The sequence below is a fragment of the Oceanobacillus sp. M60 genome (assembly GCF_053839645.1).
Window position 1 is genome coordinate 518,228 of the sequence record NZ_JBSSNH010000001.1, and the last position, 57,671, is coordinate 575,898.

General features: G+C 39.7%; 52 protein-coding genes and 1 pseudogene (2 of these 53 running past the window's edge). 21 read left to right on the top strand and 32 right to left on the bottom strand.

Features of this window, described 5'->3' with window-relative positions; translation table 11 throughout:
• The 7 genes from ACW0TQ_RS02580 to galT form a co-directional block, all read left to right on the top strand.
• A protein-coding gene (locus ACW0TQ_RS02580; protein ID WP_042531647.1) for a LacI family DNA-binding transcriptional regulator crosses the window boundary here: on the top strand, nt 1–755 show its 3' portion. The gene continues 292 nt to the left of window position 1, outside the view; the window shows 755 of its 1,047 coding nt (coding positions 293–1,047); its start codon lies beyond the left edge, outside the window; its stop codon occupies nt 753–755.
• 300 nt (nt 756–1,055) lie between these two features.
• Nucleotides 1,056–2,348 carry an ABC transporter substrate-binding protein gene (locus tag ACW0TQ_RS02585; protein ID WP_042531645.1) on the top strand — a complete coding sequence of 431 codons (1,293 nt, stop codon included), beginning with the start codon at nt 1,056–1,058 and terminating at the stop codon, nt 2,346–2,348.
• Between the two features lie 197 nt (nt 2,349–2,545).
• Nucleotides 2,546–3,442: a carbohydrate ABC transporter permease gene (locus ACW0TQ_RS02590; RefSeq protein WP_042531643.1), complete on the top strand. Its 897-nt coding sequence runs from the start codon at nt 2,546–2,548 to the stop codon at nt 3,440–3,442.
• Nucleotides 3,442–4,272 carry a carbohydrate ABC transporter permease gene (locus ACW0TQ_RS02595; protein WP_042531641.1) on the top strand — a complete coding sequence of 277 codons (831 nt, stop codon included), beginning with the start codon at nt 3,442–3,444 and terminating at the stop codon, nt 4,270–4,272. Before ACW0TQ_RS02590 ends, ACW0TQ_RS02595 begins: the two co-directional genes overlap by 1 nt.
• A gap of 191 nt (nt 4,273–4,463) precedes the next feature.
• A complete protein-coding gene (locus ACW0TQ_RS02600) occupies nt 4,464–5,642 on the top strand; it encodes a galactokinase (protein WP_212929451.1) in 1,179 nt (392 codons plus the stop codon).
• On the top strand, nt 5,639–6,643 hold the full coding sequence (gene galE / locus ACW0TQ_RS02605) for a UDP-glucose 4-epimerase GalE (protein ID WP_042531637.1): 1,005 nt from the start codon (nt 5,639–5,641) through the stop codon (nt 6,641–6,643). The genes ACW0TQ_RS02600 and galE overlap by 4 nt, the downstream gene beginning before the upstream one ends.
• The gene (gene galT / locus ACW0TQ_RS02610) at nt 6,640–8,118 is read left to right on the top strand and encodes a UDP-glucose--hexose-1-phosphate uridylyltransferase (protein ID WP_042531636.1); all 1,479 of its coding nucleotides are present in this window, start codon (nt 6,640–6,642) and stop codon (nt 8,116–8,118) included. The genes galE and galT overlap by 4 nt, the downstream gene beginning before the upstream one ends.
• A 50-nt stretch (nt 8,119–8,168) precedes the next feature.
• Here galT and ACW0TQ_RS02615 read toward each other — a convergent pair whose 3' ends face one another.
• The 6 genes from ACW0TQ_RS02615 to ACW0TQ_RS02640 form a co-directional block, all read right to left on the bottom strand.
• Complete coding sequence (locus ACW0TQ_RS02615; protein ID WP_042531634.1) at nt 8,169–9,338, bottom strand: ROK family transcriptional regulator; 1,170 nt, start codon at nt 9,336–9,338, stop codon at nt 8,169–8,171.
• Nucleotides 9,339–9,516: 178 nt separating this feature from the next.
• Nucleotides 9,517–10,554 carry a galactitol-1-phosphate 5-dehydrogenase gene (locus ACW0TQ_RS02620; protein WP_193062784.1) on the bottom strand — a complete coding sequence of 346 codons (1,038 nt, stop codon included), beginning with the start codon at nt 10,552–10,554 and terminating at the stop codon, nt 9,517–9,519.
• Between the two features lie 30 nt (nt 10,555–10,584).
• Nucleotides 10,585–11,907, bottom strand: a complete 1,323-nt coding sequence (locus ACW0TQ_RS02625; protein WP_042531631.1) for a PTS galactitol transporter subunit IIC — start codon at nt 11,905–11,907, stop codon at nt 10,585–10,587.
• Between the two features lie 35 nt (nt 11,908–11,942).
• Complete coding sequence (gene gatB, locus ACW0TQ_RS02630) at nt 11,943–12,218, bottom strand: PTS galactitol transporter subunit IIB (RefSeq protein WP_042531629.1); 276 nt, start codon at nt 12,216–12,218, stop codon at nt 11,943–11,945.
• Nucleotides 12,219–12,256: 38 nt separating this feature from the next.
• Nucleotides 12,257–12,718 (bottom strand): PTS sugar transporter subunit IIA, encoded by a 462-nt coding sequence (locus ACW0TQ_RS02635; protein WP_042531627.1) that lies wholly within the window; start codon nt 12,716–12,718, stop codon nt 12,257–12,259.
• A complete protein-coding gene (locus tag ACW0TQ_RS02640; RefSeq protein WP_212929450.1) occupies nt 12,711–13,496 on the bottom strand; it encodes a DeoR/GlpR family DNA-binding transcription regulator in 786 nt (261 codons plus the stop codon). The genes ACW0TQ_RS02635 and ACW0TQ_RS02640 overlap by 8 nt, the downstream gene beginning before the upstream one ends.
• Before the next feature lie 172 nt (nt 13,497–13,668).
• Between ACW0TQ_RS02640 and ACW0TQ_RS02645 the strand changes: the two genes are divergently transcribed.
• The 3 genes from ACW0TQ_RS02645 to ACW0TQ_RS02655 all read left to right on the top strand — a co-directional run bounded on the left by ACW0TQ_RS02645 (nt 13,669) and on the right by ACW0TQ_RS02655 (nt 17,047).
• A complete protein-coding gene (locus tag ACW0TQ_RS02645) occupies nt 13,669–14,595 on the top strand; it encodes a 1-phosphofructokinase family hexose kinase (RefSeq protein WP_212929449.1) in 927 nt (308 codons plus the stop codon).
• Nucleotides 14,596–14,615: 20 nt separating this feature from the next.
• The gene (locus ACW0TQ_RS02650; protein ID WP_212929448.1) at nt 14,616–15,485 is read left to right on the top strand and encodes a class II fructose-bisphosphate aldolase; all 870 of its coding nucleotides are present in this window, start codon (nt 14,616–14,618) and stop codon (nt 15,483–15,485) included.
• Between the two features lie 314 nt (nt 15,486–15,799).
• Entirely contained in the window at nt 15,800–17,047 is a 1,248-nt protein-coding gene (locus tag ACW0TQ_RS02655; RefSeq protein WP_212929447.1) for a YeeE/YedE family protein, read from the top strand.
• A 130-nt stretch (nt 17,048–17,177) separates the two neighbouring features.
• Here ACW0TQ_RS02655 and ACW0TQ_RS02660 read toward each other — a convergent pair whose 3' ends face one another.
• Together ACW0TQ_RS02660 and ACW0TQ_RS02665 are read right to left on the bottom strand one after the other, a co-directional pair.
• Entirely contained in the window at nt 17,178–18,065 is an 888-nt protein-coding gene (locus ACW0TQ_RS02660) for an Rpn family recombination-promoting nuclease/putative transposase (protein ID WP_212929446.1), read from the bottom strand.
• 91 nt (nt 18,066–18,156) lie between these two features.
• Complete coding sequence (locus ACW0TQ_RS02665; RefSeq protein ID WP_212929445.1) at nt 18,157–18,324, bottom strand: Rpn family recombination-promoting nuclease/putative transposase; 168 nt, start codon at nt 18,322–18,324, stop codon at nt 18,157–18,159.
• 262 nt (nt 18,325–18,586) lie between these two features.
• On the opposite strand from ACW0TQ_RS02665, the gene ACW0TQ_RS02670 reads away from it, so the two are divergent.
• A complete protein-coding gene (locus tag ACW0TQ_RS02670; RefSeq protein ID WP_042531617.1) occupies nt 18,587–18,835 on the top strand; it encodes a hypothetical protein in 249 nt (82 codons plus the stop codon).
• 77 nt (nt 18,836–18,912) lie between these two features.
• Here ACW0TQ_RS02670 and ACW0TQ_RS02675 read toward each other — a convergent pair whose 3' ends face one another.
• Complete coding sequence (locus tag ACW0TQ_RS02675; protein ID WP_455725307.1) at nt 18,913–19,659, bottom strand: alpha/beta hydrolase; 747 nt, start codon at nt 19,657–19,659, stop codon at nt 18,913–18,915.
• Between the two features lie 268 nt (nt 19,660–19,927).
• Between ACW0TQ_RS02675 and ACW0TQ_RS02680 the strand changes: the two genes are divergently transcribed.
• Both ACW0TQ_RS02680 and ACW0TQ_RS02685 read left to right on the top strand, forming a co-directional pair.
• Complete coding sequence (locus tag ACW0TQ_RS02680) at nt 19,928–20,461, top strand: GNAT family N-acetyltransferase (protein WP_212929443.1); 534 nt, start codon at nt 19,928–19,930, stop codon at nt 20,459–20,461.
• A gap of 297 nt (nt 20,462–20,758) precedes the next feature.
• Nucleotides 20,759–21,610 (top strand): AraC family transcriptional regulator, encoded by an 852-nt coding sequence (locus ACW0TQ_RS02685; protein ID WP_212929442.1) that lies wholly within the window; start codon nt 20,759–20,761, stop codon nt 21,608–21,610.
• Between the two features lie 331 nt (nt 21,611–21,941).
• Here ACW0TQ_RS02685 and ACW0TQ_RS02690 read toward each other — a convergent pair whose 3' ends face one another.
• The 11 genes from ACW0TQ_RS02690 to ACW0TQ_RS02740 form a co-directional block, all read right to left on the bottom strand.
• Entirely contained in the window at nt 21,942–22,682 is a 741-nt protein-coding gene (locus ACW0TQ_RS02690; RefSeq protein ID WP_212929441.1) for a DeoR/GlpR family DNA-binding transcription regulator, read from the bottom strand.
• A 151-nt stretch (nt 22,683–22,833) separates the two neighbouring features.
• Nucleotides 22,834–23,271, bottom strand: coding sequence for a ribose 5-phosphate isomerase B (rpiB, locus tag ACW0TQ_RS02695; protein ID WP_212929440.1), 438 nt, complete (start codon nt 23,269–23,271; stop codon nt 22,834–22,836).
• A 19-nt stretch (nt 23,272–23,290) separates the two neighbouring features.
• Nucleotides 23,291–23,941 carry a ribulose-phosphate 3-epimerase gene (gene rpe, locus ACW0TQ_RS02700; protein ID WP_212929456.1) on the bottom strand — a complete coding sequence of 217 codons (651 nt, stop codon included), beginning with the start codon at nt 23,939–23,941 and terminating at the stop codon, nt 23,291–23,293.
• Nucleotides 23,942–24,029: 88 nt separating this feature from the next.
• Complete coding sequence (locus tag ACW0TQ_RS02705; RefSeq protein ID WP_212929439.1) at nt 24,030–25,400, bottom strand: PTS transporter subunit EIIC; 1,371 nt, start codon at nt 25,398–25,400, stop codon at nt 24,030–24,032.
• 37 nt (nt 25,401–25,437) lie between these two features.
• Nucleotides 25,438–26,364, bottom strand: coding sequence for a sugar phosphate isomerase/epimerase family protein (locus tag ACW0TQ_RS02710; protein WP_212929438.1), 927 nt, complete (start codon nt 26,362–26,364; stop codon nt 25,438–25,440).
• Nucleotides 26,365–26,983: 619 nt separating this feature from the next.
• Nucleotides 26,984–27,868: a glycerophosphodiester phosphodiesterase gene (locus tag ACW0TQ_RS02715; RefSeq protein WP_455725308.1), complete on the bottom strand. Its 885-nt coding sequence runs from the start codon at nt 27,866–27,868 to the stop codon at nt 26,984–26,986.
• A complete protein-coding gene (locus tag ACW0TQ_RS02720) occupies nt 27,855–28,616 on the bottom strand; it encodes a glycerophosphodiester phosphodiesterase family protein (protein WP_226894742.1) in 762 nt (253 codons plus the stop codon). The genes ACW0TQ_RS02715 and ACW0TQ_RS02720 overlap by 14 nt, the downstream gene beginning before the upstream one ends.
• Before the next feature lie 133 nt (nt 28,617–28,749).
• Nucleotides 28,750–30,078 carry an ABC transporter substrate-binding protein gene (locus ACW0TQ_RS02725; RefSeq protein ID WP_052485112.1) on the bottom strand — a complete coding sequence of 443 codons (1,329 nt, stop codon included), beginning with the start codon at nt 30,076–30,078 and terminating at the stop codon, nt 28,750–28,752.
• Nucleotides 30,079–30,116: 38 nt separating this feature from the next.
• A complete protein-coding gene (locus ACW0TQ_RS02730) occupies nt 30,117–30,932 on the bottom strand; it encodes a carbohydrate ABC transporter permease (protein WP_042531606.1) in 816 nt (271 codons plus the stop codon).
• Entirely contained in the window at nt 30,929–31,858 is a 930-nt protein-coding gene (locus ACW0TQ_RS02735) for a carbohydrate ABC transporter permease (RefSeq protein ID WP_084613020.1), read from the bottom strand. Before ACW0TQ_RS02735 ends, ACW0TQ_RS02730 begins: the two co-directional genes overlap by 4 nt.
• A 5-nt stretch (nt 31,859–31,863) precedes the next feature.
• Complete coding sequence (locus ACW0TQ_RS02740) at nt 31,864–32,979, bottom strand: ABC transporter ATP-binding protein (protein ID WP_212929436.1); 1,116 nt, start codon at nt 32,977–32,979, stop codon at nt 31,864–31,866.
• Between the two features lie 377 nt (nt 32,980–33,356).
• Between ACW0TQ_RS02740 and ACW0TQ_RS02745 the strand changes: the two genes are divergently transcribed.
• From ACW0TQ_RS02745 to ACW0TQ_RS02755, 3 genes are all read left to right on the top strand, one after another.
• Nucleotides 33,357–33,830, top strand: coding sequence for a DUF1307 domain-containing protein (locus ACW0TQ_RS02745; RefSeq protein WP_212929435.1), 474 nt, complete (start codon nt 33,357–33,359; stop codon nt 33,828–33,830).
• Between the two features lie 106 nt (nt 33,831–33,936).
• Nucleotides 33,937–34,413: a DUF1307 domain-containing protein gene (locus ACW0TQ_RS02750; protein WP_212929547.1), complete on the top strand. Its 477-nt coding sequence runs from the start codon at nt 33,937–33,939 to the stop codon at nt 34,411–34,413.
• 540 nt (nt 34,414–34,953) lie between these two features.
• Nucleotides 34,954–35,415, top strand: a complete 462-nt coding sequence (locus ACW0TQ_RS02755) for a DUF1307 domain-containing protein (protein WP_042531596.1) — start codon at nt 34,954–34,956, stop codon at nt 35,413–35,415.
• Between the two features lie 62 nt (nt 35,416–35,477).
• Here ACW0TQ_RS02755 and ACW0TQ_RS02760 read toward each other — a convergent pair whose 3' ends face one another.
• From ACW0TQ_RS02760 to mmuM, 10 genes are all read right to left on the bottom strand, one after another.
• A complete protein-coding gene (locus ACW0TQ_RS02760) occupies nt 35,478–37,307 on the bottom strand; it encodes a glycoside hydrolase family 13 protein (protein ID WP_042531593.1) in 1,830 nt (609 codons plus the stop codon).
• Between the two features lie 4 nt (nt 37,308–37,311).
• Nucleotides 37,312–39,732 (bottom strand): glycogen/starch/alpha-glucan phosphorylase, encoded by a 2,421-nt coding sequence (locus ACW0TQ_RS02765; RefSeq protein WP_212929549.1) that lies wholly within the window; start codon nt 39,730–39,732, stop codon nt 37,312–37,314.
• Nucleotides 39,733–39,932: 200 nt separating this feature from the next.
• The gene (glgA, locus tag ACW0TQ_RS02770; protein ID WP_042531589.1) at nt 39,933–41,363 is read right to left on the bottom strand and encodes a glycogen synthase GlgA; all 1,431 of its coding nucleotides are present in this window, start codon (nt 41,361–41,363) and stop codon (nt 39,933–39,935) included.
• Nucleotides 41,364–41,373: 10 nt separating this feature from the next.
• Nucleotides 41,374–42,546, bottom strand: coding sequence for a glucose-1-phosphate adenylyltransferase subunit GlgD (gene glgD / locus ACW0TQ_RS02775; protein ID WP_042531586.1), 1,173 nt, complete (start codon nt 42,544–42,546; stop codon nt 41,374–41,376).
• Nucleotides 42,536–43,678, bottom strand: a complete 1,143-nt coding sequence (locus ACW0TQ_RS02780; RefSeq protein ID WP_455725309.1) for a glucose-1-phosphate adenylyltransferase — start codon at nt 43,676–43,678, stop codon at nt 42,536–42,538. The genes glgD and ACW0TQ_RS02780 overlap by 11 nt, the downstream gene beginning before the upstream one ends.
• A 150-nt stretch (nt 43,679–43,828) precedes the next feature.
• Nucleotides 43,829–45,757 (bottom strand): 1,4-alpha-glucan branching protein GlgB, encoded by a 1,929-nt coding sequence (glgB, locus tag ACW0TQ_RS02785; RefSeq protein WP_455725310.1) that lies wholly within the window; start codon nt 45,755–45,757, stop codon nt 43,829–43,831.
• 124 nt (nt 45,758–45,881) lie between these two features.
• Entirely contained in the window at nt 45,882–47,615 is a 1,734-nt protein-coding gene (locus ACW0TQ_RS02790) for a phospho-sugar mutase (protein ID WP_341172470.1), read from the bottom strand.
• Between the two features lie 943 nt (nt 47,616–48,558).
• Nucleotides 48,559–49,770, bottom strand: coding sequence for an MFS transporter (locus ACW0TQ_RS02795; protein WP_042531578.1), 1,212 nt, complete (start codon nt 49,768–49,770; stop codon nt 48,559–48,561).
• Nucleotides 49,763–50,194: a MarR family winged helix-turn-helix transcriptional regulator gene (locus ACW0TQ_RS02800; protein WP_193062778.1), complete on the bottom strand. Its 432-nt coding sequence runs from the start codon at nt 50,192–50,194 to the stop codon at nt 49,763–49,765. Before ACW0TQ_RS02800 ends, ACW0TQ_RS02795 begins: the two co-directional genes overlap by 8 nt.
• A gap of 166 nt (nt 50,195–50,360) precedes the next feature.
• Nucleotides 50,361–51,305, bottom strand: coding sequence for a homocysteine S-methyltransferase (mmuM, locus tag ACW0TQ_RS02805; RefSeq protein ID WP_042531574.1), 945 nt, complete (start codon nt 51,303–51,305; stop codon nt 50,361–50,363).
• Between the two features lie 169 nt (nt 51,306–51,474).
• On the opposite strand from mmuM, the gene gpmA reads away from it, so the two are divergent.
• Complete coding sequence (gene gpmA, locus ACW0TQ_RS02810) at nt 51,475–52,170, top strand: 2,3-diphosphoglycerate-dependent phosphoglycerate mutase (RefSeq protein WP_042531572.1); 696 nt, start codon at nt 51,475–51,477, stop codon at nt 52,168–52,170.
• A gap of 519 nt (nt 52,171–52,689) precedes the next feature.
• On the opposite strand, the pseudogene ACW0TQ_RS02815 reads toward gpmA, so the two are convergent.
• A pseudogene (locus tag ACW0TQ_RS02815) lies at nt 52,690–53,244 on the bottom strand (N-acetylmuramoyl-L-alanine amidase family protein); the annotation flags it as partial.
• A 248-nt stretch (nt 53,245–53,492) separates the two neighbouring features.
• Here ACW0TQ_RS02815 and ACW0TQ_RS02820 point away from each other — a divergent pair.
• The 4 genes from ACW0TQ_RS02820 to ACW0TQ_RS02835 all read left to right on the top strand — a co-directional run bounded on the left by ACW0TQ_RS02820 (nt 53,493) and on the right by ACW0TQ_RS02835 (nt 56,978).
• Nucleotides 53,493–54,551 (top strand): ABC transporter substrate-binding protein, encoded by a 1,059-nt coding sequence (locus tag ACW0TQ_RS02820; protein WP_042531570.1) that lies wholly within the window; start codon nt 53,493–53,495, stop codon nt 54,549–54,551.
• A 7-nt stretch (nt 54,552–54,558) separates the two neighbouring features.
• Nucleotides 54,559–55,326 carry an ABC transporter ATP-binding protein gene (locus tag ACW0TQ_RS02825; RefSeq protein WP_042531568.1) on the top strand — a complete coding sequence of 256 codons (768 nt, stop codon included), beginning with the start codon at nt 54,559–54,561 and terminating at the stop codon, nt 55,324–55,326.
• 6 nt (nt 55,327–55,332) lie between these two features.
• Entirely contained in the window at nt 55,333–56,151 is an 819-nt protein-coding gene (locus ACW0TQ_RS02830; RefSeq protein WP_042531566.1) for an ABC transporter permease, read from the top strand.
• 392 nt (nt 56,152–56,543) lie between these two features.
• Nucleotides 56,544–56,978: a PH domain-containing protein gene (locus ACW0TQ_RS02835; protein WP_042531564.1), complete on the top strand. Its 435-nt coding sequence runs from the start codon at nt 56,544–56,546 to the stop codon at nt 56,976–56,978.
• A 131-nt stretch (nt 56,979–57,109) separates the two neighbouring features.
• Here the strand turns inward: ACW0TQ_RS02835 and ACW0TQ_RS02840 are convergent, their stop codons facing one another.
• Nucleotides 57,110–57,671 carry the 3' portion of a 2,3-butanediol dehydrogenase gene (locus ACW0TQ_RS02840; protein WP_042531562.1) on the bottom strand. 491 nt of this gene lie beyond the right edge of the window, so the window shows 562 of its 1,053 coding nt (coding positions 492–1,053); the start codon falls outside the window, past its right edge; it ends in the stop codon at nt 57,110–57,112.

Consider the following 57,671-nt stretch of genomic DNA (forward strand, 5'->3'; position numbering starts at 1 on the left):
ACATCGAAGTTAATGAAGTTTATCGGATGAGCGATTTCCATTTGCATCAGCTGAATGTTCATCTGGATGGTCTCATTATTGCTGGAAAAATCGATGAAAGCCTTGTAGATACAATCCATGAGCAAATCAAGCATCTGGTCTTTGTCGATCATTCTCCGGATGAAAATCGTTTCGATTCTATTGTAATTGATTTTGAGAAATCCACTTGGATTGCTTTGGAGCATCTATTCTCTCTAGGTTATACCAATATTGGATATATCGGCGGAATGCAAGGAAAACATATCAAAGCAAATGAAAAGCGGGAGATAGAGGATGAACGCTATGTATTTTTCACAAAGAAAATGAAGGAACTGGGTAACTATAATGATGCTCATGTATTTGTAGGAGAGTTTACGATGTCTGATGGCTACCGTTTAATGAAAGAAGCCATCCAAAAAGGAAATTTACCGGAAGCCTATTTTATTGCAAGTGACCCGATGGCAGTAGGTGCATTAAGAGCTTTACAGGAAGCAGCAATAAAAGTCCCTGAAGATGTCGCTATTGTCAGCTTTGATAATGTAGAAATGGCCCAATTTGCCAGCTGTCCGTTGTCAACCATTCATGTTCCAACAGATACGATGGGAAAAACAAGCGTAAAGCTGCTGCTTGACCGATTACAGGGCAGAGACATTCCATTAAAAGTGAATGTCCCTACCACATTTGTGCAGCGCGAAAGCTGCGGTGCACTAGCAAAAACACGGCATGTTCCAAACTAGCTTTCGATATATCAAGGAAACCTATTTTTCTATCAAGACGCATTTTTTCATAATTTGTTAGAAAACTTGGTTGTCACCAAGCCTTTAGGTGACAACCTTAGTTACACTTATGCAGTAAAAAAGTTTATACTTTCTTACCTGCTAAACAAGCAATAGACCTAGAATCGTTTTTGGCGGAACAGATCTAGGTCTATCCATAGCATACTAATAGCAAGCGTACGCTATTTCATCTATTATAGGAAATATTTCGTACTCCTTGCAACTGTACCGATTCAAATTACTGATAAAAGGAGTATCCTTATGCGATTATGCCTTAAAACATTATTGTTGTTGATGCTGACCGGCCTTATTATAGCAGGCTGTTCGAATGATGATGCTGAAAATAAAACCGATTCGGAGGAGAGTACACAACCGGGAAACCAAGTAACGTTAACCTTTTTCTCTACTGTATCCAATGAAGCAGAGCAAGAAGCGATGCAGAGCGTTGTCAACGATTTTGAAGCAGAATATCCGGACATCAATATTAATTTAAATATGCCGGGACAAGACTATGAAAGTCAGCTGCGAATTCGAATGGCAGCAAATGATTTGCCCGATTTATTCGATACGCATGGCTGGGCCCAGAACAGATATGGAGAATATACCATGGATTTGCGGGACATGGACTGGGTAGACGACATGGATCCCACACTGGAGCAAAACTTTGTAGATGAGGAAGGCAAGGTGTACGCCTACCCGCTCAATCAGGCAATGGATGGGTTAACTTATAATAAAGAGATTCTTGATGCGTACGATATTGAAGTACCAGAAACATTTGATGAATTTATGGAAGCTTTAGAAACAGTAAAAGAAAAAAGCAACGGAGAAATTGCGCCTCTTTGGTTCGAGGGCTCTAATGAAAATGCTTTTGGTCAGTACTATGATCAATTTGCCAGCCCATTGCTTATCACCCATCCTGACCATGATTACAGTGAAGAATTACTAGATGGCAGTTTTGATTGGGAACCTTATGACTACTTATCTGAAAAATTGTTAGAAATGCATGAAAAAGAATTATTAAATATAGACGTGCTCACTGCAAGACCATACGAAAAAAATCAATTACTTGCTCAAGGCAAAATTGCTTTTGTTATGCAAACTGTACCTATCCATGTGATTCAAGAGTTAAACCCGGATATCGAACTGGGCATCATGCCTGTACCGGCTATCCATGAAGGTGATGACCCGACCTGGATTGGCGGCGAGCGGCATACGGTTGCCATCTGGAAGGATACAGCGCATCCTGAGGAAGCAAAAAAGTTTATTGATTTTTTAGCCAGACCTGAGAATGTAAAAGCTGTTGCAGAAGGAACCTCTTTAGCAGCTGGACTTACCAACGCTACTGCTGATATCTATTACCAGGATTACTATGAGCAATATGATGACATCTTGGTAGAGCCATATTTTGATCGAGTTTATTTACCAAATGGCATGTGGAAACCACTGGGAATGAGCGGACAAGAGTTACTATCTGGCGCCCTTTCTCCTGAAGGCGTCTCTCAAAAAATGAAAAATGAATACTTACGTTTAATAGAACAGGCGGGCTTTGAATAAATAACAAAAGCGTAGAGATTGCGCCCCGAACTTTGGGGTGGTTCGACCTTGGTCGAACTTCCATTACTTAAAGAGATAAAGGAATCACAATGAGGTAACGAACTGATGATGACTTATCGTAGGGCACAACGGGAAATCTCTTAGTTTGTGGCGTTCGGAGCTGGAAATCAATTTGTTTTTATAGGAGTTGAATATAAATGACGGTAAGTACGAAAAAAATAGGAAGAACGAAGCAAAATTCATCCCTTTGGTGGATGTATTTACCAGCCCTCCTGTTTGTTGTCTTTTTTATTGTATATCCTTTCTTAAACGGGATTCGTATTTCATTTACAAACTGGAACGGGTTTTCACAAACTTTTGATTATATCGGATTTAGACAATATACAAGAATGTTGACTGACCCCGATACCTGGACGGTAGTCCGCAACACATTAATATACGGCATCGGCAGCACCATTTTCCAAAATGTTCTTGGACTCGCCTATGCTTTATTACTTAATCAAAGTGTCCATTTTAAGACCCTTACACGAACCATTGTTTATTTGCCTGTTATTATCAGTCCTTTGATTATGGGCTATATCTGGTACTTCTTCTTTTCCTATCAAGGGGGAGCTTTAAACGATGTCCTGATTGGATTAGGATTAGAAAGAATCAATGTGCTTGGTAATGTAGATATCAACATATGGATTATTGTTTTCGTAAACACGTTCCAATTCGTAGGTATCGCAATGATTATCTATCTGGCCGGACTGCAAAGTGTATCGAGAGATTTTTATGAAGCAGCAGAAATTGATGGTGCTTCTTCCTTCCAGAAGTTCAAAAATATTACGTTTCCCTTATTGATGCCTTCCATTACGATCAATATGGTGATTAACATTATCGGCGGCCTCAAGCTGTTTGATGTCATTATTTCATTAACAGGCGGCGGTCCCGGAAATTCATCTCAATCGATGTCTACGTTTATGTACGATCTATATTTTGGAAGAGAAGATGCCGGCTATGCTGCTACACAAGGTGTTCTGATGATGGTTATTATTCTCATCCTGAGTTTATCTGCATTGATTTATTTCCGACGCAAGGAGGTTGAAGCATAATGGATTATAGTTCAAATAGAAAAAAAATTGCTTTATCGACACTCGCCTTATTCATTACGGTGCTTCATTTTCTTCCTTTTTATGTGCTAATCACCACTGCGCTGAAGGAAAAAAGTGACTTCAGTTCAAAGTGGGTCTTCCCTTTCGATATTAGCTGGTCTAATTTCAGGGAAGCCTGGGAGGCAGCAAATCTAGGGAATGCCCTATTAAATACAGGTATCATTACATTTTTTGCAGCGGCCATATTGATTATTGTCGGTTCTTTGGCCGCCTATCCATTAGCACGCAGACAGACAAAGCTGAATCGTTTTATGTACATGTTTTTTATCGCTATTATGGTTGTACCGCCTTTGGCTGCGTTAGTTCCACTGTATCAATTAGTAGTCAACTTAGGGTTGATGAATACACACCAGGTTGCCATATTTAATAATGTTGCTTCTTATCTGCCTTTAACTATCTTTTTATACGCTGGATTTATCCGGTCTACCATACCAAAATCATTAGAAGAAGCGGCTCGAATCGATGGAGCAGGGACATTTCGGATTTTCTTTCAAATTGTATTTCCGTTATTAAAACCAATCACTGCTTCGATTCTGATTATTGCTTGTGTGTATATTTGGAATGATTATCAATTTGCGATTTTCTTCCTTCAGGATGAGTCCGTTCAAACCATGACAGTTGCTTTATCCAAATTCTTTGGAGAAAATGCGAATAATTTAAACTTAGTTGCTGCCGCTGCAATTATTGCTACCTTACCAATGGCAATCCTGTTCCTCCTTCTGCAAAAACACTTTGTACAAGGACTTGCAGCAGGATCGGTAAAAGAATAAAAGAAAGCTTCTTGCGATAATTTCTATCGTAGGGAGCTTTCTTCGGGATATCTATTTTCATTTGATGAATTTTTTAATAGAAACATTTGCAGAATAGGAGGAAAAACTATAAAATGAACTTAATTAATTAAATTAATAAAGTTGCAATATGGATAAGCATACCAATAAAAAATATAAATCAGGAGGTCCTTATGACAAATCTAACCCAAGCATTTCACCAGATTTTTGATACATCCGAAGCCCCTCGCCGCTTTTTCGCCCCTGGGCGAATCAATCTCATTGGTGAACATACGGATTATAACGGTGGTTATGTCCTGCCTGCTTCTATCTCATTTGGAACGTACGCACTTGCCAGAAAAAGAAATGATCAAAAATTACGTTTCTATTCTTTAAACGCTTCTGAAAACGGAATAATAGAATGTGACCTCGATCATCTTTCTTACCAGAAAGCGCACGGCTGGGCGAATTATCCAAAAGGAATGGTCCAATATATGAAACAAGAAGGCTATGCCATCACATCCGGTGCAGATATCTTATTTTATGGAAATATCCCAAATGGTGCCGGTCTTTCTTCATCCGCTTCTTTAGAATTAGCGACCGGTGTATTGCTGGAAGGACTTTTTAATTTGGAAATAGACCGGCTTCAGCTGATTCAAATCGGGCAAAAAGTAGAAAATAATTATATTGGGGTCAACAGCGGGATTATGGATCAGTTTGCTGTCGGGATGGGAAAAACAAATCATGCCATTCTCTTAAACTGCCAAACACTGGAATACAGCTATGCACCAATGCATTTACAGGATTATGAGATTATCATTATCAACACCAATAAACAGCGATCCTTGGCAGATTCTAAATACAATGAACGGTTTGCGCAATGCCGGCAGGCGCTCCAGGATTTGCAAAAGGAACTTTCCATCCAGCACCTTGGTGAATTATCGACGGAACAATTTGAAGCAGCGAAGCACCTGATCACAGATCCAGTTAATCAAAAACGGGCCAAACACATTGTATATGAAAATGCGCGGACACTGGAAGCATTAGAGAAACTGCGTAACGGCGACTTACATGCTTTTGGCCAGCTCATGAATGCATCGCATCTTTCGCTCCAATCGGATTATGAGGTGACTGGAATCGAATTAGATACGATTGCAGCTGCGGCTTGGGAACAGGAGGGCGTCATTGGTGCACGTATGACCGGCGCCGGATTTGGAGGATGTGCCATCGCTATTGTCCATCAGGATGCAGTAAGGGACTTCAAACATCATCTCAAGCAAATTTATCAGGACAAAATCGGCTATGAACCAACATTTTACACTGCTTCTATTGCAGATGGCGCCAAAGAAGTAACGGAGGAGGAGATAAAATGAGCATATTCGTTTTAGGTGGAGCAGGATATATCGGTTCTCACGCCGTCTACCAATTAATCGACCGCGGCGAGCATGTCGTCGTCGTGGATAGTCTGGAAACAGGACATCAAGAAGCAATCCACCCTGACGCTTCTTTTTACCAAGGAGATATCCGGGATATCGATTTTTTACGAAGCGTCTTTGCAAAAGAATCGATTGATGCCGTTGTTCATTTTGCAGCCAATTCACTCGTTGGAGAATCCATGGAAAATCCGCTTAAATACTTTGATAACAACGTTTACGGTACGCAGGTGCTGCTCCAGGCCATGGTCGAATTCGGAGTGGATAAAATCGTCTTTTCTTCCACTGCCGCTACATATGGAGAACCGGAAACAATTCCGATAACGGAAAAATTGCCTGCCAATCCGACCAATGCTTATGGAGAAACCAAGCTGACAATGGAAAAGCTCATGAAATGGACAGAACATGCACATGGCATCCGTTACGTTTCCTTACGCTATTTTAATGTGGCCGGAGCAAGAGAGACAGCAGAAATCGGCGAGGACCACTCTCCCGAAACGCATCTGATTCCCATTATTTTAGAGACAGCTCTTGGGCAGCGTGAAGCAATCACTATATTCGGAGACGACTACGATACACCGGATGGCACCTGCATACGAGATTATATCCATGTGGAGGATCTTATTCAAGCACATCTTCTGGCATTAGATTATTTAAAAGAAAACGGGCAAAGCGATATTTTCAACCTCGGAAGCAATCAAGGGTTTTCTGTGAAGGAAATGATTGAAGCTGCTCGTAAAGTAACTGGAAAAGTAATTCCTTCCCAAATCAGCAGCCGCCGTGCCGGTGATCCAAGTGTTCTTATTGCCAGCTCTGATAAAGCAAAGGAAATATTGCATTGGCAGCCTTCCCGCACCTCAATTGAAAAAATTATAGCAGACGCATGGAATTGGCACAGCAGTAATCCAAATGGCTATGCAGGAGGAGACGATTTAAAATGATTTACCATGATATCCAAGGATTAATCGACAAAGCGATAGAAAAAGAATTAATCGAAGGCTCCGATGAAATTTATGCACGAAATCAAGTCATGTCCTTGCTAAAAATAGCGGATTTTCCGGATCAGACAGTAGAGCCGACAGAAGATTCCATCCCTAACCTGATCGATAAAATCGTAGACTACGCGGTAGAAAATCACATCATTGAGGATGTTTTTGATGCGAAGGAAATCCTATCAGCTAATGTGATGAATTGCTTTGTCGCCCGCCCTTCTGTTGTAAATGCTATTTTTAAAGAAAAATATGCAGCATCACCAAAAGCAGCGACGGATTATTTCTATGCCTTAAGCAAAAATAATAACTATATCCAGATGAACCGTATCCGTAAAAATATTCATTTTAAAGCGGAAACAGGTTATGGCAATCTTGATATTACCATCAACCTGTCCAAACCTGAAAAAGATCCGGAGCAAATCAAAAGAGAACGCGCACTTAAGCAGACGATTTCCTATCCTAAATGTCTTTTATGTATTGAAAATGAGGGATATGCCGGACGGACTGGTTATCCGGCAAGAGCAAATCATCGTGTAATCAAGGTTCCGTTAGGAGATGAAAACTGGTATTTTCAGTATTCGCCTTATGTTTATTACAACGAGCACAGTATTTTACTCGCAGAAGAGCATCGTGATATGAAAATCGATAAGCAAGCATTTGAACGCCTGGTTACGTTTACGGAAAAGTTCCCACATTACTTTATTGGCTCCAATGCAGACCTGCCCATTGTCGGAGGCTCTATTTTAAGCCATGACCATTATCAGGCTGGAAATTACGAATTCGCGATGACGCATGCTGAAAATGCTTTTTCATTTTTGATTCCAGACTTCGATCACGTCTCAGCAGCCGTGTTAAAATGGCCATTATCTGTGATTCGGCTGCAGAGCGAGAATAAATCATCCTTGCTTGAAGCTGCCGATCATATTCTGCAAACATGGAAAAATTATTCAGATGAACAAGCAGCAGTACACGCATTTACGGACGATACACCGCATAATACTATTACACCAATTGCCAGAATACGCGAAGGCAGCTATGAACTGGACCTGGTATTACGCAATAACCGGACATCCAGCGACTATCCGCTGGGGATTTTCCATCCGCATGCAGATGTCCATCATATTAAAAAAGAAAATATCGGCCTGATTGAAGTCATGGGGCTTGCCGTTCTTCCAGCAAGGTTAAAGGATGAATTGCAGGAGATCAAAAATGATTTATGCGGAAAGCCAAGTAATATCGCTGACTACCATCAGGAATGGGCCAATCAAATAAAAGATAAATACGGTACGATTTCCAGCGAGGAACAAGCAGAAGATATATTACAACAGGAACTCGGCTTGAAATTCAAGCGGGTACTGGAAGATGCCGGGGTATTTAAAGAAAAAGCTGCGTTTGACAGGTTTATTGCGGCATTGGATACGTGAATCATTCATATAAAAACCGGACGGACTGCTGATAAAATGCAGTCCGTTTTTTATACTGGATTAAATAATTCAATCAAAAGTAAGGATATAGCTCCAAGCACCGTGGCATTATCATAAAGATTCGTCGCCTCAACCTGTGTTTCCTTTGCTTTCCCTGTCAAGGCACGCTGATGAATCGTTTGTTTAATAACAGGAAGCATTATTTCCCGGCTGTTCATAACGCCTCCGCCCAGAATAATTTTATCCGGATTCAGAATATGAATTAAATTGGTCAAGCCAATGCCGATAATTTCCGCAATTTCTTGAAAAACCTCGATATATTCTTGCTCGCCTGCTATCGCACGTTCATAGATAGTTTCCGCTGTATCTGCATCCTGGGAAGCACCTTTTATTTTTTTATGCGCATACGCAACAATTGCTGATCCGGTCGCAAAAGTCTGTAAGCATCCTCTATTCCCGCAGGTACAGCGTTCTCCATGAAGATCGATGATCATATGACCCAGTTCGCCGGCAATATCCTGTGCTCCATGATATAATTTCCCATTGATAACGATACCCGCACCTACACCGCGTCCAAGATTAACAGCTACCATGCTTTCCACATTCGCATGACCGCCAAACCAGGATTCTCCTAAAGCCATGGCACGGCCGTCATTTTCCACTTTGACGTTCAGATTGAATGCTTCCTCCAGCTCTGCTTTTATTTGAATATTTTTCAGCTCCAGGTTCGGCGCAAATAAAGCGATGCCTGTTTCAACTTCGACTACCCCATGCATGGCTACACCGATGCCGATAATTTTATCGTCTTCAACAGAGGAGGCTTGTAATACGTTGTGAATACCGTCTTTTAGCATCGTCATAAAGGCTTGATTGGTTATCGGCTTTTGAATGATGGCAGATGACTGCTCCAAAATTTCTCCGGATAAATTAGAAAGGATGCATCGGATTGTTTCTGGTCCTGCATCTACTCCAATGACGTAAAACGCACTGCTGTTCACATAAAGCAAGGTTGGTTTTCTTCCGCCTTGCGAAGCTCCCAATTCTTTTTCGATCACCAGCCCTTCCTCTATTAATTCTTTGACAATGCTGCTGACGGTCGGCGGGGTGAGTTTTGTTTCTTTCGCTATTTGTGCTCTTGATATCGGTTCAAAGGTACGAATTTTATTTAAAACAAGTGATTTGTTGACCGATTTCATTAATTGAAAAGTGCCTCGCTGCATCCAGATTCTCCGTTCATCGTTTTAGAAATATCATACCATAGTTAATTTAATTTATTAAGTAAGCTGGCCGCATCTATTTGGTTGTACATCTTTCTTCTGGAGTTTCTATATCTTAAAGTTGTGGTGACGAAAAAAACTTGAAAGATACAATGAAACTGTACCCTTCAAGGCTTCCTTCCTACTGTCTTACATCATATAAAAACTTAATCGAATGATTATCCGGATCAATCATTTTCTGGAATGGTTCTTCTTTGACCTCCAGCGGGTTCACTTCATGAATCAAGGCTTTTACATCGATTTTTCCATCCTTCATGTATTGTAAAGCTGCTGTCCATTCAAATCCTGGAAAAGGAGCGGAATAGGACATCCAAGAACCGTATACTTTTAATTCTGCTCTTAGAATTCTTTCAAATACATCTGCTGGGAATGTAATCTCTTTCTTGGCTGTGCCAACATATACAACCTGACCAAGCTTCTCCACTACACTCAATGACTGAACCTGAGTCTGCGGCACCCCTGCTGTTTCGACTACGATTTCCGGTCTTTGATTTTCTTTAAAATAATCATCTAAATCAACTTCTAATGAATTGACGATAACTGTAGCTCCTAACGCTTTCGCCATTTCCAGCTTTGCGTTGTCAATATCTATAACCGTTATCTCTCCTGCACCCTTTGCCTGCAGTGCGAGCAGTGACATCATGCCGATTGTACCTGCTCCAAAAACAACGGCGCTTGCCCCGGCGTGAATATCGACTTTTTCAATTCCATGGATAGCAACAGTTAATGGCTCAATTAACGCCGCTTCCTGGTCTGTAATTTCATCCGGTAAAGTCAGGATATTTTTGGCATTTACCGCAACGTATTCAGCCATTGCCCCCTGCTCTCGGGAACCAATAAAACTATAATTCTCGCAAAGCGCCGGATGGCCGCTCGCACAGCTGGAACACTGTTCACACGGAACTAATGGAGCTACTGCCACGCGGTCTCCTTCATTTAATCCCTGCACTTCGCTTCCTGTTTCCGTAATAACACCTGAAAATTCATGCCCTAAAATGGTCGGGTAATGATGCACCTTCCCATCAAAATAACGGGCTAAATCGGAACCGCAAATTCCCACATAAGCTACTTTCACTAACACTTGATTAGGTTTAATAACTGGTATTTCCATATCCTTTACGGAGAAGTTTGCTTTACTTTCCAGCACTAACGCCTTCATTTCAACGACATCTCCTATCTAAAATTTCCCTCATATTTTCTCTCTTTTAAATTGAACGTACGTAAAAATAATACTGAATACATAAATTCCGCCAATGATTAACAATGGGACTAAATTTTGAAGCTGGAATAATTCTTTCAAAATAAATGTGATTGGTGCTCCGCCTTGGTCCAGAGAAGCAACTTGGCCGCTTGAAATATTTCCTGTATCTGTTGCCAGCTTCGTATGCACGCCTACCATCATATTCGCGATCCAGATAGTGATACTCATGATAAACGCTCCGGAAATAACCGTCCGGAATAAGTTTCCTTTATGGATCCCTACTGCCATCGATACAAAAAATCCAATGGTAGCCAAGTCGCCAAACGGCAGGACTTGGTTGCCAGGAATCAAAATAGCAATAACCAATGTTAATGGAACAAAAATCAGGCTTGCTGCTACTACTTGGGAATTGCCTAATAGTAATGCTGGATCCAGCCCAATATAGTATTGCTGTCCTTGGAAGCGTTTGTCTAATATAGCCTGCGCAGCTTCTGCTATCGGCATTAAACCTTCCATAATAAATTTAACAACTGTCGGCATCAAGACCATAACAGCAGCCATTTGAATACCTAACTGCAGCACGTCAGATACAGGGTAGCCTGCCAAAAATCCAATGACAATACCTAATACAGCGCCAATAATGACTGGCTCGCCGACAACCCCAAAACGCTCTTCAATCTTACTGGAATTAATATTCACTTTTTTTACACCTGGAATTTTATCGATAATGGCATCAATGACCACTGCAAATGGAGCGGACCAGGTTCCGGAACCATGCGGAATCGCTATCCCTTCCAAGCCAAAATGCTTATTCACTGTCGGTGCAAACCAATCACCCAGCTTGTAAACAAAGGCAGAGTGAACAACAACACCAATAATTGCAAACCAGAAGTTTCCGGTTGCTGCCAAAATAATGGCTCCTGTAAACGTCATATGCCAGATATTCCAGATATCGACGTTAACCACACGGGTCATTTTCGTTACAAGCATTAGCACGTTGACAAGAATGGCTACAGGAATAGCTACCATAGCAATCGTTGATGACCATGCCATCGGGGAAGCTCCCGGCCAGCCGACATCAACCACGGAAAGGCCTAAATTAAAGCGGTCCGCCATTTCCTGTGCAGCTGGTCCTAAATTATCTGTTAAGAGACCAATGACCAAATTAATCCCGACAAATCCGACACCAATGGTTATCCCGGAACGAAGGGATTTTCCAATGCCTTGTTTTAAACAAATTCCCAATATAAAAATAACTAATGGAAGCATTACGGTCGGCCCAAGATCTAATATATATTGTAAGATTTGCATGGACGGAATTTCCTCCTTTTAATAAAGAGATTGCTCTACTGCAGAACCTCTAAAATTTCTTTTTTTGTTTTGTCTAACCCTACTCCTGAGATAAATGCCAATCCATGAATAACCGGAACACCGTAATCCTTGTCCACCTTAGCTGTGGTTACAATCAAATCTGTACCGCTGACTTTCGACCCTAATTCACTTACACGGCATTGTGATACATCTGCATCAATGTTATTTTCCTTTAATAAAGCTCTGATTTTATTTGCTGCCACCGTTGACGTTGCTACTGCTCCACCACATGCTACTAATACTTTTTTCATTTTAAATTCCTCCAATTTTGGTTAAATAATATTTTTATTTATAAATCTAAATTTGATTCCAGTAATTGATACGCTTCCTCTACTGTTTGAAGCTGTAATAGCTGATCTAAAAATGCTTGCTGCTGCACCAGCTCCACTATTTTTTGCAATACTTGAATATGTTCTTCTCCATCAGAGCACCCAAGCAGAAAGACGACTTTCACTTCAATTTCGTCAGAGTCGCTCCCCATAATCCGAAAAGAAACGGGCTCCTTCAGCGTCATTAAACCGATTTTACTTTCATTTACATAACTTGCATCTGTGTGTGGAAGTGCTACTCCGATTACGCCTGTCGGAACACCAGTCGGGAATTCTTTTTCCCTTGCTTTTAATCCCTCGACATATTCACTGTTGGCATAACCCTTCGTAATCATAACGCTTCCAATCTCTTCAAAAATGGCAGCTGTTGAATCTGCGCTGCTATTTAAAAGAATCAAACCTTTATCAAGATAATTATTCATCTTTATAACTCCTCTCCGCTTCAACGGTATAGACTTTCGTTTGCAGTGATTTGATGGTTTCTACTGCTTCTGCATCAGATGTTGTGTCTGTGATTAAAATATCGACTTCATCAATGGCAGCTACTTGGTTCATCGAAGTAGAATGGAATTTGGAGAAATCAGCCATCATAATTTTTAGCTGGCTATGTTTCATCATCAACCGGGATACTTCCGACTCTCCCATATGCATATTGGTATAGCCTGCCTGCAAATCTAAACCGCCTATTCCAAAAAATCCTTTATCTACAAAAAGCTTTTCAATCCCACGATAAGCAATTGGTCCAAATAAAGAGTTTTCATTTTTCCTTACATTCCCGCCGATAATAATGACATCAAAATCAGAATAATCGATGAGCTCCTGTGCAATCGGCAACGAATTGGTAATAATCGTTAAATCTTTCTTGTTATTTATTTCTCTGGAGAAGTATAAAGCGGTTGTTCCATAGTCTATATAAATGGTATCCCCGTCTTCCACGAGTTCAGCAGCTTTTTTAGCAATAGCCTTCTTTTCCTCTTCATTCACTGTTTTTCTCGTTACATACTTTGTCTCCAGATTGGCTTTATTAAGTATCGCTCCCCCATGAACCTTCCGAACAATGCCTTCCTGTTCCATTTCATAGAGATCTTTGCGGATGGTTTCCCGAGTTACTCCTAAATCATTACTTAAATCTGCAATTCTCACGCTTTTATTTGTTTGCAGATACTGCATGATAATTTCTTGACGATCTTGTGAGAGCATCTAAACACCTCCTAAAGGATAACTTGCAAACGCTTTAAATTGATTATAAGACATAAAACAAAATAATGCAAACATATTTTTATTATTTTTTTGCTTTATTTAAATTTTTCTTTGCTTTTTTTTGCTTTAGGATTTATGATAAATCTATCGAACATGAAAATGAGGTGATAGTTTGTTGCATGTTGTTTGTCCGAACCCCGCATTAGATCGAACAATTTTTTTAGAGAAATTTGATGTTAACGGTGTCAGCAGGTCACATCAGGCGAAGGAGCTATTAGGAGGAAAAGGGTTTAATGTGATTCGTTCTTTTTCTTTTCAAAATCCAAACAGCGCTTTCACAGCACACGCTTTTTTAGGCGGATATATTGGCAAACATTTGCAAAGCTTGGCAAATGACCAGCATATCTCTACGACAGTAACACCTATTAAAGAAAATACGCGTATCTGTTCCATTATTGTAGATAACGAAAAAGGGCACGTACATTTAATTAATGAAAAAGGACCGGTTATCTCCACATCTGAAAAACAGGCATTTGAGGATACCTTACTGGATTCGGTAAAACCGGAAGATTATGTTGTCTTTTCCGGATCGCTGCCAGATGGATTACCCTCATCATTTTATCGGGATTTAATTATTTCTTTGCAGGATAAAGGAGCAAAATGCGTGATAGACAGCAGCGGGGAAGCTCTATCCAAAAGCATCGAAGCGAAGCCATGGCTGCTAAAAGTCAATGAATCGGAATATTTAGAGTTAAAAAACAAAACAGCGGAAACAACGGAAGAAATCATTACCCTCTTAAAGAATGATACAGCACTGGAAAATATTATTATTACATTGGGAGGAGATGGCTCCATTGCAAAAATTCACAGAAAATGCTATCGCATTACTTTGCCAAACATCACAGCAAAAAATGCAACGGCCTCCGGTGATATTTTTCTAGGAAAATTGTTAGAAGCGTTTCAATCGAATAAAGTAATCCAGACTGCTCTCATAGAGGCAAGCAGTTTTGCTGCTTCAAACTGCTTATATTGGTACCCGCATATTGATATAAACGATGTAAATGCAATAAAAGAACAGATTACATTGGAAGAACTATAAACTAATGAGGAGAGATTTCAATGACTTTATACTCTACAACACCAATGCTAAATAAAGCAAAAAAGGAAGGCTATGGCATTGTCGCATTTAACGTCCATTCCTTTGACAGTATTTTCTGGGTAGTGGAAGGAGCAGCGCAATTATATTCCCCTGTTATTTTGCAGACAACGATGGGAACGGTCAAATCCTTAGGCGCAAAAAATATTGTGAAGGTAGTAACTGCTGCATCAGACTATTATGAAGTGCCAGTTGGTTTACACCTTGATCATTGTACCGATTATGAGCTGATTAAACAATGCGTCCGTGCAGGCTATACTTCCGTCATGATCGATGCCTCGATGCATTCATTTGACGAAAATGTAACGCGAACCAAAGAAGTAGTGGATTTAGCAAAATCATTACATGTCAACATTGAAGCAGAGCTCGGCAAAGTAGGCGGCGTAGAAGACGATATCGTGGTAGACGAGAAAGATGCTCAAAAAGCAGTGCCTGAAGAATGTGTTGCCTTTGTAGAACAAACTGGCGTACCGACACTCGCTCCAGCCATCGGTACAGCACACGGAATCTATAAAGGGGATCCGGATATTGATTTTGACCGTATCCAAAAAATTGCTGAGATTGTCGACGTTCCTCTTGTATTACATGGCGGTTCCGCTGTGCCTGATAAAGATGTCCGTCAATGTGTCTCACTCGGTATGGCAAAGGTAAATGTTTCTACCGAATTAAAAAACGCTTATTCCCAAGCAATTGCTGATCATTTTAAAGAATATCCAGACCAATTAGACCCAAGACAATATTTACAAAAAGCAAAGGATGCGGCAATAGAAATGGTTGCTTCTAAAATCAAAATGGTTGGCAGTGAAGGGAAACTGGTAAAACCGTTTGTTTGATTGAGCTGCCGTATTTTCTTTCAATTGTTCTCAACGCTTCATGATGAAAAGAACCCTTCGAGATACAGTTTTTCATGATGTATTTCGAAGGGCCCTTTTTCATTTTATAAATGTTTTTATTTTATCCTCTACCTTATCTACATTTTCATCAAAACTCCACTTCTCTTTATCGATTTTTCAAAAAATAATGAAACCCTTTTCCTACCTTAAAATGCATTTCGATCATTTCTAATAACCCATTGACATTTTTTCCAAAGAGGCATAAACTAAAAAATCATAACAAACTAACTTGATAGGAATTAGAGGTGTTTTACATGTCTACATTGGCACAACCGGTTTCCGAACAACCAGCAAAAGTGGAGGATGCGCCAAAATTAAATCCCCCGCAGAAAAAACTGGTTGCAGGCGGAATCATTGTTACATTTATTTTGACGATTTATTTAGCAGCCACGCAACATGTCGTTCAGCCATTGTTGTTATTGATTGGATTACTGCTTGGATATACATTGTTTCATGCACGTTTCGGTTTTACTTCAGCCTTCCGGAGACTAGCTTCAGTAGGGAATGGCCAGTCTCTGCGGGCACATATGTTCATGCTGGCTATTGCATGTACATTATTTGCACCTATTTTAGCATTCGGGTTTTCCTTTTTTGGAGGAACACCTGCCGGTAATATTTCACCGATCGGCATTAGCCTGATTGTCGGAGCATTCATGTTCGGCATCGGCATGCAGCTCGGCGGCGGCTGTGCTTCTGGCACACTTTACGCAGTCGGCGGCGGCCGGACTGTTATGTTTATTACCCTGTTATTTTTTATTGTCGGCTCAACTATTGGTGCGGCTCATTCCACATTCTGGATGGACGATTTACCAGCTGCGGAACCTTTTTCTCTGGCAACCTCAACAGGGCTTGGTTACGGCGGAGCATGGATTGTTTCTTTATTAATTTTTGCCATCATTGCCGGGATAACCATTCTGATTGAGAAAAAACGCAAGCCTCCTAAAATGGCGGCACTCCCTTCCGAGAAGGGCTGGAAACGACTTTTCCGGGGTTCCTGGCCTCTTTTCGCCGCGGGTGCTGCACTGGCTGTTTTAAACGCTCTTACGCTGCTCACTCGTGACAGCCCCTGGGGCGTGACAGCCGCATTTACACTGTGGGGTTCAAAAGCAGCAGGAGCACTTGGCTTTAATGTGGAAAGCTGGGGCTACTGGGCGGGAAATACAGAAGCTCTCCATGCTTCTATTTTCGCAGATACGACAACCGCTCTTAATTTCGGTGTCATCTTAGGAGCTTTCATTGCTTCCGCAGCAGGAGGATTATTTAAGTTTACAAGAGTTACCAAAGGAAACACTGCCGCTTCCATTATTGGTGGTCTTCTGATGGGTTACGGCGCACGCCTTGCATTCGGCTGTAATGTCGGCGCATATTTCAGCGGCATTGCTTCCTTTAGTGCACATGGTTACATTTGGGGAGTAATGGCTCTTGGAGGTACCTTCCTTGCTTTATATTTGCGACCGCTATTCGGTCTTTCTGTGCCAAAACCACGCGATTCATTTTGCTGACAAAAACACGGCGATACAGGCAGCTTCCTAAAGTTATTTTCAGCAAATGAATCCAGCAAACTTGATAAGAGGCAGGGAGCTCTCTTCCTTGTTGTTAATAGAAAAAACACGGATTTCCCCCGTGTTTTTTCTATTTCAAGTATTGTTTGACGTCTTCTATGGTTTTCAATTCATCTATGTGATCCACTATTGCTTCCAGTGTGTTTATTTCCTGTTCGTATATCTTTTTCTTTATATCTTCTGAAGGTGGAGCTACAAACTTTGTGATTAATCGAATTGTGGTATTGGCTAATGCTTCTGCTTTTCCTTCCGCTCTGCCTTCTTCTTTTCCTTCATTCCGAAAAATCTCCGCTAATGTCATTGTCAACTCGCTCCCTTCTTGATAAGTGTTTCCTATATGGTCGATTATATCATAAAATTGTTTTTTGGTAAGATGCCGCTGGACACGGAAAATATAATAAAACAACGTCTTCAAATACGCTATTGCCCTTGTTTGATCCTGCAGCTGCCGCAGGTAATCGACTGCCTGATAGATGGTATTTACCACGGCGTGGATATCCTTTTTGCGGATATCCCGAAACACCATCAGAATAATTCGCAGGAACACATTCAATTGGACATTTTCGTCTTTATAACCAGATACATCGTATAGAAAAAATTCATAATCAGGGACATATTTCTGCAAATTGGGCGGGAAATCCTTATACCCTTCCAGCAAGTGATGAAAGGAAGTGCCTGCATACCAATCTGTATCGCCATGATACAGCACAATCGGCATAATGATTGGCAGCTTATTTTCTTCTTTATTATCCCGTTTGATTTCCCATATCTCCACCATATATCGCAGTAACTGCAAAGCAGTATAGTAATCATGATAGCTTTTATGCTCGAATAGAAAATAGACGTACGCGGGTTTTTGATGAATTTTTGTCTGGAATAGCAAATCGGAGAAATATTCTTGAAGGTCGTGACTGATAAAACGAAACTTCTTTCTGTGGGGTTTTCGCTCTTCTCCCACAGAATGTTAGTTGAGTGATTCAGGGAGTTAGCGTCCGTTATCCCCCGCTTAAATGAATTTATTTTCACTCTCTATTTCGAGGTGGGGGGTTTTACGGACGGTTCTCCGTGGCGAAGCTGTCTTTTTGCGGCTGAATGGATGCTACATCAATGGTTTCGCGAACGGAAGGCAGTAAAAAGTGGGTAATAAAATCCTTTGCAACATCCACATTTGAAAATGTTTCTTTAAAAATTTTGTCATGCGGGTTTTGAATCTGCAAAGTGATCAAGTCCTTTCATTGGTATCATTCGATGACTGAATCGAAAGTAAGTTCTGAATTATATTAACACAGCCTCCCAAAAGAAACAAATGTTCTAAATTTCTTTTTTAGGTCAGAAAATCCGCTATTTCTTTAACTTTTCGTTAAAGACAGCTATTGAAATATCCAAAAAAAATCAAAACCTCCTGTATATTTTTCAAATTTAATCCCAAACTAAGTATCGTTGTTGATTCACATTCTAAATGGATAGGGATGATAATTAATGATGAATAATAAAAAAGGAATGACCACGTCACTGATTGCTGCAGGTGTAGCAGGTGCGGCAGCCTATGGTATAAGCATGGGAATGCAAAATGGTTCCTTTCAAAACATGTCACAAAAGCTTTCCAATTCCATGAATAGCTCCACCATGCAGGATATTGCTAAACCGCTTCAGGATATGCTTGCAAGCGGCGGCCAAGCAATGAATCAAGGTGCTAGCGGAGGACAGAATCAAACACAATCTTCTTAGATGCAGGTGCAGAAGCATTTACTTTTAAGATGACAAAAGGGATGACATCAGCTTCGATGTCATCCCTTATTAAATTGTTATAATTCCCCTTCTTCTTCCCATGACTGCAATGCATGCAGAGACTTTTCAATAATCAAACCTTGGTCATTACCCAAGGTTGCTACATGATAGCTCTCCTTCAGGGTGACGATCTCTTTTGAATTAGCAGATATGCTGTCCAATATCATCTGAGCATTATCAGGTGAGACAACATGGTCTTCTTCGGAACTAAAAATAAGTGCAGGACAGGTTATTTTCTCCAGATTCTCCTTTGTTTCTTTTATCAGGCTTTCTAACTCTTTAATTGATTTAACTGGTATTTTTTCATAAGTGATTTCCATAGCATCTGCCTTTTTGATATCTGGTCCATCATCCGCAATGAAACGCTCTTTGAGATTTTCATACATTGCAGGTAATTCCACTGCTGCGTTGACAGTAATTATCCCGGCAAGCGGGTACTTTGCTGCCGTATATAGCGTCAATGTGCCTCCCATGGATAAACCGCAAACAAAAATTTTATCGCATCGTTCTTCAAGCCAGTTATATGCTTCTTCAACAGAAGCTATCCAATCTTGGTATGTATATTTTTCCAGATCCTCAGGAGCTGTTCCGTGACCCTTTAACCTCGGTCCACAAACAGTATACCCTGCGTCTGCGAAAGCTTTTCCAATCGGATACATCGCTTGAGGCGAGCCAATAAAACCATGGATTATTAGAACCCCTGCACGATTCCCTTCAAAATAAAACGATTCTGCTCCATTGATAATAGGATACTGATTGCTCATCTATTATTCCTCCTCTTAACGTAAACTTTACTTCTTATTGGAATAATTCAAATCATAACACTATCTTTTGAATTATAACAAATTGATTTCCTATAATTTGATTTATCTCATGAAGAAGATTATCTAAAAAAACTTGGACTTGTATGGTAAATGTATTTTCTTTTTCCATATTCGCTGTCCCTCACCATCATTTATTATTTCCTTCTTATATAGTAAAATAAGCAAAAGCCTTCACTACAATCCATTATATAAGAAAGAAGGGGTTTCCTTGAATATAAACCTTCGTAAAGAACAACCAACAGATTATCAAAAAACAGAAGCGCTCATTGAACAAGCTTTCCGAAACGAAGAGATGAGTGATCAACAAGAGCATTTACTTGTACAACGTATCCGCAGGTCCAATGCTTTTATTCCAGAGCTTTCTATCATCGCAGTAAATCAACAAAATAACATCCTTGGCCAAATTCTTTTTTCAAAAATAACGATTGAAAACAACGGACAAACAACAGCATCGCTGGCTCTTGCGCCCGTCTCTGTTCATCCAGACTACCAAAAGCAAGGGATTGGGTCTATGTTGATAAATGAAGGATTAGAACAGGCAAAGGCAGCTGGATACCCTTCTGTGATTGTGCTTGGTCATGCCGATTACTATCCCCGCTTCGGCTTTAAACCGGCCAGTTTATGGGGAATTCAAGCTCCATTCGATGTTCCAGATGAAGCCTTTATGGCTTTGGAGTTAACACCGGGTGCGTTAAAGGATGTCAGTGGTGTGGTTCAATATTCCGAAGCATTTTCTGAATAGCATACTGCTTCACCAGCTTTCCGATAAAGTGAAACTTCCTTCAGTGGGGGTTTTCTTTCATTCCCCACTGAAGGTTAGTTGAACGAATCGGGCCGTTACTGGTTGTTGGATCTCCCACTTAGAAATATAATTTTTTTACTCATTTCTTGAAGCGGGAGTCTTACAAAAGCCCTTCGATGGGGCGAGTAATTGTAGTCCCAGTCTCAACCAGTTACACTGCGACAAATTGGAACGCATATTGTCGGGAAACAGTTGATTTCAATTGGTATCCTTTAAATGAGAAGAGGAGGTTATCACATGGATACGCTTAATTCCATGAATGCTGCTATTGATTATATAGAGGAGCATTTAGATAAGAAAATCAATTACCAGCAGGCGGCTCAAATTGCCTGTTTTTCGGAACATCATTTCAAACGAATGTTTTCTTTTCTTGCCGGTATCCCTTTATCCGAGTATGTACGCAGGCGTCGACTAACATTGGCAGCATTAGAACTGCAGGAGAATAACAAGAAAGTGATTGATGTAGCATTGAAATATGGTTACCAGTCCCCTGATTCGTTCTCCAGAGCCTTTCAGGAATTGCACCATACCTTGCCTAGTACAGTAAAGCAGACAGGAGTTTCTCTTAAAGCTTATCCACCGATTTCCTTCCAAATTTCTATTAAAGGAGATGTTGAGATGAAATATCGTTTTGTCGAAAAAGATGCTTTTCACATTGTAGGGCATAAGGAAGTCATGTATCCAGAGGATGGAGATTTTAACCCTACTCTTTGGAATACACTTACCGATGCAGATTATGCAAAACTTGGAACACTTGAGAGAGAAGATCCGAATTTAAGCGGCATACTAAATATCACCGTCAATACCTGCCACGGTCCAGAGCAGAGCGAAGAAGCCTTGGAATACTATATTGCTGTTGTAACAAATCAAACTGCTCCAGATCATCTCGCTGCGTTAGAAATACCTAAACAACAATGGGCTGTTTTTGATGCGGAGGGTGAGATGCCTCATGCCTTAACAAGCACTTGGAGTAGAATTTACACAGACTGGTTTCCAACATCGGGATATGAACTTGCAGAAGCTCCCGAGATTGTAAAAAGCATCCATGATATGAAAACGGAGATTTGGATTCCTGTACAAAAAGGATAAGGTCTTTTACCTTAATTAAACTATCACAGACTAAAATAAGCGTGAAAAATTTTATAATGAATAGGTGAATTTGATGCCATTGTTGGACTGGAATTGCAAATAACTGTTAAATGATTTATTCGTGTGTATAATGACACTTACAATAATCTCATTTTATTGCAATAGGACAAACGTTCAATCTTTTTTGCCGGCTTCTTGGAAACACTATCAATTTAGCTTTTTTATGCACTTTATAAAGAAGTCGGCAAAAATATGTGATTAAACCTCATTTTTTTGATATCATATATATCTTAAAAATTCTATAAAGAACCAAAACCAATAGTATGACAAATTAATCAGGATGTATTAATTCTGTTACGTTAGCTATTTCCTTGTCGTATTTGTTTGATATAATTGTTACTTCATTTAAATCAAATGCTTTCACAGTAGAATTAACATGAAATTTCGAGTCATCACATAGTAAGAAATTCTTTTTAGAATTATGAATAACATGTTTTTTTTTGTTTGCCTCAACAAGATTTGGCGTACTCGCTCCTTTGAATAAATCAATTCCATTAGCTCCTATAAACGATTTATCAAAGTAAAAATTTTGTATGTTATTATCAGCCAAAGGTCCATTTAATGATGAAATGTTAGGGTTATATCTACCGCCTAAAACGATTATCTCCGCTTGAATTTCTTGAGAAATACCTAATACACTAGCGTTTGTAGTAATTATACTAATTTTCTTATCAAGAATTTTGTTTAATAATGCAGTGCAAGTGGAGCCCGAATCTAGATAAATTACATCTCCATCATTTATTAACCTTGCAGCTAATTCAGCAATTGCTTCTTTTTCTTTGGAATGTAACGATTGTTTTGCTGTTATAGATAACTCTACTGTTGGAGAAGATACTTTTACTGCCCCACCTGTTAACATAACAACTTTTCCTCTTTTCTCCAATTCCTTCAAATCTCTTCTAAGAGTAGAGATGGATACATTCGGAAGTAAACGATGCAATTCTTCAATTTTTAAGATTTCCTCTTTGCTAAGCTTTTCAAGAATTTTTTCTTGTCTCTCATAAGGAATCAAACCTTTTCCTCCTTACACGTAGAAATGATAATTACATTTTATCATTTTTTAGTGGTACATGATAAAAAATACTTTTATATTTACAATAAAAATAGCAAGACCACTGAAGTTTGATTTCATCATTGATCTTGCTGCTTCTAAATAGTATGTTTTACTCTTCTAACTTTGTTATCTTTTCTACTCTTTTAGAATGTCGACCTCCTTCAAACTCAGCTTCTAACCATTCCTTCACAATCATTTTTGCAAGCTCCTCACCTACAACTCTAGAGCCTAGAGCAAGAATGTTCGTATTATTGTGTTCCTTCGATAGTTTGGCTGAGTAAGGTTCACTGCAAACAACTGCTCGAATCCCTTTTATCTTATTAGCTGCAATAGAAATACCTACGCCCGTCCCACATATTAATATTCCTCGGTCAAAATCTCCGGAAAGGACTCCCTCAGACACTTTTTTGCTATAGTCAGGATAATCAACGCGTAAATTGGACTCTGTACCGAAATCTTGAATAGAGCACCCAAGCTCTTGCAAATACTCTATAATTGCAGGTTTTAATTCATATCCAACATGATCTGAACCAATTGCTATTTTCATTTGTTTCCATCTCCTCTTTTCAATATTTAAAATTATTAATTAACTCTCTATACTTTTGTTCCTTACCAAATAATGCTGAGGTTCCTAATACAAAACCATCAACGCCAATTCCACTTAATTTTTTCATTACAGTTGGCGACACAGCACCATCTACTATAATTTCAAATGTATTATTAATTTTTAAATTAACTAACTTCATTATTTTCTCATCTACATAATCAAGATATTTTTGACCTGAAAACCCTGGATTTACAGTCATCACCAGAACATAATCAACTAATGAAAGAAGTTCTTCAATTTGATGAATTGAAGTGCCTGGATTTATTGCAATACCTGCCTTTTTGCCCTTTTCTTTGATTTTATCAAGCGTACGGGTTGGATGTTTATCTGATTCTGGATGAATGTAAATAATATCCACGCCAAAACCAGCAAATAATTCTATATACTCTCCTGGATTTGAAATCATTAGATGGACATCTATCAGCTTATCAGTTGCTTTTTTTATGACTTCAATATCTTGCAGCCCCATTCCAAAGTTAGGAACAAAATGACCATCCATTATATCAATATGGAAAATATCTATCCCGGCATTATCTAATTCTTTCACTTCTTCTTGTAAGTTATTAAAATTTGCGCACATCATAGAAGGACAAATAAGCATAACGTTGATTTCACTCCTTCGAAAAAGATTTATTAACTATTTGTTAAAATCCCTTCTCATTACTAAATTCCCAACTTGAGAGATAGTTAGATTTTTCCTATGCAAGCTTTTCGTCTTTTCTTGTAAAGATATACGATAATACCCCTGCTACCACTAATGAAATTAGCAATCCAATCATAGCGTGTAAAAAATTAGATCCATTATCTTGCACAAAAGCAGGAAAAGTTGTTACACTTCCAAAAACAAAAGCGTTCGTTACAACTTTCATTAATCCAAGGTAAGCTCCTCCAGTGGCTCCTCCTATGATTTGTGCTAAAAATAATTTTTTATTTTTAACTAATAAACCAAATAATGTTGCTTCGATAATGGCAGATAAGGCGACGGTAATTAAACCTGTTAACGAAAAACTTCTTAGTTTTTTATCCTTTGCTTTAAAATAAACACCGATTGTTGTTCCAATAACCGCAAAATTACAAGCAAATGTAAAAGGTACAATATAGTCAAATCCATAAGTAGAAATATTATTAATCATAATAGGATTTACAGCCCAGTGAATACCAAGACTAACTAGGATGCTCCATCCGCCTCCAACGAGAATACCTGTTAATACACTGCTTCTTTCTATTAACCAATTAACAACGTTTGCTACTGCTTCTCCGCTGTATACCCCAACAGGCCCAATAATCATCACTGTTAGTGGAATCATAATGACTAAAGAAACCAGAGGAACAACAACTAACTTCAAAGTTTCTGGAATATGTTTATCTAAAAATTTATACAAATAGGAAAAAGCCCAAATAGATAAAATAATTGGTACCACTGTAGAATTGTAATTCATCAAAACAACAGGAATACTAAAAAAGTCTGTTGTCGCTCCATTTCCTACATTGCCCATTAACGCAATAAAATCTGGATGAATCAGTGAAGCTCCAATTAAAACCGAAATGTATGGGCTTGCACCAAATCTTCGAGCTGACGTAAACGCTAACAAAATAGGAAGAAAATAGAATACACTCATTGAAGCAACAAACAAAATAGTATATGTTCCACTGTCTTCACTAATCACTCCTGCTTGTACTGCTAAAATTAGTAACCCTCGTAAGATACCTGATCCCGCTAAAGCTGGAAGTAAAGGCGCAAAGATTGCTGAAATGGCTGAAAATATATTGCTGATAATACTGCCTGACTTTTCATTCTTTTCCTCTGTTTGCTGGAGGGAATCTCCTTTTGCCAAAGGTTCAAATTCATCATAGAGTTTCGATACTTCTGTACCAATTAATAGTTGATATTGCCCAGCTTTATTAACTACGTTTATCACACCATCAATTGCCTCTACAGATTTATCATCTACGATTGATGTATCTTTTAATGTCAGTCTTAGTCTTGTTGCGCAATGAGTCATGTTCGAAATGTTCTCCGCCCCGCCGACCTCACTTAAAATTTCTTGTGCTAATTTTTTATAATCCATGTATTACCCCTCCTTTTTATTATTGGTATTGAAAATCTTAGTTCAAGATTTCCAATACCAATTCACTTGCTTTGACACCACTATTCTGCTCAATAATCGATCCGATTTTTTCCATTCCAATTTTTTCAATTTTTTCATCGATACGCTGAATCATTTTTAAATTACTTTCGCATTCTTCAACGGGGTCTTCAATAACCGGGAAAGTATCAAAATAAATCGCATGATGATAATTGTGTAACTTCGTATAATATAGAAATTCAAAGGTCTTAACTAAACTGCTTGTTCCAATCATTAATCCATCGTCATTAAGTCCATAACCATCGTTCAAATGAACCCCAAATAATTTATTCTTGCTTCCTAAGATGCTTGCTCCATAAGCAGGATTCTCATGTTTCATTAACATGTGGCAGTAGTCTAACGTAATACCTACATTCTCTCGATTGACTTCATTAACCATTGTCATCGCAATCCCTAAACTATCTATAAAAGCATAAGCTCGAGGTTGAAATGGCTTATATTCGATACTAATTTTAATATCTGGTGCATAGTCAGCAATTTCAATCAGACAGTTTTTAATTTGCTGCCACACTTTCTCATAATTTATTTGAAATGAATAATCAAAACCATCAAAACCTAGCCAGATTGTAACTACTTCACCTTGAATTTCTCTGCAATAATCTACAGCTTCTTTGCATAATGTTAAAGCTTCTTGGGAAATGTTAATGTCAGCATTTCCTAACTCACCATTGATAAACTCATTTCTAAACCTTAGAGCTACTCCATTTGCCTTGAGGTCATATTTCTCTAAAAGTGCTTTCATTTCATCAGAAGAAGAATCAATAACGTGTTCTGGATAATTTAGATCTACATGAGTTAATCCAATACGATTGAATTCTTTAAAAACCTCCTCTAAATCATTATTAAATTTTGGTAAAAAAGAATTGATCCTTGTTGCTGTTTTCATTTTAAGTCCTCCTAATTTCTCTTCAGTTTTATAATATCATCATAACTTTCCAATTACAATCATTATTTTTCTTTTAAATTCATATTATTTCATAATTAATGATAAAGTATGGAATGAATTTAAAATTAACAGATAATTTGATTTATATTAATAGTATAGAACGTACTTAAATAGTTGGAATAAATTGACAGAAATTAAAAACATATAAGAATTACGCAGATTGATTCAGAAGCTATAAAGTGGGAGATTATCGGTTGTTTATTCATATGAAACCTTATGTAAAAAATATAGTTAGTTTAGGTATGATATTTTATTAGAAAAAGATTTATTGAATTTTACTTTTAAAATGGATGAAATAATACCACCAAATCCCAAAAGTAAATTATCTTATTTTTTCATTAAATTTCATCCAAATTCATATACGATGAGTCAATTGATTGTAGATGTTGGAGTAAGCTATCAATTAAGTATGCGCCATACGCTGGTGGCAAGAATCTGCTAAAGCTGTGGGGATCTTATAGCCAATTATACTGTAATAGATATCCTCTTAATTCCACTAAAAAACCTCACAAAGTCAAATAGTCGACTCTGCAAGGTTCTATATAAATAATGACATACTCTACTCCTTCAATACCTGCTTCGTAAAATCAATATCATCTGTAAAAATCCCATCCACTCCATACATCATGACGCGCTGCTGTTCAACAAGCTGCGTACGCTCATCCGTAAAAAACACATGAACTTCCTTCCCCTGCTGATGAAGCGTATCAACAACACATTTCGTCACATTTCTTGATTCGATTCCAATTACATCTGCGTCTGCTTCAAGCCCATCCTCTAAATCAAATTTATCTGTGCCATATAACAGCGTCGAACGGATTTCCGGTGCGAATTCCTGCAATTTTTTCAAGCTCTCCTTAGAAAAGGATTGAAAGCTCACATATTTTGGATCCAGCAAATCATTTTCCTGAAGCAGATTGATTAACGGTTCTTCCATTTTTGTTTGCCCATCAACCAGACGTGTCTCAATATAATAATGCTCTTCCTGTTTAAATGCCGTAACGATTTCTTCTAATGTCGGGACGGGCTCTTTATAGGTTTTCTGCCCGAATACGGCTACGGTATCGAATTGCTTGATTTCGTTCAACGTAAATTCTTCTGGGACGCCTGCTCCTGTTGTTGTACGATCTAAGGTCGTGTCATGAAGTGCGATTAATTCATGATCTTTGGTCATCCGTAAATCAATCTCTATTGAGTCTGCATCAGCCTCCGAAGCAATTTCGTAAGCAGTCAGCGTATGTTCATTAAAGAAATTATTCGCACCACGATGGGCAATCACCTCTAAATCAGTTGAAACTGCTTCAGGCCTTCCTGCTGCACTTGCATATAATGTCTCCGCACCATATGTTTCCGAATCCTTAAGTACCTGCGGCTTTGCTTCAAAAAAACCAGATATTATAAAGACGGCAATTACCAAAGTAAGTAAGATACTACGCCATGGCATAGCGCTCACACCGATAAAAGATGGCACGATCCGGATAATCCGTCACAATGGCTTTTACTTTCACGTCCAGTAATTGCTTCAGCGTATCCTTATCATTGACAGTCCACACACGCAGCAGTCTCTTCCATTTACTCCAATGATAAATATGCTTTAAAAATGTATCCGCCTCAACATGCAGTGCCTCTAAACCCAAAATATCAATATAATCCTCCGGGTGGGAAATCGGCTGGTTAATAATCCATGCCAGCCGGGCATCCCTGTCATAATGACGTAAACGAATCAGTGTAGGCAGATGAAAGCTGGAGTAAATGACACGATTCTTTACATCCGGATATTTAGCAACATAGTCTAGCAGCTTTTCTTCGATATTTTCATATAAATTTTTACACGTTTTTAATTCAATATTCAATGCAACATCTGGATATGGACTAACCAGCTGAAGGACTTCTGCTAAGGAGGGAACCTTTTCTTCCTCCCAGCTCTTATCATAAGTCTGGAATGAGGATAGATAGGCTGGATTCCAATGTAATTCCCGAATTTCTGAAAAGGTATATTCTGCTATGGATCCAATTCCATTCGTTGTCCGATTTAGTGTAGCATCATGCATTACCGCAAATTCACCGTCCTTTGTCATGTGCACATCTATTTCCAAACCATCCACTCCAGCTTCCAGTGCTTTTTCAAAACTTAGCAGCGTATTCTCCGGATATAATCCCATCATGCCGCGATGTCCATATACTTTTGTCAAGAAAATCCCTCCTGAAAATTGAGTTGTTATCATGAAGTATCCTTTTGTTCAGCGGAGGCTCCCTGCTTCTGTTCAGCCCAAAACCTCCGCTGAATGAACCTCTTACTTACATCGTGCTTTCCTCTGTTACTTATTACTCTCCACGAGCTTTATTTGCTGTTTCAATGGCTGCATTCAATTGTTCGATTGCTGTCTGATACGTGGTATCTACATCTCCGCCATTAAATACGCTCTCCAATGCCGTTTCAATAATCTTACGTTCTTCCGGTATCATATCCATGACAGCCCCCTGTGTTGCATAAGATGGGTTGGTTGCTTGCAGCTGTTCCACTGTCACCTTTAATTGTGGGTTTTCTTCATGCATTTCTACAGCCAGCTCCTCTTCATAAGCTGCCGGATTAATGGCAAAATAGCCTGTATCTGTATGCCACTGTGCCTGAATTTCAGGCGATTGCAGGTACTTCATAAAATCCCACGCTGCTTTTTGCTCTGCTTCCTCCTTGCCCTCACTCATCCAAAGACTTGCTCCACCGATAACCACACCTTCCCGTTCCACATTTTCCGGATGCGGTAAAAACGCGACGCCTACCTCAAATGGTGCATTATCGATTAAATCACGAGAATTAGCAGAGGATTGCAAAAACATCGATACATCTTCTGCTAAGAATCCAGCCAGCATATTATCGCCATTGGTGCCATAGTTTGCAAATGTTCCATCTGTATTCATCCGCTCTACCCATTCAAAGATTGATTTTCCTTGTTCTTCGGTAAAGCCGATTTCTGTTGCTACTCCTGAACGTCCATTATCTTCATTCAATAATAATGCTCCTTGGTTTGCCAATAATTGTTCAAATAACCAGCCATACGCCTGAAGCGCAAAACCTTTCATCTCAGGATTTGATTCGACAATAGCTTTACTAGCTGCTTCTACCTCTTCAAATGTCTGAGGCGGATTTTCCGGGTCTAAACCAGCTTCCTCAAAAGCATCTTTATTATAAAACATCACCGGCGTCGAAGAATTAAATGGCATCGAATAGAATTGATCGTCTATTTTATAATAGTTAACGATATTCTCTTCTAAATGCCCCATATCATAGCCGTCCTCATCAATAAACTTTTGAATCGGCTCAATATGACCGCTGTTTACCATCGACATCGTGCCTATCTCAAATACTTGAATCATCGTCGGCGCACTATCTGTCCCAGCTACACTATGAAACTTCGTTAATGCCTCATCATAGGTTCCCTGAAACTCCGCCCGGACCTCTACCTCATCCTGCGATTCATTGTAGGATGCGACAATTTTGTCCAACGCTTCTTGTGAAGCACCTCCCATTGCATGCCAAAAGGTGACGATTTGCTTGCCATCTTCTGTTTCTGTTGCTTCACTAGACCCTTCTGCATCATTGGAACCACAGGCTGCCATAAAAATAGTCATACTCAAAACGACGAATAACAACATTTTCTTCAAAAAAAACGACTCCTTTTTCACATTCTTTTTTATTTTAGCGCTCCCTCTGTTAAACCACGCTGCAACTTCTTCTGTCCTAAAAATAATAAAATCAATGTTGGAATAATGACAATGACCGCTCCCGCCATAATCACTCCCCAATCGTTCATCTGCTCTTGTGATTGTAATTGGCGCAGACCAATCTGTACGGTTCTGACATTATCATTGGTTGTAGCTAACAGCGGCCACAGATACATATTCCAGGACGTTAAAAAGCCATACACGCCTAAGGTGATCAGGCTTGTTTTCGCTACCGGCAGGACCACTTTCAAATAAAACTTCACATCTCCCATACCGGCAATCTGACTTGCTTCGCGCAGTTCCTTAGGAATTTGTTTGAAATTCTGCCGTAACAAGAATGTTCCAAAAGCCATCGCAAAGAATGGAATCGTCAGTCCGGTATATTGATCAATCCAGCCAAGGTCGCGAATCGTATGGAAGTTTGGAATAATCGAAGCTTCAAATGGCACCATCATCGTTGCGATAAAAAGATAAAACAAGAAATCCCGGCCTTTAAATTCTAAAAAAACAAAGGCGTACGCTGCTAAGCTGGCTAAAATCAGCTGGCCAATCATGATGGCAATCGAAACTAAAAAGCTGTTGATGACATAATGCAGCAGCGGAAATTGTTCAAATGCCCGACGATAGTTATCGAGTGAAAAAGCAGAAGGCAAGCTTCCCGTCATAATATCCTGATTTGTCATAAAGCTCATGACAACAGCCATCATCGTCGGTGTGAAAACAAGAAATGCTGCAGCAATCAATAAAAGATAGGTTACAATTTTTCGTCCGAAAGGAATTCTCATTGATAATGAACCTTCCTTTCTCCCAATTTAAATTGGATGATTGTCATTAATAGAATGATAATAAACAAAATGATTGCCTGCGCACTCGCCGAGCCAAATTGATAGTTAGTAAAGGCTTCCCGGTAAATCGAGTAGACCATTAAATTGGTTGCATTTTGCGGACCGCCCTGCGTTAAAATATCCACCTGCCCAAACGTTTGAAAGGCATTGATAATTGTTACCGTCACAACAAAGAACAGGGTTGGTGACAGCATGGGAATCGTAATCCTTCTTAATTTATAAAAATACCCTGCACCATCCACATCCGCACTTTCATAAAGATATTTATCAATCGATTGTAATCCGCCCAGCAATATCAAAAAGGTAAAACCGATATTCATCCATATGGTTGTCACAGCTACCGCAATCAGTGCCCAGGAAGGGTCTGTCAGCCAGCCAACCTTCTCCAGCCCAAAGGTGTCCATGATAATATTTAAAAAGCCGATTGTCGGATGAAATAAGTACAGCCAGAATACAGATGCCGCGGCTACGGAGATTCCCATGGTAGAGGAAAATATCGTCCGAAAGAAGCCAATCCCTTTTAATTTTTCATTTGCAATAATAGCTAGAAATAAACTGATCACAATGGTCAGCGGCACTGTATAAAGAACAAATAGAAACGTCGATTTGATGCTTTGCTGAAAAATAGTTGATTGAAATAATGTCACGAAGTTATCCCATCCTACAAATACCGTTGTGGCCCCGCTCGCATCAGTAAGGAAAAAGCTTAAATAAATCGTCCGGAGCAAAGGATAGAATAAAAATACAGAAAAAAGAGCAATGGATGGCAATAGAAATAGGATACCTTTGATAAATTGCTTGTAACGCTGTTTCCGCTTCGTCCGCACAAATAAAGCTTGGTCCTCTTGTGTAATGACCGCAGTCATATTCGTCATATCGCCTGAACCTCCCCATGCCCGCTGAAGGAAGCTGGACGAATTAATGCTTCCGTCTGTGCATCAAAAAAACTCAGGTGCTCTGTCGATATATACACCTCCAGCTGGTTACCTGCTGTGATATCCCATTGCCCCGGCCATTTTGCTGTCCATAATTCGCCGCCGACATCCAAAGCGAGCGATGTCTCATTCCCTAACTGCTCTACATGAATCACTTCTAAAGAATGCGTTGCTTCCTGATGGATTGCCGGCTGGATATGCTCCGGTCTTATTCCTGCGATGATGTTTTTATGTACCTGAAACGCCTTCTGCATCCTGGCATCTGCCGAAAAGGACAGTGTCTTGTTCACAAGAAAATTCGAGACATCCTTTATTTCCGTTTTTCCCATATTCATTTTGGGAGAACCGATAAAAGAAGCGACAAATAAATTGGCCGGTTCATTATATAATGTAATTGGTTTACCTACCTGTTGGATTTCTCCATCATTTAAAACCATAATCCGGTCTCCCATCGTCATCGCTTCGACCTGATCATGTGTTACATAAATCAAGGTTAAGCCTAATTGCTTCTGCAGCCTTCTAATTTCCACACGCATCTGCGCACGCAATTTAGCGTCTAAATTAGATAGCGGCTCATCCATTAAACAAAGCGGCGCTTCACTGACAACCGACCTGGCCAAAGCAACTCGCTGTCGCTGTCCTCCTGAAAGCTGACGCGGCTTCCTGTCTAAAAGCTCCGATAATCCCATCATTTCTGCTGTTTCCTTCAGCCTTTTCTGCTGTTCCGCTTTAGAAACCTTTTTCGCCTTCAAACCAAACAGGATATTTTGTTCGACCGATAAATGCGGATATAAAGCATAATTTTGAAAAACCATCGAAAGATTTCTGTCTTTCGGCTGCAGGTGATTGACTACTTTTTCATTCATTTTCAATACGCCGTCTGTAATATCCTCCAGTCCGGCAATCATCCGCAGCAAGGTACTTTTCCCAGATCCGGAGGGCCCTACCAATACAAAGAATTCCCCCTTCTCGATTGTTAAGTTGATTTGCTCTAATATGTTATTTCCCGCATGATACGACTTCGTGATATCTTTTAACTCGATATAACTCATTCTTTTCCTCCCTTCATTCAAGTACATTAAAACATATCTTTTTCATGAAATCGGGAAATTTACCAAACCAATACCAATACTTCATTTTTCATTAAAGGAACTTACAATAGCTTAATAAAACGAACCTCCTTTGACGGAAGTTTCACTGAAAATAGTTCATGATAAAGTAAAGCTTATCCCAGCCTCTAAACCGCTAAATCCAGTAATATCCAAAATAAACCAAATTTCATAATGAACATCCAAAAAAAGCAAATAAAACCTACTTCAAGCGCAGGATAATAGTCTAATTCTTTATTTTTTATCCAATTTGCTTTGACTTTGACTGTTTAATTCGGTACGCTAATTTTACAAATAAATAGATTGGGGCAAATTTCATAATGAAAAAAAGAATTTTTAGAATTACCGGATTATTATTTTTATTTATTGCTATAGCTGGACTAATGGCTTGCGGGAAAGAAGAAACAGTAACACTTCAAGGGGAACAAATGGGAATGACCATGGAAGTAACCATGGATGCAAAAGATGATGAAATGACAAAACAAACGGTTAAAGCTAACATTCCTTATTCTATGGTAGGTGCCGCTTCACAGGAAGAAGCAGAATCGATGGATGAGCTTTTCCGTTCAGAATTTGAACCATTTGAGGATATCGATGGCATCGAATTTGATTTGGATTATGGTGAAGAAGAATTAACTCAAACAATTTCTGTTGATTTAACTGTTGCCGATATTGAAGAAATCAACAGTATTCCTGGCGCTAGTTTCCCAGACACTGGAGACGATGAGTATATTAGTCTGGAAGAAACAGTGAGCGATTTTGAAGAGCAAGGATTTGAAGTAGTAGAAGAATAGTTTGAGAGTAAAACCGTACCCGGAGGTACGGTTTTCGTTTGACTTTAATCGTTTAATTCGGTACGATGGCAACTGTATTAAAAAATGGATAGGAGCAATGACACAGATGAAAAAGAAAAATTTCAGAATTACTGGACTATTAGTTTTATTGATTGCTATTTTTGGATTGGCAGCATGCGGATCTAACGAAACGGTAACGCTTCAAGGAGAAGAAATGGGGCAGCAGCAGAAAATTACATTAGAGGCAAAGGGCGATGAAGTTCAATCCATGGCAGCTGAAATGACCATACCATATGCCTTAATCGGAGTCGAGTCAAAGGAAGAAGCAGAGTCTATGGATGAGATGCTTCAATCCGAATTTGAGGATGCAAATGAAGCAGATGGTGTAGAGGTTGAACTTACTTATGAAGAAGAAGAAATTGTGGTAGCCATCAATATCGATCTGACAACAGCTGGCCCAGAAGAACTGAACACGCTAGGCTTCGGTATCGATGAAGATGCTTTTGATGAGGAAGATTTAAGCTTAGAAAAAATGGTCAGCGAATTGGAAGATAACGGTTTAGAAGTAGTAGAAGAAGAATAGGAAGAAAGTAAAGCCGTATCTGAGCGCAGATACGGCTTTATTTTTATCTTTCCACTATTTTTACTAGTCTATTATTCACGAATTTCGATTTTGACTTTCCTATTCTAATTCGATACGATTAGCTTAATTACTCAACTTTCGCACCTAAGAATAAGCAAATATATCTTATATTCCAAGATGAACATGTTCTTCATTACCATGCTTGCATTTTGGTGAGGTGTTTTCCATGTACAGAATATCCTACTAGCGGAGGAAAAACACAGAGACTCCTATGGGAAAGCGCAATGTTCTTCGGTGGGGCGAGTAATCGCAGTCCCAGTGGGAAGATCCCGCAGAAAAAAGCGAACTTCTTTTTTTGAGGAGGCTGAGCGCAAGCCCATGGAAAGCGTAGTGTTTTTCCGCAGCGGTGCTTTACACTTCACCTTCTGTTCTTTGTCAGGGGTGTTATCGAAGGAACGATTGACTCCTGTTTCTATAGAGATAAAGTTACTTTTAATGTGCGAAAGTTGAGTTAATTACATAAGAATAGGAGAAACAAAGATGATACAGAATAATAACTTTAAAATGACCGGTTTTTTCGTCTTGTTGATTTCCTTTCTCACCTTGGCTGCCTGCAGCTCCGAACAGGAAACCGTAACATATAAATTAGAGGAAGACAATAATTCGATCGAAACAACCTTTGTAGCTGATGATGGAGAAATCATTGAACAATCCAGTCAGAGCATCACCTCTTATGATAGTATCCGAGGCATTGAATCAAAAGAGGATGCAGAGGCGCTTCTTGTCCCTTCTGCTGAACCATTACAAGGGATTGAGGGGCTGGAATATAGCCTCGCTTTTGAAGAAGATCATTTCACTGAAACAATTACCATTGATTTCGCCGTGGTAGATATTTCAGAGCTGCCGGGGCTTGATGAACTGCTAGAAAATGAAGAAGGGAATTTAAATTTGGATGATGCGGTAGAAACCTTGGAAGAACAAGGCTTTGAAAAGGTAGATTAATAACTTTAAAAGCAGGCTGTATCGAGATGAATCGAGACAGCCTGCTTTTATTAAATACACAACTATATTTTTCCTGTTACAAAGAAATCACTTTTTCCGTCTATCGTGACATCCTTCAAAATACCCTTTATCACTTCCTCGGTTAATGGTACTTTCCGCAAGAAATGAAGCTTATCAGCATGACAGGTCTTTTCTTCATCATGCGGATTAATCATATAAATGGTATATTCCTCATCTGTAAAACGAAGCATTCCTAACATATCATCGGTATGAAAAAGAACAAAATCACCGTATTTTAACGTACTGTTTTGTTTTCTTTCCGTAATCCACCTTTGACAATGCTTGAAAATATCCTGGTCGATATCCTCCCATGGGAAGAATTTACGGTTATCGGGGTCCTGTTCTCCTGTCACACCAGCTTCATCCCCATAATAAATACAAGGAATTCCCGGAGCAATCAATAAAAAGCTCAGCGCAAGCTTCAGCCTTGCCTTATCCTCTCCAAGAAATGTATAGATTCGTTTCGTATCATGTGTCCCGATATTATTTAAATTATTAAAAAGAATATCTTTGGGATAATTTTCGTGAAGCTGCGTTAATCGCTGACAGAGCTCTTTTGGCGTTTTTTCTAATTGCAGCAGATCTAAGACCGTGTTTCGGAACGGATAGTTCATTACACCATGCAAATGATTTCCCAGGATATATTGCCTGCGTTCGTCATAAGAAATCTTATTTGATGCGTCCTCCCAAACCTCGCCAATCAGCACTTTTTCTGGATATTGTTCCAGCTTATGACGGATGCCGGCAATAAATTCATCCGGGAGCTCATCAGCTACATCTAAACGCCATCCATCTACACCCAGTTTGCTCCATTTATCAATTACACTGCCGTCATCCTGATAAATATAATCTTGAAATTCTTTATTAAACTTATCCACTTCCGGCAGGTCATCAATCCCCCACCACGACGCATACTTATTCGGATAGTCAGTGAATGTAAACCAGGGATAATACGGACTCTCTTGATTTCGGCAGGCTCCCTCATCCTCTCCATACGTACCATCATAGTTGAAATAAATGCTATTTCTTCCTACATGGCTGAATACGCCGTCCAAAATGACATGAATGCCTTCCGCATGCAACTTTTCTATGATTTCTTTAAATAGCTTCTCATCACCGAGCATTGGATCGATTTTCATATAATCTGCCGTATCATAACGGTGATTACTTGCTGCTTGGAAAATGGGATTCAGATATATGGCATTGATTCCTAAATCCTTCAGGTAAGGTATCTTTTGCCGGATTCCTTCTAAATTCCCGCCGTAAAAATCCCAACGGAGAATCTCTCCTTTTTGACCGCGCACATACAGCGGTGTATCACGCGTATCCCCATATAGGAAACTATTCCGCTTTGGCGCATTTACTTGCCCGTCTGGATTGCCATTATAAAAGCGGTCAGGAAAAATCTGATAAAAAACAGCCTCCCGATACCAATCCGGTGTATTTTCTTCTTTTTCAAAGCAGGTCAGCTGGTAAGGAATCACCTCATGCAGATTATGATACAGTTTCCCTTCCCCTTTAACAGATGACGCACCCCAAAAAGCAGACATTTCCTCCCCTTTATCATCCTTCCACTTCACAGCAAAATAGTAAAAATAGAGACCCTTTCCTTCATGAGGCGCATAGCTATAAGAGAAACGATTATCGCCTATACCCTTCATTAAATAAGCTTTTTCATCATGCGCCCCATTTTCTTTTCGAACCATAAATTGTACTTCGCTTCTATGACTTTCATGGACATCCACTTGAAAGGTAATCTTTTCGTTCGGCTGTACCGCTCCAAATGGTTTTTTATAATCGCTTATCCATGAATTATAATAAACATGTGGCATAATACTATCCTTTCTCAGTAACAAATGAATCTTTTGACTCGATTTTCCAAATATCCTCTGCATAACGGCTGACCGTCTCATCAGAGGAGAATCTGCCGGCATTCGCAATATTGATGAGGCTCATTTTCTGCCAGAAGGTTTGATCTCCATAAGCTTTATCAATTTCTTCCTGCGCTTCTACATAAGAATCAAAGTCGCGCAGCAGGAAGTACTCATCATTATATTTTATGAGGGAATCAAAAATTTCACGTCCTTCATAAACAATGTTTGGAATCGTACCATCAATAAATGCATTTAATACACGGCGGATAACGGCATTTTCATCATATAGCCTTTGGGCGGAGTACTCCTGATTCTCATAATATTCATAAACCTCTTTCTCGGTGAGACCGAAGATATAAATATTATCATCGCCGACTGCATCTCTGATTTCAACATTAGCGCCATCCAGCGTCGCAAGTGTAATCGCACCATTCAGCATCAGCTTCATATTACTCGTACCCGAAGCTTCCTTTGATGCAAGGGAAATCTGCTCACTGACGTCTGCTGCGGGGATAATTTTCTCTGCTAGGCTGACATTGTAATTTGGCAGGAAAACAATTTTAATCCGGTCTTTGATATCCGGGTCATTATTAATTAGATTCGCTGTTTCATTAATACATTTAATAATTACTTTGGCATAATGATAGCTTGGCGCTGCCTTTGCCCCGAAAATAAACACACGCTTTTGCATTTCTAAGCTTGGATTTTCTTTTAAATCCTGATACAGCTTAATAATATGCAATAGATTTAACAGCTGACGTTTATAGGCATGCAGTCTTTTAATCTGCACATCAAAAATGGCGTCTGCGGAAACCTCAATATCTGTTGTTTCCAAAATATAATCAGCTAATTTTTGTTTATTTATTTTCTTTGCTTCTGCCAGTTTCTCTAAAACGGCCTGATCCGATTGATAGTTCCTCAGTAATTTCAAATCGCCAGAATCCTGTCTCCATGTCTTTCCAATCGTTTCATCTAACACGTTTGACATCGGTTCATTCACAATTTGTGACCATCTGCGCTGTGCAATTCCATTCGTCTTATTATTAAACCGGTCGGGATAAATAATATAGAAATCATGCAGAACAACTGATTTGAGCAAATCAGAATGCAATTTGGCCACACCATTTGTACTATGGCTGCCAATAATAGATAAGTGCGCCATATGTACCTGCCCGTTACGGATAATCCGCGTACGTTCTACTAAATCATGCGAGTGCAGCTCCTGCATCGTCTGCACATAACGTGCATCGATTTCTTCCATAATTTGATACATCCGCGGCAATGTGCGCTGCATTAAATCAATGGACCATTTCTCTAATGCTTCCGCCATAATGGTATGGTTCGTATAACTCATTACTTTTACAGTAATATCCCAGGCCTGTTCCCAGGACAATTCTTCTTCATCAATCAAAATCCGCATCATCTCCGGCACGCATAAAGCAGGATGTGTATCATTGATATGGATAGAAACATATTCGCTGAGCTTGGAAATCGGTTTTTGAAACCACTTTTTATAATGACGGATAATACTTTGGATGCCTGCTGACACAAAGAAATATTCCTGTGTTAAACGGATTAAGCGTCCCTGCTCATTGGAATCATCCGGATAAAGAACAGCTGTTAAATCCTCCAATTCTCTGCGTCCCTGAATACTTTGGTATTTATCCTCTTCCGAATCAGGAATCTCTACTGCCCAGAGCCGTAGTGTGTTGACAACATTATTTTCATAGCCTACCATCCCGGTATCGTAAGGGACGGCCCGGAGAACTCTTTCATTCTCATACACCGGCTTTAATTTCCCATCGTTTGTCTCTGCTAAATAAACATGCCCGCCGACACGGACATCTACCGCTTTACTTTCTCTGCGAACTTCCCAGATATTCCCGCTCTGCAGCCACTCATCCGGAAGCTCTACCTGGTATCCATCTACGAAGCGTTGTTTAAAAAGCCCATAGTCATACCGGATGCCATTTCCGTTACCTGGAAATCCGCCAGATGCGATCGAATCCATAAAACAGGAAGCCAATCGTCCAAGGCCACCGTTTCCTAATGCCATATCCTTTTCCACTTCTGCCAGATCATCTAAATGAATACCAAGATCCGTTAAAGCCTCTCTTGCAGTGTCCAATATTCCCAGATTCAATAAATTACTTTTCAGCATTCTGCCAGGTAAAAATTCAATGGAAAAATAATAAACCTGTTTTTTATTTTTATCCACATAATACTTCCATGTATCTCTCCATGCATCCGAATAACGTGCTTTTACCAGCGCTCCTAATGTATAGAAAATCTCTTGCTCGCTTGCGTCCTCCAATTCCATTGCATAATTCTCTCTCAGTCTCTGTTTCAATTCTTCTTTGAAAATTTCCTTATCTAAAGCCATGTATTAAGCTCCTTCTCTGCATTATCTAAGTTTAGCTTAAAGTTCTTCTTCCCTGAAAATGTAATTACACACTACATTTTAGGGAAGAAGCTGCTCATCTCACTTAAACCGATGCGTTTATGTTTTGGGCCTATAAGAAGGTGTTCAAAAAACTCAATAACATGCATTATTTCTTGAGCTCTTTGAACACACACCGCTTCCTATAAAATTTCTTTATAAAGCAAATAGTACTGCTCACTGGACGTCTCCCAGCTGAAGTCCTGTACCATTGCAGACTGAATCAGGCTGTCCCATACATCCTTCTCTTCCTGATAGACATGGATTGCTTTTTTCAATGCTTCCATCATGTAGTATGGTGTAAATAAGGAGAAGCCAAACCCTGTCCCTGTTTTTTCAATCGGATTATATGGTTCTACCGTATCTTTCAATCCGCCTATTTCATGAACCACCGGCAACGTGCCATACCGCATGGAAATCAGCTGTGATAATCCACATGGCTCGAATTTTGAAGGCATCAGGAAGATATCCGCGCCGGCATAAATCTTTTGAGCCAGTGTTACATCGAATGTAATGTTCACTGCGCACTTATTTGGATACCATTCAGAAATCAGCTGGAATGGATGCTCTAAGGCTGGATCTCCGGTCCCTAACAGAACAAACTGGACATCATATTGTAATAGATTCTCCAGCTCTTCCAAAACAAGATGAAAACCCTTCTGATGTGTCAGACGGCTGACCACCGCAATGACCGGAACATCCTTCTTCACAGGAAGTCCCATTCGTTCCTGTAATTCTTGCTTACACTCTTTTTTGCCTGATAAGTCAGCGGAAGAATAGGTAGACTTGAGCGCCAGATCTGTTTCCGGATTATTTATCTCATAGTCTATCCCGTTCACAATACCTGACAGCTTTCCCTGCTCCTGTCTGAGAATGCCTTCTAAGCCATTGCCAAATTCAGCAGTCTGGATTTCTCTTGCATAAGAATGGCTGACCGTATTTACTCTGTCTGCATATACAATACCCGACTTCAGAAAATTAATGTCATCTTTGAAGCGAATGGTACCATCATGATATTTTCTGTCGCCGACTCCGAATAAATCAGACAGCACTTCCGGGTGATACCGACCTTGAAACTCAATATTATGAATGGTCAGCACGGTTCGAATGTTTTGATATGCTTCAATCCAATGATATTTTTCTTTTAAGAGAAATGGTACCATTGCTGTATGAAAATCATGTACATGAAGGATATCCGGAATATAATCAACTGCCTCCATCATTTCAATCAGAGCCATCTGAAAGAAAGCAAAGCGTTCCCCATCATCATAAAAACCATATAAATCATCGCGGTCAAAATAGTAGAGATTATCGATAAAATAATAGGTGACATGATCCATTTTTAAACGTTCGATTCCACAAAATTGACTTCTCCAGCCGACGTCTATCGAGAAGGACGTCACATTCTCTAAGTTCTCTCTATATGCAGCCGGCATTTTTTTGTGAAGCGGCAGTACAACTGCCACTTCCACATCTTTTTTTGCTAATTCTTTCGGGAGTGCACCAATAACGTCTCCGAGTCCGCCTGTTTTGAAAAACGGTGCACACTCTGCACTAGCAAATAATAATTTCATATTTTTCCTCCTATCTCTCTATATCGCCAACTGCTACCCCATTCGCAAGGATATCATTGGTTACGTGCTGATATTTTTCAATGACTACCGGATTTTCTCTTGTCCCTATTATTTGTACCCCTGGATCCACAACAACTTCCTTATCCAAGATAGCGTTTTGCACCCTGGCTCCGGCACATATTTTTGCACTTGGCATAATGATTGAATCGATGATTTCTGTCCCTTTATCTATCACTGTTCCACGAGAAATAGAGGATCCTTCTACTTTTCCTTCAATGATACATCCTGTTGCAAATTGGCTGTTATTCACCTCAGAAGACTCTGAGTAATAGGTTGGAACTTCATTTTTTAATTTTGTATATATTTTTTGATTAGAATAGAGAAGCGAACTGAATTTTTGCTGGTTCAGCATATCAAGTGATGCATTATAGTATGAATTGATATCAAAAATATTACTTAAATAACCCGTATGCTCGTAGGTAGAGCTTTTTACGGTATGGATTTTTTTACGCAGAAAATCTTGGATATCCGCGGGAGTTCCTTCCTGCTGTCCTTCTTTTAATTCCCGAATCAGCCAATCTGTCTGGACGATATAAATATCCATGCAGAGATTCTCCTGCTCGGATGTCTGCAAATGCTCCATATATGGGCGCACTTCGGTAATTTGGCCATTATCTGTCAGAGATAATACAGCATCTGTCTGGCATATTTTTTCAGATTCTACCTTTTTATAAACTACCGTCATTTCATTGTTTTGCTGCTGGTGAATTTTTAAAACAGCTCGCAAGTCGATATTACAAATCATTTTACTGCTCATATAAACCGTATACTCTGATTTTGATTTTTCAAGATAGTCGATCAGCGGACGATAATAGCTTTGGTTATGTGCTTTTAATTTCAAAAAGTCTTGATAGAGGTGGATAAAGAAACGATTATGCACGCCGTCTAAATTCCATTCTTTCCCTCCGCCGATATGATCAAATACAGATTGTGTTTCTCCTTCATTAAAAATCATATAAACCGTATTTATATTCGCATTGACAATGCTGGAAAGCGGAAAATCAATCAGTCTGTATTTACAAGCAAACGGCAAGGTTGCCAGTGGTCTCTCATTTGTTAATGGAAGTAAAGCATTATAGCGTTGAATATTCCCTAAAACCGCACAAATTTTATTAGCCCTCATCCATCGTCACTCCAATCACTTCAGAATAGCCTACTACGCCGACCTCTTCCGTTCCGTCAATTACTGTATTGTCACCCACGACCGCGCCTTCTCCAATAATTGCCCGATGGATGGTTACGTCCCTGCCGATACTTGCTCCCGGCATAATAAAACTATCCGTTATTTTCGAGCCTTCTTTTACCTGCACATCATTCGATAGAATACTATTTTCAATCTGCCCAGCTACATAGCATCCATCAACGATTAGAGAGTCTGTCACCGAAGCGGTATCTGTTAAAAAGTTTGGCGGTGAAATTGTATTTCTGGAATAGACACGCCATGATTTATCCCGGATATCCAGATTCATTTCAGGATTAATAAATTCCATGTTTGCTTCCCAGAGCGAATCAATGGTTCCAACATCCTTCCAATATCCAGCAAATCGGTAGACAAATACATTCTCCCCGCCTTCTAAATAAGAGGGTATAACGTGCTTGCCAAAATCCAGCATATGGTCATCTTTGGAATAGCTGCTGAACAGCACCTCCCGTAACCGGCTCCAGTCAAAAATGTAAATTCCCATCGAGGCCAGGTTACTTTTAGGATTTTCCGGTTTTTCTTCAAATTCTATAATCCGGTCATTTTCGTCTGTATTCATAATTCCGAAACGAGATGCTTCTTTTTCAGGGACTTCCAGCACGGCAACTGTTAAAGAAGCTTCATTTGCTTTGTGTGTCTCAAGCATCTCTTCATAATCCATCTTATAAATATGGTCTCCTGATAATACAAGTAAATATTCGGGGTTCATCTCATCGATATAAGCAATATTCTGGTAAATCGCATGTGCAGTTCCTTCAAACCATTTACCGCCTTCTGAACCAGCATAAGGCTGAAGAATCGTGACGCCGGAATTAATTCCATCCAGCCCCCAGCTTGTCCCATTGTCTACGTGGTTATTTAAAGCGAGTGGCTGATATTGGGTGACTACACCCACATTTTTAATCCCAGAGTTGGCACAATTACTTAATGTGAAATCAATAATACGATATCTTCCTCCAAAAGGAACAGCTGGTTTAGCGATATTTTTTGTCAGTTTTCCTAATCGCGATCCCTTACCTCCTGCAAGAATCATTGCTAGCATCTCATTTTTCATATATTCGGTGAAAGCAGCCTTTCACCTGTCCCCCTTTCGATTACTTCTTCAAAAATTTACGTTAAAAAGTAAAACCTGGTGTGTTTCTATAATATATTTTTAGAGGATACAAAAAATTCCAATAAAAATGATATTTCCCATGATGAAAAATTACTTAGCAGATGGACGTTTTCTTGGTATTTTTATTTTATCAGGCTGTAAGATCAACGCTCCCAATGCCGGTACAACCGTTTTAATACGATAAGGATATTCCTTAAAAGGAACTTCCTCCGTTAATTGGTCAGGATTATGCTCTTTCCACGTCCCGCCGAATTCTTGCATTTCTGTATTCCAAATTTCCTTGTAGCTCCCTTGGTATGGAACACCAATCGGAAAATCCTGACGCTCTACAGGGGTCATATTTAAAATAATAATCAGAAAATCCTTTTTCTTCTTACTTTTCCGGATAAAACTAAGAACCGAATCATTTCGATTGTCGGCATCGATAATTGAAATCGTGTCATAGCTTTCCTCCAGTTCCCATAATGCCGGCTGTTCTTTATACAAAGCATTTAAACTAGTAGTAAAATGCTGCATGCTGTTGTTCATTGGATCATCTAAATCACGCCATTCCAATCCTTCATCGTACTTCCACTCTAAGAATTGTCCCCATTCACTTCCCATGAATAAAAGCTTTTTTCCAGGATGAGCAATCATATACGTATATAAATTACGCAATTGCGAAAATTGTTTATACCTGTCTCCCCACATCTTATGCATTAAACTCCTTTTTCCATGTACAACTTCATCATGAGAAAGCGGAAGGATATAGTTTTCCTGCATCATATACATAAAGGAGAAGGTGATTAAGTTAAAATGGTCCTTCCGAAAAGCTGGATCCATTTTATAAAAGTCCAGCACATCATTCATCCAGCCCATGTTCCATTTATAATCAAAGCCCAATGCGCCTGATTCAATTAATCCAGTAATCTGTGTGTCAGATGAACTCTCCTCCGCAATCATAATCACTTCCGGATGAGCCAGCTTGACAACTGCATTCAGCTTTTGCAGGAAGTAGTATCCTTCATAGTTACGATTCCCGCCTTCATGGTTCGGTTCCCAAGGCCCATCGTCATAATCTAAATAAAGCATACTGGAAACCGCATCGACACGTATTCCATCAATATGGTACATTTCTAACCAGAATAGAGCACTGGAGATTAGAAATGATTGTACCTCTGGTTTACCTAAATCGAAATTAACAGAGCCCCAGCGAATATTTGCTGCCCGATCCGGATTCTCATATTCAAATTGAGGTGTGCCGTCATATTTCGGAAGAGCATCATCATTAATACAGCAGTGACCGGGGACCCAGTCCACAAATACTCCTATATTTTCCTTATGACATGCTTCCACAAAATCTTGAAATTCTTCCGGCTTGCCGTAATAAGAGCTTAAAGCAAAATAACCTATCAATTGATATCCCCAAGACGCCCCGAGAGGATGCTCCATTAACGGCATAAATTCAATATGGGTATATCCCATTTTCTTGACATATGGAATTAATTCTTCCTTTAAATCCGCAAAGGAGTAAGGCGTCCCGTCCTCATGATGCTTCCAGGAACTGGCATGTACCTCATAGATATTTATGGGACGCTGAAAGAAATTAGAACGCTTCTTTCTCCCGTACCATAAACCATCCTTCCATTTTTTCTCCGGAACATGATGAATCACAGCTGCATTATCCGGACGCTTCTCAAATGCAATGGCAAATGGATCAATTTTATAAACTACTCTGCCGTCTGCCTGACGCACCTTGTATTTATACAAATCATTCTCGGAAGGCTTGCCGGTGAACACTTCCCAATAGCCATATACTTCATTTTTTTCCATTGGCAAGGATTCGTCCCAGTCATTAAACGTTCCTACCAACCATATCTGCTGTGCATTCGGAGCCCAGACACGGAAGACAAATCCTGTCTCCCTGTCCTGGTCTTCCTGGTGATATCCGAAAACATGCTGACTATAAAAGTTCTCACCCGAGTGAAATCTTTTTATTGCATCTTCTGTTTCCAATTCCAAATACTCATTCGTTTGCATTTCTTCATTCACCACCTATTGAAGTGCGTGTTCAAAAAGCTGCCGATGCTTTCGATTACTCCCCTCATCTAAAGGAGCTGATGATTTTTGAACATCCTCTTGAAGCTTGTCCCTGAAGTGATTTTCAGCTGGTTACATTGGTTATTTCCGAAATAGCTGCTGAAAAGGCTTTGATTTTTTCTTCAGCCGCTTCTTCACTCCCAGCTTTAACACCGATATAAAACTTAATTTTAGGCTCTGTTCCGGAAGGGCGTGCAGCTATCCAGCTTTCGTCTTCCAAGAAATATTTCAATACGTCTGAGGGCGGCGTGTTCAACGCAGTTACGGAACCATCTGCATGTACTTTTTCCTGTAATTTATAATCCTCTGTGCTGACAACCTTTATCCCTCCAAAAGTTATCGGAGATTCTTCACGAAGCTGTCTCATTAAGGAAGCTATTTTCGCCGAACCTTCTAAACCGCTCATGGTAATAGAAATTGTTTTTTCCTGATAATAGCCATATTCCTCAAAAATCGTTTGTAATGCGTCGTAAAGGTTTTCGCCCTTTTGCTTGTAGAAAGCAGCTACTTCGGCAATCAACACCAGCGCCTGAATGGCATCTTTATCTCTGACAAAGGGTTTTACCAGATAACCATAGCTTTCTTCAAAACCAAACAGAAATGTCTGCGAGCCGTCCTCTTGATATGCCTGAATTTTTTCAGCGATAAATTTAAAGCCTGTCAGTACATTAACCATTTTAGTTTGATAATTTTCAGCAATAGCAGTGGAAAGCTCGCTGGAAACAATTGATTTCAATGCCACTGCATTGTCTGGCAGTGTACCATCATCTTTTCGCGCTTTTAAAATATAATCCAGCATCAAGGCTCCAATTTGATTACCGCTGAGAACTCTATAGGTTTCGTCCGGCAGCTTCACAGCAACACCTAAGCGGTCCGCATCCGGGTCTGTTGCCACCAGCAAATCAGCACCGTCTTTTTCCCCCAGGGAAATCGCATATTCAAATGCAGAGTGTTCCTCCGGGTTAGGAGATTTGACAGTCGTAAAATCCGGATCAGCAATACTTTGCTCAGGGACGAAAGAAAATCCTGTAAATCCTGCTTGCTCCAACGCTTTTTCACCAAGCATTTTTCCGGCGCCATGCAGCGGTGTAAAAACAAGCTTTAAATCTTCTCCTTCTTTCGCTACCAGCTCTCTATTAATCGTTACTGTATCTACTTCCTGTAAATAGGCATCATCCACTTCTTTTCCGATAATTGTCAGAAGCCCTTTTTCTTTCGCTTCTTCTTCGGATAATACATCTATTTGCAGCGGATTTTCTACAGAACGGACATATGATGTTAAAGCATCCGCATCTTTCGGCGGCATTTGTCCACCGCTCTCTCCATAAATTTTGTAGCCATTATAATTTGCAGGATTATGGGATGCCGTGATCATAATGCCGGTAAACGTATTTAAGTGTCTCACCGCAAAGGAGAGCTCCGGTGTCGGACGCAATGATTCGAATACATAGGACGGAATCCCGTGGTTTGCGAGTGTTCTTGCCGCTTCTAACGCAAACTCAGGGGACTTATGTCTGGAATCATAGGCAATCGCCACTCCCCTTTTTTTATCCTCTTCTGACTGACTTTCCATAAATCGGGCCAGACCTTCTGTAGCTTGTCTCACCGTATAAATGTTCATCCGATTGATGCCCGGGCCCAATATTCCGCGCATACCCGCAGTTCCAAATTCTAAAGGGTGTGAGAAAGCATCTTCCAATTCTGTTTCATTGTTTAAAAGACTCTCTAATTCTGTTTTTAGTTCTCTATCCAGAGTCTCTTCATTCTTCCATTGTTCATAGGTATCTTGATATGACATAAACATGCCCCCTTCTACATTAAAATCTATGATCTTACTGCCAAGTAACAGTAACTCTATATTCCTGCGCAGACAAATAAAATTGATATAAAAAAACATCGCTGTAACCCATCATTATATATTGCATATATATGGAATGGTTCTATGTTATAAATTGATAACACATGACTGCGATGTTTTTATTTACGTTTATATAATAAATGTCTCTTAAAATATAGTCTATTCTATTGTCTGCTGCTGTTACTTTCACTTTTATTTACGTTCTAGATGAAATAACTAAATTTTCTAAAATCTGATTTTGAAAACCAACTTATCATATAACTAGAATCTATTCATTTTTATATAGCAGTAAGAAGGTTACTTGAGTTCATTATACTATAGATCCTTACATAATTATACATTGAATTTAAGAAAAAGGAGTAAAGTTCATATTTTTATCATAATCCATTGGAATCAATTTACTTTTATTATCTTACATAACAGCAACCGACTTTTATCGTATATTTTCTACAAATTTTCACAGTACACTTAAAACATTTTTCGCCAAAATCTATCGTTGACAAATTCGATGTCATTATGGTTTTTAGCAGCCGTCTCAAAAATACTAGATATTAACTCAACTTTCGCACCTAAGAATAAGCATATATATCTTGCTATTCCAGGGTGAACATGTTCTCCATTACCGTGCTTGCATTTTGGTGAACTATCCGGCCATTTTGAAATTGGTGATGGTGCATAGCTCCGCTCCGGACAACCACTCCGCTTTCCGCCGCAGCGGCGCTTTACACTTCGCCTTCTATATCTTTGTCAAGGGTGTTATCAAAGGAATGATCAACTCCTGTTTCTATGGAAATGAAGTTACTTTTTAATGTGTGAAAGTTGAGATATTAATGTAAAAAACCTTCATTCCAAAAAGAGTCTCTTTTTGGAATGAAGGTTCTTTTTATTTATATGCTAATGCTTGCTTTTGAGCAGAAGCGGCTTTTTTGCCATGTAAAATGGTATACAGCCCTGCTGTTACAAGTACAACCAGGCCTAACACGATATAAAGCGTGCTAAACCCAATGGCTGGCGCAATAAATCCGAGGATATATGGTCCAAAGCCTAATCCTCCATCTAAAAAGATGAAGAAAGTAGATGTTGCCAGCCCCATCCGATGCGGGGGCGTCAGTTTGACTGCAATCGCCTGTGTACAGGATTGCATATTACCAAAACCAAGGCCAATCAATACACCCGCTAATAATAGTGTAAAGCTGCTATGTGCAAACCCTAAAACAATCATACCAATCGTAAACAGGACAAATGCAGGATACATTACAATATTTGACCCTTTTAAATCAATTAAACGGCCAGTAAAAGGACGGGAAAGTAATACAGCAATGGAATAAACAAGGAAGAATACACTTGCTGCGCTTACCAAATCCAGTTCTATCGCATAGGAATTAAGGAAAGACAGCACACTGGAGTAGCAAAGAGCTAAAATCAATGTGATAATTGCAATCGGCACAGCTCTAGGCTCTACAAATTGAGCAATAAAATGCTTTTCTTCCTCTTTTTCTATCTCTTTTTCCGCTTTTGTTTCCTCAATAACCGGGATTTTCACAAAAAAGACTGTAAAGAAACTGATAACACCAATTGCTAAACAGAGCCCAAAAATTCCTTGCATGCTGGTATGCTGACTCATATACAGACCGACAAACGGTCCTAATGCAGTAGATAAGGTCGCACTCATACTATAATAGCCGATTCCCTCTCCCTTGCGTGCTGCCGGAATGATCTGCGCTACAATCGTACCCGTTGCCGTACTTCCAAAACCAAGTCCAATCCCATGAATAAATCGGTTAAAGAGTAAAAAGCCGATACCAAAATTAAAGAAATATAAAGATGTAGCTACAATAAATATAATAACCCCGATAAACAGTGTTTTTTTCTGACCAAATTTTTCAATATAACGACCAATAAACAGGCGTCCAATCAGTGCACCGACAATAAAAATCCCGACTACTAGTCCGGATTGACTTGCAGTTGCATTAAATTCTTCTGCTGCGTATACTCCCATCACAACGACAAGCAGATAAAAAACAAGTGTTAATAAAAAATTAACTGCGGACACAATAATAAAATCTTTTGTCCATAACTTCGATTCACTACTCACTACGAAACCCTTCTTTACTTAAAATATTATCTTGGATTTTCATTAAAAATTGAAAAGCAATTTGCTTCTCTTCTTCTGTCAACCCTTCGGAAATGCTATGCTCTAATGCCGTAATCTCTTCTCTGCATACTTGATAGACACGCTTTCCTTCCGAGGTCAGCTCAATAATTTTTTCTCTGCGGTTGGTACTTGGTACTTCCTTAATCAGGCCAGATTCCTGCAGGCGATGAACCCGCCTGGTAATACCCGGTTTTTCTACTTGATAATAATTGGAAATATCAACGAGCGTTGAAGTACCGCTATCCTTTAAATAAACAATAACCTGCCACAGGGAATAAGAAAGCTGATATTTTTCTAAAAGGTCATTCAAATGTTTCATTAACAACCGGTGTGTACGTATATAATGCCGAAATAATCCTTCCATTTGCTAACCTCCACACATAATTAACAAGAGTAACTATTAACCTAGGTAACTATACATTTTATTACTGAAATTGTCAAGGGGGGATTGGATAAAAAATAATGGCTCTCCTTGTTTGGAAAGCCATTATTTTTGTCCGTTGCTTTTATGATGAAAAGAAGTCTGATTTCTACTGATTTCCCCTCAATATCTTATGGATACCTCTAATATCCTCTGGTCCTGTCCGGCAGCAGCCGCCGATAATTTTCGCTCCTTTTTTAGCCCAATCAGCAGCCGCGGCATCCATATGTACATCGTTATCTCCATTCCATGTTTTCGTTTCCGGATTATAATGTTCGCCAGAATTCGGATAGATGATAATAGGTTTTTGTGTACTGGCATGCAATGCTTGAACGGCATCACTGACAAATTCCGTTGTCACACAGTTTACCCCTACAGCTGCAATCTGGCTGCATGCGTTTAAAACTTCTGCACATTCTTTCAGAGACGTTCCTTCACTTATATGAACCGCATCTCTCAACGAAAACGTCATCCATGCAGAAATATCAGGAAATTCTTTCAGTACATCACAGATAACTCGAGCTTCCTGAAGTGATGGGATGGTTTCCACCGCTAATAAATCCGCTCCCGCTTCCACCAAAGCTTCTATACGCGGCTTGTGAAACTCATATAAAAACGAATCACTTACGCCGTAGTTCCCGATGTACTCTGATCCATCTGCAAGATAAGCACCGTATGGCCCGACAGAACCGGCTATCAATGGGTAGGGACGGAATGCTTCTTTTTTTTCCATCCAGTAATCTTCCCGCGCCTGTTGTGCTAATTCTACTGTTTTTTTCATAAGTGCTCTCGCATCCGCTTCACTTATTCCGCGCTTTTTAAAACCATCTATACTTGCCTGATAGCTTGCTGTGATTGCAATATCTGCCCCCGCCTCAAAATAAGCATAATGAACCTTTCTGATTTTTTCAGGCTCGTCCAGCAAAACACGAGCTGACCACAAGGGATCCTCTAAATCACAATCCAGTTTTTCTAACTCTGTTGCCAATGCACCGTCTAAAATTAATGTATCAAATTGATCCAGCAGCTGTTCAATTGGATTAACTTTTACCATTACCTGCAACCTCCATCTCTCTTTTATTTACTAGCTTATCGTATTCTCTCCTTTCTGCAAATTTTCCCTGTTTTTTTCAGAAATTTTTTAGAAGTTATTCCTTCGCATAATGTGTAAATCCTTCCAAACAGTGGTATGTTATATGTAAAAGGATAGTGAGGGATTATATATGAAGCTTGTACTGATCAGACATGGACAAAGTGAATGGAATTTGGCCAATCTTTTCACTGGATGGACAGATGTGGATTTAACAGATCATGGAGCTGCAGATGCGAAGCATGCAGGTCAAGCATTGAAGCAGCATGGATTCCACTTTGATGTGGCCTATACATCCTATTTAAAAAGAGCCATTAAAACACTGAATTATGTTTTAGAGGAAACAGACAGCCTGTGGGTCCCCGTCCATAAATCATGGAAGCTGAACGAAAGGCATTACGGCGCTTTACAAGGATTAAACAAGCAGGAAGTGGCAGAGAAATACGGAGCCGAGCAGGTGCATATCTGGCGCCGCAGCTTTGATACAGCTCCTCCGCTTTTAGAAAAAGAAGATGAACGTTATCCTGGACATGAGCAAAAATATAAAGAAATACCCGAAGATGAAATCCCTCTCGGTGAAAGTCTGGAAACTACCATCAAACGCGTTATCCCTTACTGGGAGGAAGTAATAAAACCATCTGTAAGAGCAGGGAAAAGTGTTATTATCGCTGCACACGGGAACAGTTTAAGAGGTTTAATGAAATACCTTGAAGATATCAGCGATGAGGATATTGTAAATGTTTCCATCCCTACCGGAGTTCCACTTGTTTATGAATTAGATGACAATTTAGAACCTGTTTCAAAATACTTTATAGATCAGGAAGAATAAAACTTCATTCAGCAGAGACGTTGATTCTCTGCTGAATGAAGTTTTATTTTATAATCTGCGTGCGCTCGTATCTGGTCCAATATAAATATTACGTCTTCCCCGGCCTGTTTGAATCGTCACGACATTTGGATACGGCTCTGCTAAAATCGTATAAGTCAAGCCTCCAAAAGCTGACGGTGTAAGGCTCCAATCACTGTTTTTCTTTACAGGAGTAACATTTAACGGATACGTTCGCCAGGTGGATGCAGATGCTGGCAAATGAACACGTTTGGCTGAGGAACCGGTAGAAGTATTACCAGAATTCCCTCCAGATCGGATGGCATTTAATAGCCGTGTATTCTGTGCAGCTGTTCCCGTATAATTTTGAATACCATAAGAGCCAGCCAGCCTGGCACGATTGGCAAAGCTGGAATCTGTTCCAACGGATTTCAAATAATCTACAATGGAATTCGTTTTGCCTGCACCTGATGAAGCGCCTCCCTGGTTATTACTGGAGCCGCCGGAATTACCGGAAGACCCTGAGCTGCTTTTAGAGGATAATTGAAATATCCTCGCGATTCCTCTTGCATGTCCTAAAGCAATTTGCTCCAAAAATGCATCCGATTTCAATTTTGCTGCATCTGCCGCATGATCGATGAATCCATTTTCTGTTAAAACAGCTGACATTGCCGACTCGCGCAGTACATGAAAATTCGCTTGTTTTCTTCCTCGATTTTGAAAGTTCACCTGCTTCATGACTTCTTCATGCATGATTTGCCGATATCTTCCGGTTACTCCTTGATTAGAAAGACTGGAGTGAATAAAGTCTTCGTACCCAGAACCTCCCCCGGCATTGATATGAATGGAAACAAAATAATCTGCGCCCCACTGGTTCGCATCATTGGTCCGTGCAGTCAATGAAACGGTTCGATCCGACGTACGGCTCATCCGAATTTGATGCCCCTGATAACGATTGTTCAAGATATTTCGTATTTTCAAAGCAATCGCCAGCGTGACATTTTTTTCTTGGAGTCCTTGCCCTACAGCTCCTGTATCACTTCCTCCATGTCCAGGATCCAAGTAAATCTTCGCCATATAGAATTCCTCCCTCCATTTAAGATATAGAAAAAAGAGCTTGCCCGTATGGACGTGCTCCTTACGTGATTTGCTGATTTTTATTACATGGCGATAAATAGAGGCATCTTCCTTCTGTAATTTTCCAAAAATTCGTATAGAATTAAGCACTTATTTGTGCTATTCTATTATCTATATATCAAGCATACATACGGTTTTTCAAAAATTCGGACAAGTGCTGGTACTTAATTATGAAGGGGGAAATATTAATGAGAAAGAAAAAAAGTCTGTTATGGATGGCACTCTTAGCATTGCTAGTTTTGCTTGCTGCCTGTGGAGATAATGCATCTGGTACAAATTCGGATGATGCACAGCAATCGGACTCAGAAGGATTAACTACTGTTGAACTCGGAATGCTAAAACTGACGAGCTCAGCACCACTATTTATTGGAATAGAGCACGGATTATTTGAAGAAGAAGGAATCGATCTTCAAGTAAATTGGTTCGATGCGGCACAGCCAATTGCTGTCGCCGTAACCGGCGGGGATATTGACGTCGGTGCAACGGGAATTACTGCAAGCCTATACAATATGGTTGCGGGCGGAGAGGAATTATTAATCGTAGCTGATAAAGGAAGAGAACAGGAAGGCTATTCCTCCACTGCATTATTAGTACATAATGATTCAGATATCGAATCTGTTGAGGAACTGAAAGGGAAACAAATTGGAATTACTCAAACCGGGTCGACTTACCACTACATGGCCGGGAGATTGCTTGAGGAACACGGTCTGACAACAGATGATGTGGAACTTGTTCCATTAAACAGCATTCCTGGATTAATGGAAACATTGGAAAGTGAACAAGTAGATGCTGTCCTTTTAAATGAACCGAATATTTCGCTTGTGCTGGAAGAAGGCTACGGGAAAGTGATTGAACAAATTGGCGATGCTTTTGACTATCAGACATCCGGAATCTTTTTCTCCAATGCCTTTGCAGAGGATGAGGAAACGGCAGTTAATTTCATGAAAGCTTATGCAAAAGCAACCCAATATTATTATGAGGCTGTTCTTGTCAAAGAAGACGGGGAAATCGTTCCAGGGGAAAATTATGAGGAAGTCATTAATATTATTGCAGAATATACAGATCAAGAGCCGCAATTGATTGAAAGCGGGCTGCCTTATATGGATCGGGACGGCGTACTGCTCTCAGAAGATATCCAAACACAAATCGACTGGTACGCAAAGGAAAACTTAATAGATGCGAATGTCAATGCCGAAGATATCGTAAATACCGAGTTCCTTGAACAAGCTTTAAACGAATTGGAGTAGTGACCGTATGAAAATCGTCATTGAAAATGTTATAAAAAAATTTATCGATGCCAAAAAAAATGAAGTGACCGCATTGAACGATATCAATTTCTCCATCAATGAAGAGGAATTCGTCGTACTGGTCGGACCAAGCGGCTGTGGAAAATCGACGCTTTTGAATATTGTAGGCGGCTTATTGTCGCCTACTTCCGGTGATGTATACTTTGATGGAATCGAACAGGACCCAACACTTGGCATCGTGTTCCAGGAAAACGCCCTATTTCCTTGGCGAACCGTTTTTCAGAATGTTGTCTATGGACTGGAAGAACGGGGTGCAAGCAAAAAAGAGCAGAAGGAAATCGGTAATCACTACCTTGATATGGTCGGCTTAGCTGACTTTAGAGATGCCTATCCTAAACAGCTGTCCGGTGGGATGAAACAGCGGGCAGGAATCGCCCGGGCTCTTGCTGTAGAACCGGATTTACTCCTGATGGATGAACCATTTTCTGCGCTCGATGCTCAGACAAGGACATTAATGCAGGAAGAATTACTTACCATTTGGAATCGCACCCGTCTAAGCACGCTTTATGTAACGCATAACATCCAGGAGGCTGTCTATCTTGCCGACCGTGTTATTGTTTTATCCCGGCATCCCGGGCAAATAAAACAAATTATTCATATTGATCTGCCAAAGACAAAACGAAATAGCGAAGAGCATATACAGCAATTTAACCGCTATTCCGAAGAGATTTGGGAGCTCATCCGGCACGATGCCCAGAAAGCCTTGAAGGAGTGATTCGTTATGGAAAAATCAATAGAACAAACATCTCAAAAAACAAATCGAAAAGTCATTAAAAACCGTGTTGCTTATCTCGATAAACAAGTTCCTTTCTACACTCCTTTTGTAGGTATCCTTGGATTGCTCCTATTGTGGGAGCTGATTGCGCAGCTGGGATTTGTTTCCCCGCTCTTTCTTCCTGCCCCGTCAGTGATTATAACAACTGGGTGGGAAATGCTCACTAACGGGGAAATTATAAGTAACTTGAGCGCCAGTTTATACCGGATTCTAATGGGGTATGCGCTTGGTTCCGTTTTCGGTATTTTAGTTGGGTTAATTCTTGGTTTCTTTCGAACTGCTGATGCTATCGGAACGCCAATTGTCTATTCCATTTACCCGATTCCCAAAATTGCCTTACTGCCATTATTTATCCTGTGGCTTGGAATTGGCGAGCTATCCAAGGTAACCATTATTGCGCTTGGGGTCTTTTTCCCAGTTGTTATCAATACCTTTTCCGGGGTAAAGAATGTTGACCCGCTCTTGGTTAAAGCTGCTGTCACATTCGGTTCCAGCCGTTTCAATGTTATTCGCAAGGTGATCCTTCCCGGTGCATTGCCGATGATTTTTGCAGGACTCAAGCTTGCTGCCGGGACTTCCCTGCTTTTACTTGTATCTGCTGAAATGATTGCTGCTCAGGAGGGGCTTGGATCCATGGTTCTCCACTATGGAAACCTGATGATTATATCAAAACTGATGGTCGGCGTTTTGATTTTATCATTACTAGGATTGACCTTTAATAAAGTTCTTAAATGGCTGGAAGGTAAATTAATTCCGTGGCAATAAAAAAGTTTAAATAAAAAAAAATGCAGATAAATCATGCTTCATAAACTGGCCCCTATAAAACAGATACGGTAAAAAAACAACCACTCTATTCTGTTTTATAGGGTTCTTTGCCATATATTTATTTTAGAATGATTGTACGCGGGAGTTGATTATATGGGGGCATTATTTTTCCGTTAACGATTCTAAACATCCCCTCGTCCAATTGGGGTGAATTCCATATCTAGTTTTTTTAGAAAACGGAAAACGCGAATGCTTTCAATGTACCCTTCACATGGGACCGCTTTACTAAAACAGGGAGGAAACTTTGCACTATCCTTTCTTATAGCACAAAAAATAAAAATGAAACTTACCATCCTGACAAACGTAGATGTAGTAGGAAGGGGGAACCTTATATGGTATTTCCGTCAAAAAAAGATTGGTGGATGAGAATTGTTATCTGGGGAGCGGCTCTGCTTCTTATTATACCGCCTGTTTTCTTCCCAAACTTCGGTGTTTGGATGACTCCTGCATTTTTAGATAAGCAATGGATAAAAGTAATCATCTTGGGCTTTACTGGCATTCTTTTATTATGGATTTGGTTCAAAACCAATTACACGGTTGAAGAAAAAACACTAAAAATAACTTGCGGACCTTTTAAGAAAAAAGTAAAAATAGATGATATCCGCAGCATTCGGCAAACGAAAGATCCATTTACTGCTCCAGCTCTATCTATGGACAAACTTGAAATTAATTACGATTCATTTAAGGTTATTGCCATTTCTCCCAAAGATAAGCAGACATTAATCCATCATTTATTAAAACAAAACCCCAATATAGAAATAAAGTGAGCCTTTAAACAACCAGGTTCTTATAAAAAACCTCTGCTTTGGCGGTTCCGGATGGCTGAACAGCGATAACAGATGAAAAGCAAAAGTCCACAGACATGATTCGCCTGTGGACCTTTCAATTATAAATCCTCTTATTTTGCACTGACCAGAATTTTAGATTGACTTTTATCGTTAAGAAGTAAGTCAAATCCTTCTTCTACGATATTATCTAATTTAATTTTATTCGTCACTACTTTTTCAGCAGGGATTTGTCCGCTGGCAATTAAATTAATCACACGATCGTAGATATTGGAATATGCCAGGGAAAATTTAATGTTAGCTTCTTTAATTGTTGATGCAAAGGCATTGATTTCCGGATTTTTCCCAAAAATCGCTAACACACAAACGGTACCTGTACGTTTAATAGCTTCCAGACATGTATCAAATGTCGGCTGAACGCCTGCACATTCTAATGCCACGTCAACACCATCACCATTCGTATCTTCCATAATTGTGCCAATCACATCATCTTCCGCTGGATTTAATGTTTTTACAAACCCAAAGGTCTCCGCTAGTGCTAAACGTTCTTTCGAAACATCACTGACAAATACTTTACTCGCACCTGCTGCACGAGCTGACAAAACCGTTAATAGGCCAATTGGTCCTGCACCGGTAACCAGTACCGCATCCCCTGCTTTCACACCTGCCATCTCA

Bases quoted from the DNA above. Each gene is read 5' to 3' on its own strand.
- ACW0TQ_RS02585 (WP_042531645.1), top strand. From the start codon at position 1,056: ATGCGATTATGCCTTAAAACATTATTGTTGTTGATGCTGACCGGCCTT.
- ACW0TQ_RS02590 (WP_042531643.1), top strand. From the start codon at position 2,546: ATGACGGTAAGTACGAAAAAAATAGGAAGAACGAAGCAAAATTCATCC.
- ACW0TQ_RS02595 (WP_042531641.1), top strand. From the start codon at position 3,442: ATGGATTATAGTTCAAATAGAAAAAAAATTGCTTTATCGACACTCGCC.
- ACW0TQ_RS02600 (WP_212929451.1), top strand. From the start codon at position 4,464: ATGACAAATCTAACCCAAGCATTTCACCAGATTTTTGATACATCCGAA.
- galE (WP_042531637.1), top strand. From the start codon at position 5,639: ATGAGCATATTCGTTTTAGGTGGAGCAGGATATATCGGTTCTCACGCC.
- galT (WP_042531636.1), top strand. From the start codon at position 6,640: ATGATTTACCATGATATCCAAGGATTAATCGACAAAGCGATAGAAAAA.
- ACW0TQ_RS02615 (WP_042531634.1), bottom strand. From the start codon at position 9,338: ATGCAGCGAGGCACTTTTCAATTAATGAAATCGGTCAACAAATCACTT.
- ACW0TQ_RS02620 (WP_193062784.1), bottom strand. From the start codon at position 10,554: ATGAAGGCGTTAGTGCTGGAAAGTAAAGCAAACTTCTCCGTAAAGGAT.
- ACW0TQ_RS02625 (WP_042531631.1), bottom strand. From the start codon at position 11,907: ATGCAAATCTTACAATATATATTAGATCTTGGGCCGACCGTAATGCTT.
- gatB (WP_042531629.1), bottom strand. From the start codon at position 12,218: ATGAAAAAAGTATTAGTAGCATGTGGTGGAGCAGTAGCAACGTCAACG.
- ACW0TQ_RS02635 (WP_042531627.1), bottom strand. From the start codon at position 12,718: ATGAATAATTATCTTGATAAAGGTTTGATTCTTTTAAATAGCAGCGCA.
- ACW0TQ_RS02640 (WP_212929450.1), bottom strand. From the start codon at position 13,496: ATGCTCTCACAAGATCGTCAAGAAATTATCATGCAGTATCTGCAAACA.
- ACW0TQ_RS02650 (WP_212929448.1), top strand. From the start codon at position 14,616: ATGACTTTATACTCTACAACACCAATGCTAAATAAAGCAAAAAAGGAA.
- ACW0TQ_RS02655 (WP_212929447.1), top strand. From the start codon at position 15,800: ATGTCTACATTGGCACAACCGGTTTCCGAACAACCAGCAAAAGTGGAG.
- ACW0TQ_RS02670 (WP_042531617.1), top strand. From the start codon at position 18,587: ATGATGAATAATAAAAAAGGAATGACCACGTCACTGATTGCTGCAGGT.
- ACW0TQ_RS02675 (WP_455725307.1), bottom strand. From the start codon at position 19,659: ATGAGCAATCAGTATCCTATTATCAATGGAGCAGAATCGTTTTATTTT.
- ACW0TQ_RS02685 (WP_212929442.1), top strand. From the start codon at position 20,759: ATGGATACGCTTAATTCCATGAATGCTGCTATTGATTATATAGAGGAG.
- rpiB (WP_212929440.1), bottom strand. From the start codon at position 23,271: ATGAAAATAGCAATTGGTTCAGATCATGTTGGATATGAATTAAAACCT.
- ACW0TQ_RS02705 (WP_212929439.1), bottom strand. From the start codon at position 25,400: ATGGATTATAAAAAATTAGCACAAGAAATTTTAAGTGAGGTCGGCGGG.
- ACW0TQ_RS02710 (WP_212929438.1), bottom strand. From the start codon at position 26,364: ATGAAAACAGCAACAAGGATCAATTCTTTTTTACCAAAATTTAATAAT.
- ACW0TQ_RS02715 (WP_455725308.1), bottom strand. From the start codon at position 27,868: ATGCCATGGCGTAGTATCTTACTTACTTTGGTAATTGCCGTCTTTATA.
- ACW0TQ_RS02725 (WP_052485112.1), bottom strand. From the start codon at position 30,078: ATGTTGTTATTCGTCGTTTTGAGTATGACTATTTTTATGGCAGCCTGT.
- ACW0TQ_RS02730 (WP_042531606.1), bottom strand. From the start codon at position 30,932: ATGAGAATTCCTTTCGGACGAAAAATTGTAACCTATCTTTTATTGATT.
- ACW0TQ_RS02735 (WP_084613020.1), bottom strand. From the start codon at position 31,858: ATGACTGCGGTCATTACACAAGAGGACCAAGCTTTATTTGTGCGGACG.
- ACW0TQ_RS02740 (WP_212929436.1), bottom strand. From the start codon at position 32,979: ATGAGTTATATCGAGTTAAAAGATATCACGAAGTCGTATCATGCGGGA.
- ACW0TQ_RS02745 (WP_212929435.1), top strand. From the start codon at position 33,357: ATGAAAAAAAGAATTTTTAGAATTACCGGATTATTATTTTTATTTATT.
- ACW0TQ_RS02750 (WP_212929547.1), top strand. From the start codon at position 33,937: ATGAAAAAGAAAAATTTCAGAATTACTGGACTATTAGTTTTATTGATT.
- ACW0TQ_RS02755 (WP_042531596.1), top strand. From the start codon at position 34,954: ATGATACAGAATAATAACTTTAAAATGACCGGTTTTTTCGTCTTGTTG.
- ACW0TQ_RS02760 (WP_042531593.1), bottom strand. From the start codon at position 37,307: ATGCCACATGTTTATTATAATTCATGGATAAGCGATTATAAAAAACCA.
- ACW0TQ_RS02765 (WP_212929549.1), bottom strand. From the start codon at position 39,732: ATGGCTTTAGATAAGGAAATTTTCAAAGAAGAATTGAAACAGAGACTG.
- glgA (WP_042531589.1), bottom strand. From the start codon at position 41,363: ATGAAATTATTATTTGCTAGTGCAGAGTGTGCACCGTTTTTCAAAACA.
- glgD (WP_042531586.1), bottom strand. From the start codon at position 42,546: ATGAGGGCTAATAAAATTTGTGCGGTTTTAGGGAATATTCAACGCTAT.
- ACW0TQ_RS02780 (WP_455725309.1), bottom strand. From the start codon at position 43,678: ATGAAAAATGAGATGCTAGCAATGATTCTTGCAGGAGGTAAGGGATCG.
- glgB (WP_455725310.1), bottom strand. From the start codon at position 45,757: ATGCAAACGAATGAGTATTTGGAATTGGAAACAGAAGATGCAATAAAA.
- ACW0TQ_RS02790 (WP_341172470.1), bottom strand. From the start codon at position 47,615: ATGTCATATCAAGATACCTATGAACAATGGAAGAATGAAGAGACTCTG.
- ACW0TQ_RS02800 (WP_193062778.1), bottom strand. From the start codon at position 50,194: ATGGAAGGATTATTTCGGCATTATATACGTACACACCGGTTGTTAATG.
- mmuM (WP_042531574.1), bottom strand. From the start codon at position 51,305: ATGGTAAAAGTTAATCCAATTGAACAGCTGCTGGATCAATTTGATACA.
- gpmA (WP_042531572.1), top strand. From the start codon at position 51,475: ATGAAGCTTGTACTGATCAGACATGGACAAAGTGAATGGAATTTGGCC.
- ACW0TQ_RS02820 (WP_042531570.1), top strand. From the start codon at position 53,493: ATGAGAAAGAAAAAAAGTCTGTTATGGATGGCACTCTTAGCATTGCTA.
- ACW0TQ_RS02825 (WP_042531568.1), top strand. From the start codon at position 54,559: ATGAAAATCGTCATTGAAAATGTTATAAAAAAATTTATCGATGCCAAA.
- ACW0TQ_RS02830 (WP_042531566.1), top strand. From the start codon at position 55,333: ATGGAAAAATCAATAGAACAAACATCTCAAAAAACAAATCGAAAAGTC.
- ACW0TQ_RS02835 (WP_042531564.1), top strand. From the start codon at position 56,544: ATGGTATTTCCGTCAAAAAAAGATTGGTGGATGAGAATTGTTATCTGG.